General features: G+C 36.5%; 54 protein-coding genes, 1 pseudogene and 1 CRISPR repeat array (2 of these 56 only partly in view). Of the genes and pseudogenes, 8 read left to right on the top strand and 47 right to left on the bottom strand.

From position 1 onward, the window contains the following. From BLP98_RS01385 to BLP98_RS01370, 4 genes are all read left to right on the top strand, one after another. Nucleotides 1–176 carry the end of an ABC transporter substrate-binding protein/permease gene (locus BLP98_RS01385; RefSeq protein WP_074481561.1) on the top strand. It extends 2,029 nt beyond the left edge of the window, so the window shows 176 of its 2,205 coding nt (coding positions 2,030–2,205); the start codon falls outside the window, past its left edge; its stop codon occupies nt 174–176. Continuing rightward, the gene (locus tag BLP98_RS01380; RefSeq protein ID WP_074481560.1) at nt 176–916 is read left to right on the top strand and encodes an amino acid ABC transporter ATP-binding protein; all 741 of its coding nucleotides are present in this window, start codon (nt 176–178) and stop codon (nt 914–916) included. The genes BLP98_RS01385 and BLP98_RS01380 overlap by 1 nt, the downstream gene beginning before the upstream one ends. A 259-nt stretch (nt 917–1,175) precedes the next feature. Then, complete coding sequence (gene rbr / locus BLP98_RS01375) at nt 1,176–1,712, top strand: rubrerythrin (protein ID WP_039696657.1); 537 nt, start codon at nt 1,176–1,178, stop codon at nt 1,710–1,712. 282 nt (nt 1,713–1,994) lie between these two features. Then, complete coding sequence (locus BLP98_RS01370) at nt 1,995–3,494, top strand: ATP-binding cassette domain-containing protein (protein ID WP_074481559.1); 1,500 nt, start codon at nt 1,995–1,997, stop codon at nt 3,492–3,494. Between the two features lie 41 nt (nt 3,495–3,535). On the opposite strand, the gene BLP98_RS01365 is transcribed toward BLP98_RS01370, so the two are convergent. The 30 genes from BLP98_RS01365 to lepA all read right to left on the bottom strand — a co-directional run bounded on the left by BLP98_RS01365 (nt 3,536) and on the right by lepA (nt 32,367). After that, nucleotides 3,536–3,718, bottom strand: a complete 183-nt coding sequence (locus BLP98_RS01365) for a hypothetical protein (RefSeq protein WP_014334954.1) — start codon at nt 3,716–3,718, stop codon at nt 3,536–3,538. Nucleotides 3,719–3,888: 170 nt separating this feature from the next. Further along, nucleotides 3,889–5,202, bottom strand: coding sequence for a GTPase ObgE (obgE, locus tag BLP98_RS01360; RefSeq protein WP_074481558.1), 1,314 nt, complete (start codon nt 5,200–5,202; stop codon nt 3,889–3,891). An 85-nt stretch (nt 5,203–5,287) separates the two neighbouring features. Then, nucleotides 5,288–5,416, bottom strand: coding sequence for a DUF4044 domain-containing protein (locus BLP98_RS01355; protein WP_003065505.1), 129 nt, complete (start codon nt 5,414–5,416; stop codon nt 5,288–5,290). Between the two features lie 82 nt (nt 5,417–5,498). Beyond that, on the bottom strand, nt 5,499–6,227 hold the full coding sequence (locus tag BLP98_RS01350; protein WP_074481557.1) for a pseudouridine synthase: 729 nt from the start codon (nt 6,225–6,227) through the stop codon (nt 5,499–5,501). A 104-nt stretch (nt 6,228–6,331) separates the two neighbouring features. Then, the gene (locus BLP98_RS01345; RefSeq protein ID WP_142349348.1) at nt 6,332–7,978 is read right to left on the bottom strand and encodes a peptide ABC transporter substrate-binding protein; all 1,647 of its coding nucleotides are present in this window, start codon (nt 7,976–7,978) and stop codon (nt 6,332–6,334) included. Nucleotides 7,979–8,418: 440 nt separating this feature from the next. Next, on the bottom strand, nt 8,419–10,065 hold the full coding sequence (locus BLP98_RS01340; protein ID WP_074481555.1) for a peptide ABC transporter substrate-binding protein: 1,647 nt from the start codon (nt 10,063–10,065) through the stop codon (nt 8,419–8,421). Nucleotides 10,066–10,417: 352 nt separating this feature from the next. After that, nucleotides 10,418–12,070, bottom strand: coding sequence for a SulP family inorganic anion transporter (locus BLP98_RS01335; protein WP_074481554.1), 1,653 nt, complete (start codon nt 12,068–12,070; stop codon nt 10,418–10,420). Nucleotides 12,071–12,600: 530 nt separating this feature from the next. After that, on the bottom strand, nt 12,601–13,077 hold the full coding sequence (locus BLP98_RS01330) for a nucleoside deaminase (RefSeq protein ID WP_074481553.1): 477 nt from the start codon (nt 13,075–13,077) through the stop codon (nt 12,601–12,603). A 190-nt stretch (nt 13,078–13,267) separates the two neighbouring features. Next, complete coding sequence (locus tag BLP98_RS01325) at nt 13,268–13,678, bottom strand: GNAT family N-acetyltransferase (protein WP_074481552.1); 411 nt, start codon at nt 13,676–13,678, stop codon at nt 13,268–13,270. 51 nt (nt 13,679–13,729) lie between these two features. After that, on the bottom strand, nt 13,730–14,194 hold the full coding sequence (locus BLP98_RS01320) for a GNAT family N-acetyltransferase (RefSeq protein ID WP_074481551.1): 465 nt from the start codon (nt 14,192–14,194) through the stop codon (nt 13,730–13,732). 9 nt (nt 14,195–14,203) lie between these two features. Then, nucleotides 14,204–14,800 carry a transglutaminase-like domain-containing protein gene (locus BLP98_RS01315; protein ID WP_074481550.1) on the bottom strand — a complete coding sequence of 199 codons (597 nt, stop codon included), beginning with the start codon at nt 14,798–14,800 and terminating at the stop codon, nt 14,204–14,206. A gap of 12 nt (nt 14,801–14,812) precedes the next feature. Further along, nucleotides 14,813–15,715, bottom strand: coding sequence for an NAD-dependent epimerase/dehydratase family protein (locus BLP98_RS09515; protein ID WP_074481549.1), 903 nt, complete (start codon nt 15,713–15,715; stop codon nt 14,813–14,815). 100 nt (nt 15,716–15,815) lie between these two features. Beyond that, nucleotides 15,816–16,592, bottom strand: a complete 777-nt coding sequence (locus BLP98_RS01305; protein ID WP_074481548.1) for a PrsW family glutamic-type intramembrane protease — start codon at nt 16,590–16,592, stop codon at nt 15,816–15,818. Between the two features lie 113 nt (nt 16,593–16,705). Beyond that, nucleotides 16,706–16,882 (bottom strand): glycine zipper domain-containing protein, encoded by a 177-nt coding sequence (locus BLP98_RS09430; protein WP_200795908.1) that lies wholly within the window; start codon nt 16,880–16,882, stop codon nt 16,706–16,708. Between the two features lie 25 nt (nt 16,883–16,907). After that, nucleotides 16,908–17,402 carry a GNAT family N-acetyltransferase gene (locus BLP98_RS01300; protein WP_074481547.1) on the bottom strand — a complete coding sequence of 165 codons (495 nt, stop codon included), beginning with the start codon at nt 17,400–17,402 and terminating at the stop codon, nt 16,908–16,910. Nucleotides 17,403–17,423: 21 nt separating this feature from the next. Continuing rightward, the gene (locus BLP98_RS01295) at nt 17,424–18,179 is read right to left on the bottom strand and encodes an N-acetyltransferase (RefSeq protein WP_074481546.1); all 756 of its coding nucleotides are present in this window, start codon (nt 18,177–18,179) and stop codon (nt 17,424–17,426) included. Between the two features lie 192 nt (nt 18,180–18,371). Beyond that, nucleotides 18,372–19,031: an ABC-2 family transporter permease gene (locus tag BLP98_RS01290; protein ID WP_074481545.1), complete on the bottom strand. Its 660-nt coding sequence runs from the start codon at nt 19,029–19,031 to the stop codon at nt 18,372–18,374. Next, on the bottom strand, nt 19,009–19,743 hold the full coding sequence (locus BLP98_RS01285) for a lantibiotic immunity ABC transporter MutE/EpiE family permease subunit (protein ID WP_074481544.1): 735 nt from the start codon (nt 19,741–19,743) through the stop codon (nt 19,009–19,011). The genes BLP98_RS01290 and BLP98_RS01285 overlap by 23 nt, the downstream gene beginning before the upstream one ends. A gap of 1 nt (nt 19,744) precedes the next feature. Then, the gene (locus tag BLP98_RS01280) at nt 19,745–20,437 is read right to left on the bottom strand and encodes an ABC transporter ATP-binding protein (protein WP_074481543.1); all 693 of its coding nucleotides are present in this window, start codon (nt 20,435–20,437) and stop codon (nt 19,745–19,747) included. A gap of 85 nt (nt 20,438–20,522) precedes the next feature. Next, on the bottom strand, nt 20,523–21,863 hold the full coding sequence (locus tag BLP98_RS01275; RefSeq protein WP_074481542.1) for a sensor histidine kinase: 1,341 nt from the start codon (nt 21,861–21,863) through the stop codon (nt 20,523–20,525). Then, nucleotides 21,856–22,539, bottom strand: a complete 684-nt coding sequence (locus tag BLP98_RS01270) for a response regulator transcription factor (RefSeq protein WP_074481541.1) — start codon at nt 22,537–22,539, stop codon at nt 21,856–21,858. The genes BLP98_RS01275 and BLP98_RS01270 overlap by 8 nt, the downstream gene beginning before the upstream one ends. A gap of 257 nt (nt 22,540–22,796) precedes the next feature. Continuing rightward, complete coding sequence (locus BLP98_RS01265; protein ID WP_074481540.1) at nt 22,797–23,114, bottom strand: TfoX/Sxy family protein; 318 nt, start codon at nt 23,112–23,114, stop codon at nt 22,797–22,799. A 1-nt stretch (nt 23,115) separates the two neighbouring features. Beyond that, a complete protein-coding gene (locus tag BLP98_RS01260; protein ID WP_074481539.1) occupies nt 23,116–23,886 on the bottom strand; it encodes an alpha/beta fold hydrolase in 771 nt (256 codons plus the stop codon). Beyond that, nucleotides 23,873–24,379 carry a CDP-alcohol phosphatidyltransferase family protein gene (locus BLP98_RS01255; RefSeq protein WP_074481538.1) on the bottom strand — a complete coding sequence of 169 codons (507 nt, stop codon included), beginning with the start codon at nt 24,377–24,379 and terminating at the stop codon, nt 23,873–23,875. Before BLP98_RS01255 ends, BLP98_RS01260 begins: the two co-directional genes overlap by 14 nt. Nucleotides 24,380–24,755: 376 nt before the next feature. Then, on the bottom strand, nt 24,756–26,117 hold the full coding sequence (gene rlmD / locus BLP98_RS01250; protein WP_074481537.1) for a 23S rRNA (uracil(1939)-C(5))-methyltransferase RlmD: 1,362 nt from the start codon (nt 26,115–26,117) through the stop codon (nt 24,756–24,758). Between the two features lie 109 nt (nt 26,118–26,226). After that, complete coding sequence (locus tag BLP98_RS01245; protein ID WP_074481536.1) at nt 26,227–27,708, bottom strand: LCP family protein; 1,482 nt, start codon at nt 27,706–27,708, stop codon at nt 26,227–26,229. 99 nt (nt 27,709–27,807) lie between these two features. Beyond that, complete coding sequence (pheA, locus tag BLP98_RS01240; protein ID WP_074481535.1) at nt 27,808–28,632, bottom strand: prephenate dehydratase; 825 nt, start codon at nt 28,630–28,632, stop codon at nt 27,808–27,810. Then, nucleotides 28,629–29,105, bottom strand: a complete 477-nt coding sequence (locus tag BLP98_RS01235) for a shikimate kinase (protein ID WP_074481534.1) — start codon at nt 29,103–29,105, stop codon at nt 28,629–28,631. The genes pheA and BLP98_RS01235 overlap by 4 nt, the downstream gene beginning before the upstream one ends. Then, nucleotides 29,098–30,381, bottom strand: a complete 1,284-nt coding sequence (gene aroA, locus BLP98_RS01230) for a 3-phosphoshikimate 1-carboxyvinyltransferase (protein ID WP_074481533.1) — start codon at nt 30,379–30,381, stop codon at nt 29,098–29,100. The genes BLP98_RS01235 and aroA overlap by 8 nt, the downstream gene beginning before the upstream one ends. Nucleotides 30,382–30,531: 150 nt before the next feature. Further along, entirely contained in the window at nt 30,532–32,367 is a 1,836-nt protein-coding gene (gene lepA, locus BLP98_RS01225; RefSeq protein WP_074481532.1) for a translation elongation factor 4, read from the bottom strand. A 251-nt stretch (nt 32,368–32,618) separates the two neighbouring features. Here lepA and BLP98_RS01220 point away from each other — a divergent pair, with 251 nt between their 5' ends. Beyond that, nucleotides 32,619–33,185, top strand: a complete 567-nt coding sequence (locus BLP98_RS01220; RefSeq protein WP_074481531.1) for an Ltp family lipoprotein — start codon at nt 32,619–32,621, stop codon at nt 33,183–33,185. Between the two features lie 115 nt (nt 33,186–33,300). Here BLP98_RS01220 and ndk read toward each other — a convergent pair whose 3' ends face one another. From ndk to cdaA, 14 genes and pseudogenes are all read right to left on the bottom strand, one after another. Further along, complete coding sequence (ndk, locus tag BLP98_RS01215; protein ID WP_058814079.1) at nt 33,301–33,717, bottom strand: nucleoside-diphosphate kinase; 417 nt, start codon at nt 33,715–33,717, stop codon at nt 33,301–33,303. Between the two features lie 125 nt (nt 33,718–33,842). After that, a CRISPR array of direct repeats spans nt 33,843–35,200; the repeat unit is 36 nt; unit sequence GTTTTGGAACCATTCGAAACAACACAGCTCTAAAAC. A gap of 142 nt (nt 35,201–35,342) precedes the next feature. Then, nucleotides 35,343–35,672 (bottom strand): annotated as a pseudogene (locus BLP98_RS01210) (type II toxin-antitoxin system HicB family antitoxin); the annotation flags it as partial. A gap of 116 nt (nt 35,673–35,788) precedes the next feature. Continuing rightward, entirely contained in the window at nt 35,789–36,451 is a 663-nt protein-coding gene (csn2, locus tag BLP98_RS01205) for a type II-A CRISPR-associated protein Csn2 (RefSeq protein ID WP_074481530.1), read from the bottom strand. Next, on the bottom strand, nt 36,441–36,785 hold the full coding sequence (cas2, locus tag BLP98_RS01200; RefSeq protein ID WP_074481529.1) for a CRISPR-associated endonuclease Cas2: 345 nt from the start codon (nt 36,783–36,785) through the stop codon (nt 36,441–36,443). The genes csn2 and cas2 overlap by 11 nt, the downstream gene beginning before the upstream one ends. Then, complete coding sequence (cas1, locus tag BLP98_RS01195; RefSeq protein ID WP_074481528.1) at nt 36,782–37,648, bottom strand: type II CRISPR-associated endonuclease Cas1; 867 nt, start codon at nt 37,646–37,648, stop codon at nt 36,782–36,784. The genes cas2 and cas1 overlap by 4 nt, the downstream gene beginning before the upstream one ends. After that, nucleotides 37,648–41,796, bottom strand: a complete 4,149-nt coding sequence (cas9, locus tag BLP98_RS01190; RefSeq protein WP_074481527.1) for a type II CRISPR RNA-guided endonuclease Cas9 — start codon at nt 41,794–41,796, stop codon at nt 37,648–37,650. The genes cas1 and cas9 overlap by 1 nt, the downstream gene beginning before the upstream one ends. A 256-nt stretch (nt 41,797–42,052) precedes the next feature. Continuing rightward, on the bottom strand, nt 42,053–42,223 hold the full coding sequence (locus BLP98_RS01185; protein ID WP_074481526.1) for an NADH-quinone oxidoreductase subunit L: 171 nt from the start codon (nt 42,221–42,223) through the stop codon (nt 42,053–42,055). Then, on the bottom strand, nt 42,220–42,879 hold the full coding sequence (locus tag BLP98_RS01180) for a TIGR01906 family membrane protein (RefSeq protein ID WP_074481525.1): 660 nt from the start codon (nt 42,877–42,879) through the stop codon (nt 42,220–42,222). Before BLP98_RS01180 ends, BLP98_RS01185 begins: the two co-directional genes overlap by 4 nt. Then, the gene (locus BLP98_RS01175) at nt 42,869–43,642 is read right to left on the bottom strand and encodes a TIGR01457 family HAD-type hydrolase (protein WP_074481524.1); all 774 of its coding nucleotides are present in this window, start codon (nt 43,640–43,642) and stop codon (nt 42,869–42,871) included. The genes BLP98_RS01180 and BLP98_RS01175 overlap by 11 nt, the downstream gene beginning before the upstream one ends. Nucleotides 43,643–43,736: 94 nt before the next feature. Beyond that, nucleotides 43,737–44,465 carry an acyl-ACP thioesterase domain-containing protein gene (locus tag BLP98_RS01170; RefSeq protein WP_074481523.1) on the bottom strand — a complete coding sequence of 243 codons (729 nt, stop codon included), beginning with the start codon at nt 44,463–44,465 and terminating at the stop codon, nt 43,737–43,739. A 5-nt stretch (nt 44,466–44,470) separates the two neighbouring features. Further along, complete coding sequence (hemW, locus tag BLP98_RS01165) at nt 44,471–45,601, bottom strand: radical SAM family heme chaperone HemW (protein WP_074481522.1); 1,131 nt, start codon at nt 45,599–45,601, stop codon at nt 44,471–44,473. Nucleotides 45,602–45,714: 113 nt separating this feature from the next. After that, entirely contained in the window at nt 45,715–47,067 is a 1,353-nt protein-coding gene (gene glmM / locus BLP98_RS01160) for a phosphoglucosamine mutase (protein WP_074481521.1), read from the bottom strand. 108 nt (nt 47,068–47,175) lie between these two features. Beyond that, nucleotides 47,176–48,132: a CdaR family protein gene (locus BLP98_RS01155; RefSeq protein ID WP_074481520.1), complete on the bottom strand. Its 957-nt coding sequence runs from the start codon at nt 48,130–48,132 to the stop codon at nt 47,176–47,178. After that, on the bottom strand, nt 48,129–48,977 hold the full coding sequence (gene cdaA / locus BLP98_RS01150; protein ID WP_074481519.1) for a diadenylate cyclase CdaA: 849 nt from the start codon (nt 48,975–48,977) through the stop codon (nt 48,129–48,131). The genes BLP98_RS01155 and cdaA overlap by 4 nt, the downstream gene beginning before the upstream one ends. Nucleotides 48,978–49,082: 105 nt before the next feature. On the opposite strand from cdaA, the gene murT reads away from it, so the two are divergent. Together murT and gatD are read left to right on the top strand one after the other, a co-directional pair. Beyond that, complete coding sequence (gene murT / locus BLP98_RS01145; protein ID WP_074481518.1) at nt 49,083–50,426, top strand: lipid II isoglutaminyl synthase subunit MurT; 1,344 nt, start codon at nt 49,083–49,085, stop codon at nt 50,424–50,426. 1 nt (nt 50,427) lies between these two features. Further along, nucleotides 50,428–51,216 carry a lipid II isoglutaminyl synthase subunit GatD gene (gene gatD / locus BLP98_RS01140; RefSeq protein WP_074481517.1) on the top strand — a complete coding sequence of 263 codons (789 nt, stop codon included), beginning with the start codon at nt 50,428–50,430 and terminating at the stop codon, nt 51,214–51,216. A 160-nt stretch (nt 51,217–51,376) separates the two neighbouring features. Here gatD and eno read toward each other — a convergent pair whose 3' ends face one another. After that, nucleotides 51,377–52,675 (bottom strand): surface-displayed alpha-enolase, encoded by a 1,299-nt coding sequence (gene eno, locus BLP98_RS01135; protein ID WP_004232506.1) that lies wholly within the window; start codon nt 52,673–52,675, stop codon nt 51,377–51,379. Nucleotides 52,676–52,881: 206 nt separating this feature from the next. Between eno and BLP98_RS01130 the strand changes: the two genes are divergently transcribed. After that, on the top strand, nt 52,882–53,331 hold the full coding sequence (locus BLP98_RS01130) for a YueI family protein (RefSeq protein ID WP_074481516.1): 450 nt from the start codon (nt 52,882–52,884) through the stop codon (nt 53,329–53,331). Here BLP98_RS01130 and BLP98_RS01125 read toward each other — a convergent pair. Then, nucleotides 53,328–54,443, bottom strand: coding sequence for a glycerate kinase family protein (locus BLP98_RS01125; protein ID WP_074481515.1), 1,116 nt, complete (start codon nt 54,441–54,443; stop codon nt 53,328–53,330). The two genes, BLP98_RS01130 and BLP98_RS01125, sit on opposite strands and share 4 nt — an antisense overlap. Nucleotides 54,444–54,578: 135 nt before the next feature. Continuing rightward, a protein-coding gene (locus BLP98_RS01120; RefSeq protein WP_074481514.1) for a pullulanase crosses the window boundary here: on the bottom strand, nt 54,579–57,671 show its end. It continues 3,558 nt past the right edge of the window; the window shows 3,093 of its 6,651 coding nt (coding positions 3,559–6,651); its start codon lies off the right edge, out of view; it ends in the stop codon at nt 54,579–54,581.

Here is a 57,671-nt window from a genome sequence, read left to right as displayed (position 1 = left end):
AAGATACTACTATCGTATCAGCAATTGGTCTTATCGAACTCTTCCAAACAGGTAAAATCATCATTGCACGTAACTACCAATCATTCCGTATGTACGCTATCTTAGCAATCATCTACCTTGTAATGATCACCCTTTTAACTCGTTTAGCAAAACGTTTAGAAAAGAGGCTTAAATAATGGCAGAATTAAAAATTGATGTTCAAGATTTGCACAAATCTTATGGAGATAATGAAGTCTTAAAAGGAATCACAACCCAATTCCACGAAGGTGATGTTGTATGTATCATCGGACCTTCTGGTTCAGGAAAATCAACATTCCTTCGTACCCTAAACCTACTTGAAACAATCACTAGTGGTAAAGTTGTCGTTGATGGTTTTGAACTTTCTGACCCAAACACTGATGTCGATAAAGTTCGTGAAAACATTGGTATGGTATTCCAACACTTCAACCTCTTCCCACATATGACTGTTCTCGAAAACATCACTTTCGCACCAATCGAACTTGGAAAAGAATCTAAAGAAGAAGCTGAAAAACATGCTATGGAACTTCTTGAAAAAGTTGGTCTAGCTGACAAACGTGATGCTAAACCAGATAGCTTATCAGGTGGTCAAAAACAACGTGTGGCTATCGCTCGAAGCTTGGCAATGAATCCAGATATCATGCTCTTTGACGAACCTACTTCTGCACTTGACCCTGAAATGGTTGGTGACGTTCTTGGTGTTATGAAAGACTTGGCTGAACAAGGCATGACCATGTTAATCGTTACCCACGAAATGGGATTTGCTCGTAAAGTTGCCAACCGTGTAATCTTCACTGACGGAGGACAATTTATTGAAGATGGAACTCCAGAACAAATCTTTGATAACCCACAACACCCGCGTCTAAAAGACTTCTTGAACAAAGTATTGAACGTCTAGTAACACAAAAGAAGCTGACTGAGTCAGCTTCTTTTTTAATGCTTTAATTTTTTTCGTTAGCGCTGTCAAAATTTTGACTTTCACTTATGCTTTTGTTAGACTTAAGTTAAGTTATTTAGACAAACTACAAGTACTTTTATAATACGAAAAAGGGTATATCATAAGTAAGGTAGAATCACCTATTCGTAGCAAATCCAAATGACTTTCATGTGTGATATTCAGTAGTTAACTACTGGTTAATATAAGGAGGATTTTTGATATGTCTAAGTATGCTGGTACTCAAACCGAAAAGAATTTGCAAGCTGCATTTGCAGGTGAATCTCAAGCACGCAACAAGTACACTTTTTTTGCTTCAAGAGCCAAAAAAGATGGATTTGAACAAATCGCAGAACTTTTCTTGAAGACTGCTGACAACGAAAAAGAACACGCCAAAATGTGGTATAAAGAACTCTTTGGCATTGGTGATACTGCTGAAAACTTGGAAACTGCTGCAGATGGTGAAAACTACGAATGGACGGATATGTATGTTGAATTCGCCAAAACCGCCGAAAAAGAAGGATTCCCTCAACTTGCTAAAAAATTCCTCATGGTCGCTGAAATCGAAAAGCACCACGAAGAACGCTATCGTGCTCTTCTCAAAAATGTCGAAACTGCTAAAGTCTTTGAAAAGAGCGAAGTTAAAATTTGGGAATGTCGTAACTGCGGTCATATTATTGTTGGAACAAAAGCACCAAAAGTTTGTCCGGTATGTGCTCACGCTCAATCTTATTTCGAAGTTCGTGCTGAAAACTATTAATAAAATCACCTCCCAGCTAATTTTTACTGGGAGGTTTACCATATTCTTTGACAATAACCTAATTTTTTTGCTAAAATGAAGGCAAATCAAGTAGGAGGATTTTGAACGATGAACAACTAAGAACAAAATGTATTGATATGCCATATCAGGTTTTGTTTTTAGTGCAGTCTTTCATTCTCTTACTTATCCATCACACGTGTTGGGTATTTTTAGCGTTGACCATAATGAGATTCACACTTTACCTGCTATGGTAGAGTGTGTTTTTTTGAAAGGAAGGTTCATATGCTAAAAATAAACCAACTAACTATTAGCCATATCAAAGATTCAAAACCAATAATTGCTGATTTAAATCTCATCATAAAACCGGATGAAAAATTAGCAATTATTGGTGAGGAAGGAACTGGAAAATCCACTTTACTCCAGGCTATTGCTAATTCACAAACTCTTACTAACTATGCTACACTTCAAGGACAGATTGATAATCGTTTTAAAAAAATAGCCTATCTCCCACAGTCATTAGCTGAAAACGAAAAAAGGCAAACTATTTCTGATTTCCTATACAAGGATATCAATCCTTTTTTCAATTACAATGCATTTTATAAAACGGCTGCGCTCCTGCATCTAGACCTTTCTACGCTGGAGAAAAAGAATCAATCATTAATCAGTCTATCGGGTGGTGAGCGAATAAAACTTCAATTAGCCAAATTAACTGGTCAAGATCCTGATTTATTCTTATTGGATGAACCATCCAGCGACCTTGATATTGAAAGCCAAGATATCCTTAAACAATTTATTCAGAAAACTGATAAGACTGTGATTTTTATCTCTCACGATGAAGTGATGCTTAAAGACACTGCAACTGCCATTTTACACTTAGAGCTAATCAGACATCGGCAAATTCCTCGCGCATGCTATTTCCATGGAAATTATCATGATTATCTAGAACTGCGTCATAAAGCTTTTACAAAGCAATACGAAGAAGCCAAAAATGATCGGCGGTTAAAGCAAAAACGAGATGAAAAAATCCAACGCTTGTACCAAGCAGCGCAACACAACGTGCGACACACTCATGATAGCACTTTGGGAAGACTGGCTGCAAAAAAGATGAAAAACGTTCTATCCCTTGAAAAAAGATATCAAAAAGAGGATGAAACCATTACTGAGTTTCCTGAAAAAATGGATAGTATAACACTATTTTTCCATGATATTTCCCCGCTTAATTATAAAAAGCGGCTCTTATCATGGCATAATCACGTGCTATCTACCGGTCAGACTATTGATTTGGATATTTTGGGACAAGATAAGATTGTCATTACTGGTAAAAATGGTATTGGAAAAACTCAACTACTCAGAAAAATTTATCAAGAGCTTGACAAAAATGAGCAACTGTCAATCGGTTATATGCCGCAAGATTATGATAATATACTAAAAGGTGACATTTCTGCTGTCTCATTTTTAAGTGAAGTTACAACCGATAAAACGTCTAGAACTATTTTAGCAAGTCTCCAATTTACAAGAGATGAAATGGAGCATCGTGTTATTGAATTATCTGGCGGGCAAAAAGCTAAGCTATTTTTAGCGCATATGGTACTTGCTAAAAATCAAGTTATTATCCTTGATGAGCCAACTCGGCATTTTTCACCAACTAGTCAGCCAATCATCCGGCAATTACTAAGAGATTATCCCGGCTGCATTATTAGTGTTTCTCATGATCAAAATTTTATAAACTGTGTCGCAAAAATACACTACCAATTAACCAATCATTCTTTACGAAGATATTAAAAAAGCTCAGCCATATCGCTGAGCTCAAGTAGGAAAGCTAATTAAGACTCTTGGTCCTCTGCTTCTCCTGCTTTTTCTTTTGCCAATTTTTCACGTTCTAAGCGAAAACGTCGATTTGGATTAAGTGTATTGAAAAGTTCTTCTAGCTTTTCAGCATTCCAGACATCGGCTGCTGATACAAAATTACCATCTTTATCCCTAAAAGATATCGGTTTTTCACCCATAAGAACCTCCAGTTAATATATAAACTTATTTATAAATTAAAACCATTGAATTGCTATTTAAGACACGCCCTACGAGCTATGCAAAAAAGATAATTTTTTCCAGAGCTCATAGCTCCTCGTCAATAATTCCTATTTTTACTTTGCTCGCTTAACGGACTTTGTATCTTATATTAATCCACGAATTCAAATTCAAATTTACCGATACGAACGATGTCTCCATCTTTAGCACCGCGTTCACGAAGGGCTTCATCAACACCCATACCACGCAGTTGACGTGCAAATTTCATAACAGATTCATCACGTTCCATATTTGTCATGACAAAGAGTTTTTCAAGTTTTTCACCTGACAATACCCATGCAGCATCATCATCACGTGAAATTTCAAATGGACGTTCATCTGGATCAAATCCATAATAAACCTCTTCATCAATCATATCATCATCGCTGTAAAGCAAGAATTCATCGGTCTTATCAAGCAATTCCGCTGTTGCTTCCATAAGATTTTCTAATCCTTGGTGTGCCAAACTTGAAATTGGGAAAATCATTGGCATTTCTTCAAAATCATCGTAGTTAGCAGCCAATTTTTCCTTGAAGACTTTCAAGTTTTCTTCTGCTTCAGGCATATCCATCTTGTTAGCAACAATGATTTGTGGGCGTTCCATCAAACGAAGGTTGTAAGTTTCAAGCTCATTATTAATTGAAACGTAATCTTCATATGGATCGCGTCCTTCACTTGCTGACATGTCAATCACGTGAAGAATAACACGCGTACGTTCGATATGACGAAGGAATTGTGTTCCAAGACCAACACCTTGTGAAGCACCTTCAATCAAACCTGGAAGATCAGCCATGGCAAAGCTATCGCCTGATTTTGTACGAACCATACCTAAGTTAGGGACAATAGTTGTAAAGTGATAAGCTCCAATTTTTGGTTTAGCAGCAGTTACCACACTCAACAATGTTGACTTACCAACTGATGGGAAACCAACCAAACCAACATCTGCCAAGATTTTCAATTCTAACTGAAGTTCACGTTCTTCACCTGGTTCACCATTTTCTGCAATTTCAGGTGCAGGGTTACGTGGTGTCGCAAAGCGGATATTACCACGTCCACCACGTCCACCGTGCGCAACAACAAATTCTTGACCATTTTCAACAAGATCAGTGATTACTTTATTTGTCTCAGCATCGCGAACTGTTGTTCCTTGAGGGACACGGACAATAAGGTCTTCTGCACCACGTCCGTGCATTCCTTTTGTCATCCCTTTTTCACCAGATTTCGCTTTAAAAATACGGTTGTAACGGAAGTCCATCAAAGTACGAAGTCCTTCGTCAACTTTAAAGATGACTGAACCACCTTTACCTCCGTCACCTCCCCAAGGTCCGCCATTAGGGACGTATTTTTCACGACGGAAGGCAACCATGCCATCACCACCACGACCAGCTTTAACGCTGATTTTGGCAGTATCTAAAAACATACTCATTATTAATTCCTATTCTTTCATTATAGTAACTTTTACACTAAAAATTGATTTGCAAAAGCATAAAAAAACGCCTCATCAGCGTTCTTTAAATAATTGAACCAATAGCAGTCGCAATAAGACCACCTACAGTTACTAGAACCATTAAGATAACAACTACTAAAGTCAGTTTTTCAAACGCTGTTTTTTTACGTGGTCCGTTTTCACCAAATGCCACCTTAATACACCTCGCTCAATTGATTTTATTACTATTATCTTAACATGATTAGCCTAAATAATCAAATAAGTAGTGCAAGATTTTACAGTTCAACCTCAAATAACTCAAGACTGCTTAACTCATCAGAAGTCAATCGTCTCCACTTACCAAGCTCCAATTGCTCGTCTAATTGCAATGGTCCCATGCTTAGACGTTCTAAATCTGTCACTTCTTTGCCACAAGCTAAAACCATTCGTTTAACTTGATGGAATTTGCCTTCTTTAATCGTAATAGCCACTAAGCTTGTCTTGGCAGCTTCATCAATTTCTAAAATCTCTAGCTGCGCTGATTGACACGTGAAATCTTTCAGCTCAATTCCTTTGGCAAAACGCTCAACATCTTCTGCTGTCATCATTCCTGCGACTTTAGCACGGTAACGCTTATCGACGTGCTTCTTAGGTGATAGCATAGCATGCGCCAATTTACCATTATTAGTCAACAATAACAGTCCATGAGTGTCTATGTCTAAACGCCCAACAGGAAAGACTTCTTTATCCCAAGCTGTTTTATCCAACAAATCTAAAACCGTTTTGTGGTGATTATCTTCTGTTGCTGAAATCACACCTTTTGGTTTATTTAACATGTAATAGACATATTTTTCATAGGAAAGATTTTCACCTTGACAGACAATTTTGTCTATTTTCTCATCAATTTGAGTCTTAGGAGAGGTCTCGATTTTTCCATTGACAGAGACTTGTTTTTTCTTAAGAAGCTGTTTGACTTCTGTGCGTGAGCCTTGACCTGCTTCAACTAAAAATTTATCTAAACGCATATATTTCCTTTTACTAATATGATACTTTCATTGTACCATTTTTTAAGTCATAAAAAAACAAGGCTCGATAGGCTCGAACCTTGTCTCATCATCACTAGAATGATTTATTTTTTGTATGCGTGAGTGAAGTCAACTTGCAATCCTGTTGAGTTACGAACAAGACCTTTAAGGTCAGGATTTTGAAGTGACTTAGTGCTACGGAAGTAGATTGGGTTGTAAAGTGCGTTGTCATAAAGAGCTTTTTCAGCAGCTTTATAATCATCAGCAGCAGCTTTAGCGTCTAGAGCGTCTGTAGTGATGGCTTTTTGGTAAGCAGCATCGTAATCAGCATTTGAGAATTTACCGTAGTTGTATGATGAACCAGTAGTGAAGAGTCCGTAGAATGTAGATCCTTCTGGATAGTCACCACCCCAAAGAACAAGGGCTACATCGAAGTTTTGGTTCTTAGTATCTTCAAGACGTTGTTTGAAAGTAACGAATTTTTCTTCAACTTTCAAACCTGGAAGAGCTTCTTCCCAAGTTTGTTTGATGTAGTCAACAGCAGCTTTAGCAACTGGAGCGTCTGAGTCAGCAGTTACAGTCAATTTAACTGAATCTGTACCAAGTTCAGCAAGACCTTCTTTGAAGAGTTTTGTAGCTTCTTTCTTATCATAACTGTAACCTGGTGATACGTATTTAGCCAAGTCTGTTCCATCAGGGAGTTTTTCAAGACCTGTTGGTGCAAGGGCAGTTGCAGCTTTTGAACCAGTGTCGATGGCAGCTTTAACGATACCTGCACGGTCAGTTGCAAGGTTAAGTGCTTGACGAACTTTAAGGTTGTTCAAAGCAGTCACTGTACCAGTTTGGTTGTAAACCATGTAAGCTGTTGTTGCTTCTGGAACTGGAACAACGTCTTTACGGTTTTTATTAGCTTTAAATGTAGCTTCTGTATTTGAGATGTTTGCTGTATCAAGGTCACCATCTTTGTACATTTGAACAGCTGTATCTGGTTTCTTAATTGTTTGAACGTTTACTTTCTTAGTTTTAACGTCTTTAGCATCCCAATAGTATTTGTTTTTCACAAGTGTGAAGTTACCATTTGTACCGTTCCATTTTGAAACTGTGTATGGACCAGAGTACAATGATTTTTCAGAAGTTGTACCGTATTGGTCACCTGCTTTTTCAACAAATGCTTTGCTTTGTGGCATGAAGTTTGCAAATGATAGAAGACTCATAAATTGTGGAGAAGGGTTTGATAAAGTAAAGATAACTTTGTTGCCATCAGCTTTAACACCAAGTTGGTCAACACCTTTAGTACCTGCAATGACGTCTTCAGCATTCAAAACGTGGGCATCTGAAACAAGATATGAGTATTCAGAAGCTGTTTTTGGATCAGCAATACGTTGCCAGCTGTATACGAAATCTTCAGCTGTCAATTTGCTACCATCTGACCATTTAAGGTTATCACGAAGTGTAGCTGTGTATGTTAAACCATCTTCAGATACTTCAACTTTTTCAGCCAAATCAGGTTTCAAATCACCTTTTTCATCAACACGAAGAAGGTTACTTCCTGAGTTACCAATAGCAATTGATGAGTAAGTATCAGTTACTTTTGAAATATCAAGTGTGCTGATTTCAGTTGGTACGAACCAATTGATATCTTTGCTAGCAGATTTTGATGATGAATTATTTCCACCACATGCTGCTAGTGTAGCAGCAGACAACAATGTGACAGCCCCAAGACCGACACGTTTTAAAGTTTTGATCTCCATAATAGATCCTCCTACCATATAACTTTCTTTCAGTATGTTATGTATTATAACACAATATTGTCTAAAAATACAGAAAATTTGAAAATTAATTAAAATTTCAAAAAGATTGCTTTCGCTCATTTTTCACTTATTTTTCAATCATTTCATGTCAAATAAGCCAAAAAATATCAAAAATCCGCATAGAATCAACCAAAATCGACTATTTTATGTACTGAAAGATTTTCATTTTTCAAAAACATTAAAGGTTTTATATTTCCAACTATCCCTTCTTTTTCCAATAATCAATGTCTATAAAAGCTGACATCAAAAATGAATATTTTATCTTTTTTTGTATAAATAATATCTGTTATTACCGTTTGATGTAAGCTTTAGAAATATTTATACAAAAACAAGGTCGACTAAGAGTCAACCTTGTTTTGTTTTTTTAGAGAGGTTATTAATTATTTGTGAGCGTAAGTGAAATCGACAGTTAAACCAGTTGAGTTACGAACAAGTCCTTTGATATCTGGATTTTGAAGCCATTTAGTACTACGGAAGTAAATTGGATTGTAGTGTGCTCCATCGTAAAGAGCTTTTTCAGCTGCTTTATAGTCTTCAGCAGCCGCATCAGTATCCAAAGCATCAGTTGTTAAAGCCTTGTTATAAGCTGCGTCAAATTCAGGGCTTGACACTTTACCATAGTTGTATGCTGAATTAGATGAGAACAAACCATAGAATGTTGAACCTTCTGGATAGTCACCACCCCATGCTACAAGAGCAACTTCAAAGTTTTGGTTCTTAGTATCTTCAAGACGTTGTTTGAAGGTAACAAATTTTTCTTCAATCTTCAATCCTGGAAGAGCTTCTTCCCAACTTTGTTTGATGTAGTCAACAGCTGCTTTAGTTACGGCATCATCAGAGTCAGCGGTAACAGTCAATTTAACTGAGTTTGTTCCAAGTTCTGACAACCCTTCTTTGAATAATTTAGCGGCAGCTTTTTCATCATACTTGTAACCTGGTTCAACGTATTTTGAAAGATCTGTTCCATCAGTTAATTTAGCAAGACCTGGTGTAGGAAGTGCTGTGGCTGGTTTTGAACCTGTATCAATAGCTGCTTCAACAATACCTTTACGGTCTGTTGCTAGGTTAAGAGCTTGACGGATTTTTTCATTGGCAAGAGGGGCAACTGAACCAGTTTCGTTGTAAACGATATAAGACATACGTGCTTCTGGAACTGCCACTGCATCTTTATTAGTTTTATTAGCTTTGTAGATAGATGATGTTGCAGAAATATTAGCTGTGTCTAGCTCACCATTTTTGTACATTTGAACAGCTGTATCAGCTTTTTTGATAGCTTGAAGGTTAACTTTTTTAGTTTTGACATGTTTAGCATCCCAATAGTATTTATTTTTAACTAAAGTGAAGCTACCATCGCTACCGTTCCAACCTTTAATTGTATATGGGCCTGAGTATAGTTGATTTTTTGAAGTTGTTGCGTATTTATCGCCTTCTTTTTCAACAAATGCTTTTTTCTGTGGCATGAAGTTAGAAAAAGCAAGGTAATATTTGAATTGAGGACATGGACTTGTCAATGTGAAAGTCACTTTATTACCATCAGCTTTTACACCAAGTTGGTTAAGGTCAGTGATTTCACCAGAATTAATTTTGTCAGCATTTTCCAAGTGAGATTCAACAGCTAGATAAGAATATTCTGATGCTGTTTTTGGATCAACCATTCGTTGCCAAGTATAAACAAAATCATCTGCTGTCAATGCACTTCCGTCAGACCATTTAAGACCATCACGCAAAGTTGCTGTGTAAGTCAATCCATCCTCAGATACTTCAACGCTTTTAGCCAAGTCAGGTTTGGGATTACCATTTTTATCAACACGAAGAAGGTTACTTGATGAATTCCCAATAGCTAACGCTGAATATTGGTCAGTATTTTTTGAAATATCAAGCGACAAGATTTCAGTTGGTGTGTACCAATTGATTTCATCTTTGTTGGCAGCAGATTTATTGCCACCACCACATGCTGCTAATAGAGCGACTGAAGCCAAACTAACCGCTCCCAGACCAACACGTTTCCAAGTTGATTTGTTTTCCATAAAAAATTCCTCCTACCATAAACTTTCTTTCGGTATGTCTGGTATTATAACACACTATTATCTAAAAATACAGAAAATTTTAAAATTAATAAATATTTCAAAAAGTTCATTTATGATAATCATATGTCATTTATGGCTGTAAAATGGTGAAAATCATTGAAAAATCAAGCTTTCAACCCTTTTTTATGGCATTTTTAGCTAGTCTAACGTCACTAGTCTTTTCATTTTTGCCAAAAATTAAAAAAACTTATCACTACTTCTTATCTCTTTTGGGTCTAAAATTAGTTAGAAAAGCTGACATTATAAAAAATCCCACAGATTTTCTGCAGGATTTATTTATCTATAACCACTATTATGCAAGACTTGCTGCACGTTTAAGTGAGGCATCAATATTTTCACAAAGATTTTCTTGACCAACTTTTTCGATAAAGCCAGCTTTTTCCATCACACGATATGGTTGTTTATTAACATGAGAAAGAATCAATGTCATACCACGTTTTTGGCAGATTTCAAGTGTTTCTTCAAGTGCTTCAAGTCCTGAAATATCCATTGCAGGAACATTACGCATACGAAGAATCAAGACATTTTTTCCTTCTTCGTGGGTAAAGTTAAGGAAGTCATTAGCGGCACCAAAGAATAATGATCCGAAGATTTCGTAAACAACTGTGTTATTTGGAACATGTTTCAAATCAGTATTCTCAGAAAGTTCAGCATCATCAAGACTATCTTTATCAACCCATTGACGAACTGCTGCAACGTCTGACATGCGTTTAAGGAATAAGAAGGCAGCCAAAACCATACCAAATTCGATAGCTACTACAAGGTCAAAGAAGACTGTCAATACAAGTGTAATAACCAAAACAGCGATATCACTCTTAGGTGCTTTTTTAAGCATGTGTACAAATGTACGCCATCCACTCATATTGTATGCAACCATAATCAAGATTGATGCTAAACAGCTCATTGGAATAAGTGAAGCATATGGCATCAAGAACAATAGGATTAAAAGAAGAGTTACTGCATGTGTCATACCAGCAATCGGTGTACGTCCACCATTTTTAACATTGGCTGCTGTACGAGCAATAGCTCCAGTTGCAGGAATACCACCAAATAAGGCAGACATCATATTACCAACACCTTGTCCGACCAATTCAGCATTTGAACGATGGTGGCTACCAATCATACCATCAGAAACCACACATGAAAGAAGTGATTCAATTGAGGCAAGGATAGCAATGGTGAAGGCTGGTGAAATCATTTGACGAACTAAACCAAACGAAAGGCTTGGCATTGTGAATGAAGGCAAACCAGCTTTGATTGTGTACAAGTCACCAATTGTTTTAACAGACATGTGACCAAATCCAACAAGTGCTGTTGTCACAATAATAGCAACGAGAGAACCAGGGATTTTTTGAGAAACACGTGGCCAGAAGATTTGGATTAACAAAGCAATCATACCAATCAATAGTGTTGGCCAGTTAATTGTATTTAAATGTTGAGCGTAGGCTACCATTTTTTCAACGAATTCAGCTGGAACGGCACCCATATCAAGTCCTAAGAAATCTTTGATTTGTCCAACAAAGATTCCGACAGCAATCCCTAATGTGAACCCAACTGTGATTGTTTTAGGAATGAATTTAATCAAATCTCCAAAACGAAGAAGTCCCATCACAATCATCATAATACCAGCTAAGAATGTTGCAATGGTAAGACCTGCCATACCATATTGTGCAATAATACCGTAGATGATGACTACGAATGCTGCAGTCGGTCCACCGATTTGAACACGACTACCACCTAAAAATGAAATAAAAAAACCTGCGACAACTGCAGTATAAAGACCTTGTTCTGGATTAACACCTGATGCAATCGCTAAGGCAATTGACAATGGTAGGGCAATGATTGCCACAATAATCCCCGCAACAAGGTCTTTTGCAAACTGTGCACCCGAATAATTTTTAAGAGTACTGAACAGTTTTGGCTTAATATACTTAAAAGCGTCCATCTTTTCCTCCTACTTTTATTTGTTCTCAGACGCTTACGAGAACTCACATTACCATTTTATCACACCAAAAGTGAGAATTCTAGGTATATCAAGGGAAAAACTAGCTTTATTTACTAGTTTTTAGCTCCGCTAGTTTACAGATTTTGGATTTTGAATCAAAAATCATTCTGATTTAAAATTGTAAGCGCTGTACGCTGTTTTAGCCGCGTTTTTTGAAAATCCACAAAAATTCAAAAGTAAATTTTCAGATTATTTTCAACCTTCAGGTGAATGATTGGATTTTTAAAATGTTTTTGATAACATTTCAAGTATTTCTTACCCATTTTTTCAGCATAAAAAATGTGAACCTCCGTCTGAGCGGAACCAATACAGTTGCTAATAGCGTTACCAAATCAGAATAACACTGGCAAAATAATGATTTTTTTACTAACCAATCCTGTCATAGAAATACCTCAATCATCATATCATTTTATCGATGAAAAAACTGTAGCATATCCTGCTACAGCTAAAAATCTCTTGAACCACTCAAATCAATAAAGATCATGATTTATTTTTTGATAATCGTCAAATAGTTTTAAACAATCTTCATGACATATTTGGTTTAAATAATTTTTAGGAAGATGTGACAAGCTATTAACAATGTCATCTAATTTTTCATTGCGAAAACCAATTTTTGCAATATCATCATTTGAGCAGCCATAATAGATTTTATCAATGTTTGCCCAAAGACATGCTGCTAAACTCAGCAAACTTGGCTCACCAGTTGATACCAGAATACATCCAGATAAATCAAAATTATTCAACTTTTGACTAGCTTCACGAATAGATAGTAATTCTCCATGTGCTGTTGGGTCATTCTTTCCAATAACCATATTGTGACCACGGCCGATAATCTCACCGTCTTTCACAACAACTGAACCAAAAGGACCGCCATCTCCCTTATGAATTCCATCATAAGCTTCTTCAATAGCCTTTTGCATATAAATTTCTAATGTTTCATTTGGCATCAAAAACACCCCTTCCTATCAGACACTTTCAGTATATCACAGGAAGTCAGTAAGCGCTATCAAAAAAATGACGTTTATTTCTAAAATAAGTATTCTTAACTTTTGATAACTGCGACAAACTTTCAGCGACTTTCTCTTGTTAATTTAACAAGATATTCAGTTATTCCTTCTCACTCATTAATATTAAAAACTAAGTCCATAGCGATGTAATAAAAAGCGGTGAGCAATTTTCACTTTTAACAAAGCCACAATTCTCATAAAAGTCAATTTCCTTATTATAGCCAATCACAGCAATTCGCATGAAAGACTTGTATTTTTCTTTTACCATCTGAATCAGTTTTCTTCCGATAGTATGCCCTTGATAGTCAGGATCAACGAGCAAATAATGAATATAGGCATTCATGACCCCATCATCCATGACACAAATCATCCCTATTAATTTATCCCCATCCCAAGCCGAATAAACGGTTTTAAAATTCTGCATAGCAAGGACTAATTTTTCAGGAAAATGACCAGATGACCATTCCACTGACAGAAACAAACGTTCTAAATCACTACATTTAAAATTTTGAATAGATTTATAATCAATATCTGCCGCCATTTGATATCCTCATTTCTTTATTCAGCAGTGTCTATGATAACACCACGCGCCTTATTCTTTATTATGATATTGCATTTCATCACTCATTTGACAAAAGCCATAATGGTCATAAAGTTTTCTTCCCATATGAGTCGCTTCAAGCGTGATGAAGTCAATGCCACGTTCTCTTGAATCAGCAATCAACAAATCTAATAAACTGCTCGCAATCCCGCGTCTACGATATTCTGGAGCCACATACATGTTCATGATATAAGCCTTTTTTCCTGACGGATTATGATAAGTTGGCATAACTTGATAATAAGAAATTGCCCCTGTTGCAACAACTTTGTCGGCATCATAAACCAAAAACGCCGTGTGATTGCCATTTGACAGAGCTTCTTGATAATACTCCTTTGAACTTTTAGCCAAATGACTTAAATCCACGGAAGGCTCTAATAGATTTGCCGCCCGTAACACTTCAAGCCGTGTTGACACCAAGGTATCTATATCAGAAATATTAGCCTTTTTAAATAGCATATCGCTCCTTTACTTCACTTCGCAAGTTAATCTATCGGGTAAATGATGCAGGTACATATCAATAGCATCTGTACTCTTTTCTAGTACCGTCATCAAGCCTTGATCTGGTTTTGCATGATTATCGTGATAATCTACTTCACCTTCCGCATCTGGATAAAAAGCTAATCGTTCCTCATCTAGCGAAAACTCTGCTTGAACATTCTTTTTATTTCCTCTGGCATCTAGGCGTACCCATTTTCCTAAAGAATCAAGATAAACAGTATTAAGAGCATGAATACAATAACCTGTGTCAGGTGTAGAACCAAGTATCAATCGTTGATAGGAAAAGCCAGAAGGAATGCCATTTGCTCTAAAAAGTGCGGCTAAAAGATTTGATTTTGCCCAACAAATTCCGACACCTTCTATAAGACAGTCACTAGCTGAAACTGTTACGCGATGATCTTTCACATCCCAAGAATGTGAAATTTTATCTCGCACAAAATGGAAGGTGTTTTTGACTAAATCTATTTCATCGTTACTCTCGTTTTTTAATTGGTGAGCAAGTTTTTGAATTTCAGGATGAAGATAATCAACATAGTCACTTTCTTCTAAAAATTCTTGATTCATAAACGCCCTCCCTTACTTTAAATGCGCATTGATGTAATCAAAAAATGGTTTCTTTTTCACATCGAAAATGTGATTTTCATACCATATATAAGATTCTTTTAGACCGATTTCTAAAGGAGTCAAATCAGGAAGTAACTTTCTTTGCTTTTCAACATCTAAAAAGTACTCATAATCATAGAAGCTAAAATAATTTCGTTGGTTCACATCATCAAATACTTCGATGAATTCTGGAATTTTATTGCTACAAGCATAGCAAAGTTTCACCCACTGACGAACAGTTATTGCTTGGTAATTGCCAACATTATAGAGATGCTCTTTTGGCTGCTTTTCAAAAATCCTTTCTACCATACGGCACAAATCCTTAATATAGAAAAATTGTAACTTTAATTCTCCTTGACGTGGAAGGTAAAAAGGTAAATCATCCTTTACACAATCAAAAACAAAAGCTTCGCGATAGACATTATTCATCGGTCCGTATAAGTAAGGAGGTCGTAATATATAAGCCTCTGGTACCAACTCTTGCAACCGCTTTTCAGCAGCAATTTTATCGAGGCCGTATTGTCCCCAGAACTTATTCTCACCGACTTGGGAAGTTTCTAAAAATGGTTGTGGGCCATTTTCTGGATAGACAGAACTTGAACTAATCATGATGTAAGTTCCAAATGAATCAAGTGCTTCCACAAGACAAGTAATGTCATCAGCCTTGTAGGCTGTTACATCCAAAACAAGGTCAAAATGTAAACCCTTCAGTCGATTTTCCAAGTTGTGTCGATCAGCTTGAATCAAAGTCACGCCTTCAACTTGCGTCTTGGTATTTCGATTAAGCACATAGACATCATAGCCTTGTTTAAGAAAGTAAGCTGCCGCATACTTGCTCACAAAAACTGTTCCACCTGTTACAAGTACTGTTTTCATCCAAAAACCTCCTTTGTAATTATCAGAATATTATGATATCTGAATTCTATCATAAAAAAACTGTCGTTACAACGAACAACAGTTTTTCAGCTATTCCCTATCAGATTTTAGACTTTTTTGTGCCAGTTTCTGATAAAAATGTCATCTGGCAATACTTTTCAGTATCCTTTTTAAATTCTGATAATACCTCAATTTGTAAAACAAAGAGAGCAATCGTTGCTGCTATGGCGAGCAAAAACCCTAAAAATAGGATAGCAAAATCATCTTCATTATTGATAAAAGGATTATCAACTAAAGCATCAAAACCAGCATGCAAAAAGAAAGGTGTCAAAATTGCCTTGATATATTCTGCATCGCCACTTTCTAATTCTGAAGCCTTTTGATACCTTGCTAAACCAATATGCTTTGCCATAATCATTCCAAAAATCATATGAGCTGCAACCGTAAACAAGCGACCTAAAGTAGTTATGTCCTGATCAAATCCATAACAAAATTCTTCAAATAAGGTAAAACCAAAACCAACCGCTGCCCCAATCAATACATACTCATAGACATTCTTTATTTTTTCTCGGAACATCCAAAAAGCAAGTAGCATCATCGCTAATTTTGCCGCTTCTTCGGGAAAAGCAGCCGCAAAAATAGCTGAGCATATATCATTGAAAAGTGGTGTAAAGTGAACCGATAACATCCGAGCTATCGCAGAAAAGATATCAAGCCAATAAATAAGTAATACATAAATAACTACTGATGCAAGTCCTAAGAAAACTGGAAAAATTGCTTGTCTTCTCTCAATAGGCTGAGGAATTTCTCTTTGAACCATTCTTTTATATAAAATCCCTAACACTATGAATGTCATAGTCGTTTGTACAATTACCATAAATCTCTCCCAAAGGCTAATACTTTCTTAAAAATCACTTGAGCACATTATAACACTTTCTGAAACAAAAAACTGCCGTTAGCTAAACGACAGCTCTTATTTAAATACTATTACTATTGTATTTCATCATTATCATCATCGCCATCTTTCACAAGAAGAAGTCCAATGATGAGACCAATGGAAATACCTAACGACACCCATAAGCCAATACTATGCGTCAAAATCCCGATTCCTGCCCCCAATAATACTCCAAGGCTGATTCCCATTGCAATTCCGTTTTCTTTATTCATAATCTTCTCCTCCTAAATAGTGAAACTATAGGCGTTTTTCAAATCGAAACATTTCTGAAGCTTCATCATCATTTGGATCTTTGTGGTGACTGTTAAAGAATTCAACAATCTTAAAACCACAACGATTGACATAAAAATGGATATTACGCTTTTCAAAATACGGTGTCACAGTTTCCCAAACTTTCACTTGGGGAAACATTTTTTCAATCTGACACCAGGCAGCGTAGCCGATTCCTTTGCTATGACACTTAGGAGAAATAAAGAGCAAATCTAAATCTCCCCTATCTCCATCAACACGCACCACAAGACCACCGACAATCTTTCCATTATCAAAAATACGGTAGGCTTGTCCGCTATCAATTGATTCTTCAATCGTTTCTCTGGAAATAATTTGTTCCTCTTCTTCAAAATGGTCATCACGCTGGCCGAATTCCTCTAAGGCCCCATAATTGAAAGCTTCTTGATTATCTTTAATAAATTGTTCACGGTCACTTGAAACAAGTGGTTTTAACTCAATCATACATACCTCTTCATCGAAAAATTATCCTTCAACCTTCGAGACGAGTTTTAAAAACTTCTTGGCATTCATCTGCTCATTTGTCACATAATCTCCGTTATAAAAAAGAGCATAGGTCGTTATTGGGGTTGGCACTGATTGTGCTGTTTTTTTATCCGTAATCTGAATAGCTTCAAAAGGAATTCCTTCTTGCTGAGCTGTTTCTGCAAGGATTGGAACATACTTGGCATTAAAAGGACATTGACTGGTGTAATACAAAATGTAACCTGATTTATCGATATGAGGATGTTTGGCACAAGCTTTGAATTTTGGACATTTGTCATCATCAGAAAATGGCAAATACCAAAGTTGAATACCATTGTCAGCTTCATCAGCCACCTTAAATCCCTTGTAAGTTAAATACTTAGGGTCTGCCAGAAATGGTTTCTTCTTAGCCGCTGCTAGAATGCACAGACCTTTCTTTCCTTTAGCCTTACTATCAGTAATACAAGCTTCTAATAAATCCGTCGAATACCCATGTCCCTTAAATGCTCCTGATACCCACAAGCAATCAATGTACATATAATCATCTGCTTCAATGGGATTCCAAGCATTTTCAGCAGGAAGATACTCGATAAAACACTTACCACGTTCAACACTTTTTAGAAAAACTAATCCATCATCAAAGCGCTCCGACAGCCAGGCTTTTTTAGATGATACCTGAACATCTTTGTTGTTAGAGATGGCACAACAAATATGCTCTTTTTCCAAATTTTCCTTTGTCACTTGGATGTATTCCATAACCGATACCTCCGCATCCTATAAGAAAACGTTATCACTCTTTGCTTTCATTGTAGCAAAATCAAGGTATTCTGACAAAAGAAAACCAGATAAAAAAGACATTATCTGGTTGGTTTAATTATTCAATATAATAAGCAAAGCGATAGCTATTATTAATTTCAACAGCAACTACTGCCTGTTCTGATTTTCCTTCTACAGAGTAAACTTCATCCTACTAACCATTACCAAGTTTACAAGGTAAAATAGAATGATATCAGCCACTAAGGCTAGCAAACTTGTCGCTGAATAAGTAAAAATCAGGTTAACAGGAAGTGCAATTGGCATCCAGAGAACGTTAAGAAAAGCTTTATTTGTCGCAAAGATAATAAATAAACATTCTACAAAGGATAAGAGTAAATTCCCCCCTTTTCCTAAAAAAAGGCTCAAAAACATGTGAAAATGATTCAACATTATCAACAATAGCCAAACAACAAGTCCAATGTAAAGAAAATGAGTGAGTTCATTGACCTCAGCTCCGACTCCCAGCCAAAGTATAACTGTAGGAATAAGCAGTATCACATCAGTCGCCAAAAGCTTCATTGACCAAATTCTCAGTTTATGCTTTTCACTTCTGATGTTCTGAAAATGATTAGCATCCATCTCTTGCTCATGTAACAAAATTGATACGATACTCATCACGATACAATAACCTAACATGTATAAGAAAACAATGTTTTGTAAGATAGTCGGATTATTAACAATCAAGACATAAGGCAGAATGGTGACTAATTGCAAGAATGACAAGATTAGAATCAAGTAAAAAGCATAGGAATTTTTCCATTTTACCAACTCACTTTTTAGATAATTCATCATTATTCAGCCTCCATTTCAGTAAAAATACGCACAGCAAGCACATCAAAAGGGATAGTACCAGTGCTGTAATAATCAGTTGAATATCCATTACACCAGCAACGTCTAAATCTCCCGATGGTTTTAACTGCATCATGCCATAAGCAATTTTATAGTGATAAGCATAAGGAAAAATATACCAAAAAGATGTCTGAGCTAAAAATGGTGCCACCAGCAGGCACACCAAAGCATTTACTGCCAATAAAAGATAGGGACTCAACCATCGTGATAAAAAATATAAGAAAGGTAAATTCCAAATAGAGGCTAACATAATCAAAAGCAAACAAAGGAAATCTCTACTCATATCTACAGACATTACTCCTGAAAATAACAGTGATACAAGATAAAATATCACCGTAAAGATTACTGTTGCTACAAAAATATCTTTCACCTTTAATAGCATCTTAGCTAGATAAATGTTAAAAGTCTCTTTTCCTAGATGAATATTTTGAAAGTGACCTGCTTTTTCTTCGGCTTTATAGTCATAGAGAAATAACAAACCAATCAAAGTGTACAAAAAGATTGATTCCCACCAGTACACTGAAAAACTCTCTAAAAGGCTATAACCTGAAAGCAATACTGCGATAAAAATCGTTAAAAATGGAACAAAGAATAATAATTTCTTATCTGAGCTCGACTTTTGTTTCAACCATTCTGACTTCAATATCTTTTTCATCCTAAGCACCTCCGTGAACGATTTTAAAGAATAATCTTTCTAAATCATCATCATGAGTATTATCTTCATCATAGAAGATTTCACCATTATGTAAAATAACAATATGGTCTGCAACTTTACTAACTTCGTGGAGTTGATGACTTGATAAAAGAATGGTCATGCCAGATTTTTTTAAGTTCGTTATTAAATCTAACAATTCTTTAATACCATCTGGATCTAAACCATTTGTTGGCTCATCCAAAATCAATAAGTCAGGATTAGTTATCATCGCCATTCCTAAGCCCAAGCGTTGTTTCATCCCTAATGAAAAATGTCCTGCTTTTTTCTTACCTGTATGAGATAATCCAATCAATTTTAGTACTTCATTGATTCTCTCATCTGAAATGTCATATAAGAGTGCGCGTGTTTTTAAATTATCAAAAGCTGACAAATTCATATAAATTGCTGGTGATTCGATAAGAGCACCAATGTTAAAATCTGCACTAGATTTTTCACTAATTTGCTCACCATTAAAAACAACAGCACCGCTATCAGCTTCTTCCAAGCCAAAAATAATTTTCATAATGGTTGACTTACCGGCACCATTAACGCCAAGCAAACCACAGACATTACCTTTTTCAATATCAAATGAAACACCTTTTAATATCTCTTTATCTTTAAAAGACTTTTTCAAATTTTTAACCTGCACAACCATAAGTCTTCCTCCTTTTTACCTATTAACTATATCGAGAGAATTTCAGCGTTTGTTCAGAAAAAAGAAAAATAGCACCTAAAAGATGCTATTTCTTGATAGATAAACTGACTACTGCTCCACCTGTGGGAGGATTTTGTAAGACAAGCTTTCCGTGGTGTTTTTTAGCAACTGCCTGAGCAAATGATAAACCTATACCATAATGTTTGCTATTTCTTCCTTTATTTTCAGTGTAAAAAAGATTATCTGCGCTTTCCAAAGCTTCTTTTGTAAAAGCAGGTCCATTATTCCATATATGAAAAACTAGAAACTCTTCTTCCTCAATCACTGAAAGTGTTACTTTTTTATGACCAGAACTATATCTCGCAGCATTTGACAAAATATTAATCAGAGCACGACTTAAATTAAGTTGGTTTCCTTTGAAAAATTCCAGATTAACGCGCTTAATCACATTAAACTCAGCCTCATGTGTATCCATAATTGCCCTTGCTTCTGTATCGAGTTCTTCTAAAAATTCTGGTAAAAAAATCTCTTCCTGATAGTCCTTTTCCTCCACTAGTAAGCGAGAATACTGAATCATATCATTAAAATATTTTTCAAAAACTTTGATACTGTTATCGGCTGAATTGAGAAAGTCTGATTGTTGATTCGTCAATTCTGTCATGTCAAGCAACTCCAAATTTCCTTTTAAAACTGTCAAAGGTGTTTTGATATCATGAGCTAAGGCTGCCACTTGAAAAGATAAATCTTTTTTTGCTTTTCGCTCTGCCTCCAACAGGGTAACCAGTTCAGCGTCTTTTTGATAAAGCATCGATAAAATATCGTTAAACTCTATCATTTCTGTCTGAGAATGTTTGACAGTCATCTCAGGTTTTCCCATGGTCAAAGAAATCTCTTGAATCAATCGAAAATTCTTAGTAAATTCTTTTAAAAGCCTTGAAATTGACCAGATAATCAAAGCGAGCTCTAATATCAAGAAAAAGAGGTATGAAAAACTATTAAATGAAATCTGTCTTAATCTAGGATTGACAAATTCAGGCAAGGTTGGGCATCTGAGAATGAGCACGTATTTTGAATTACTGAACTTTGCATAACGAATTGTCCCAACTTCTTCAGTCCTTCCATGGTCAAAAGCATCTTTATAATGCTTATAATCCTCACTTTGATACCTACTGGTGCTGATTTTTCCAGAAGATTTTTCAAATACAACATAGTCAAAAGTCGTTTGATTTAACTGCTTTGCAATCATCTTAGCTGAAGCATTATCTTTTATCTTAACCTTAAACTCTGAGCCATAGCTATTCAACTGCCCTGTTATCACTAAAAGATAAGTGAGGAAAAATAACACTAAGACATTAATCACGGTTCCCAGTAATATTTCAGAAATGCTCCGCAACACCCTTCTTTTGATTGAGTAATGTCTAGTCATACCACTTATATCCCATTCCTCTCACAGTCTTAATCGGATTGATGCCATAAGACGAGAATTTCACTCTTATCTGATAGACATACTCTGATACCGAACGAAATAAAGCATCAGCTTCTTCATCATAAATATGGCTGTAAATATCTTCTCGCGTGAAAACTTTATTGCGATTAGCTGACAGTAGTTCTAACAAATCGTATTCTCTACTTGTCAATGGAACAATCTTGCCATTAACACATACCGTTTTTTCTTGTAAATAAAAAGTAATCGGTAGCAATTCTCGGACAACTTTCCCATCTGATTCAGCTTTTCTAAAACGTTCTTCGCGTTTCAAATGCGCAGCAACTTTCGCAACCAACTGTTTAACACTAAATGGTTTTGTAATGTAATCGTCACCACCAAGATTTAATCCAGTAACGATATCATCTTCTTCGTCTTTTGCACTAACAAAAATAATTGGCGCACTCACTTTATCGCGGATTTGTTTACAAACTTGCAAACCATCAATATCAGGCATCATGACATCAAGCAAAATCAAATCATATCCTTGAAAATCCATGCTATTTAGCGGTAAAGTTATTCCTTGATAAGTTGTGACATCATAATTTTTCATCTCCAAAATCGTACGCATTAACTTTAAAATTTCAAAATCATCATCTACAACTAAAATTTTATACATCCTATCTCCTATACATTCACCCAAAATTGACCATCAGTTGCATCTTCGCTATAATCAAGACTTTAAAAGGATAGCAACAACATTTCAGAAAAAGTTCAGAACAAGTTTCCTTCTGAAAACTTGAAATCTTGAAATACAAAAATTTCTCAATTCATATTTTATCAACAATTGCTGTAATAAGTATATCATTCAATTAATAGATATACTAACTCTTAACTTATTTTCAATTTTGAAAAGAAAAACCAACCTTTAAATGGTTAGTTTCTTTTTTTCTTAGGGGCAGGTAATTCCTCAGCTATTGCTTGCAATAATTGTGCCAAAAATGCTTTATCATCAAGCTTATCAACCAGAAGCATCTTCTTGGCACCTTCATAAGGTAATGCCATCTTAGCCTCTGGTAGCATAGCTAGCGCTGATTTTGTTGGTTTAACGAGGAAACGATTATCATAAATACCACCAATGACCTTGCCTTGACAATATATAATATACTCGCCCATCATCGCTCGCCAAGAGACCTCTTTTGTCTCAGACAATTGATCTAAAATAACTGTTAAATACTCTTTGCTTGAAGCCATATCATTCACTCCTTGTGTGCTTGCATTCACTTCTTTGAATTTCCTCCAGAAGTTCTTTGACATATAATTCTGGATAATTAATAGAATACTGACCGTGAGCCAGACCAGCTTTGATTTCCAAGCGACTGTCTGGTAAAAGATCATGTAAATACCTTGCTGAAGCATGCATCTTTTTAGTTTCTTTTTCTCCCACAATAATGCGAACACGCGCTAACGAATTCTTCAAATTTTTCTTTACTTGATACAAGCTACTTGCTTTTGTAAAAGCAATCAAATTTTGCTTAGAAAGTTTCACTGTGTCCTCATAATAGTGTTCAAATAAATCAGCTCGAATGCCAAGGTAGCGAAACTGCATCTTTGCAAACCACTTCTTCTTAATCAAAGGAAAACTCATCGAAAATAGCGGAGCAACCACACTCGCTGTCAATTTATCTGGAATGATAGCAGCACTCTCAATAATCGCCTGTTTACAAATAGTCGGTTGCTTAGCAAGCATTTCTAAAAGAATCTGACCGCCAAGCGACAGACCAGCAATTAGCAAAATCGAACCGCCATACTCAAGATTGATGAAATCAATCAAGCTAGCAGCATTTTCTTCAATACTAGTAAAATCCCTATCACTTCCAGCATGTCCATCGAGAATTGGCACAACCACATGGTAGTTTTTGCCTAGCAAATCCATTTGAATTTGATATTGCCACCATGACAAGCCACCACCGTGGAGTAACATGATAACGTCTTGATTTTCTTGACCAACTTCAACAAACTTCATGCCTACCTCCTTTTCCTGTTCTAATCAGGTGGCCTTCCAGAATAGCAGCTAAAGTTGCCACAATCCCAATCACCAGCATACTGTAACTCAGGTCAATTACTTTTAACGATATTGGCAAGAAAAACAACAAAATCCCCGTTAATTTATTGAGATTTGAATGAATAGCCACAAACTTCTTCTGCACAACATAAGCAGAAATAAGATTAATTAGCTTGATGACGGCTATCACAAAAATCCAGATAAGCATCCAATTTTCAAATTTTAATACTGGAATTAATTTGATAAAGCATACTAGACAAAAGATAAAATCAGCAATTGTATCAAGTCTTGAACCAAATTCACTGACATACTCAAGTCGTCTAGCCACCATACCATCAAGAACATCTGTAATCCCAGCTAAGATATAAAGCACATAAAAAGAGACCGAAAAAGCAGGACAAAACAATAACACGATACTACAAATTATTCGAATACATGTTATCGCATTTGCCATACCTTGGCCTCCTTTAAGAAAAATAAGCTAAGCTCTTATTCTGCGTTTTTAACTAGTAAGCTTACACATTCAACGGTTCGCCGTTACCGTTTCATTTCGTCGCTAACTCCTCATTCTACGACAGGCGCAGTGGTTACTAACCAATCAAGCTTCGTAACCTCGCTTTCTTGGAGTAACTGTGCGTAGCATACTCCTAAGTTGCTAAAGCAACATGGATTATCCTATATCGCATGGGCAGAACATCTACTTCTACTTCGCTGTTTCAGTAGCTCGTACAAGCAGTGATACTGCCTCAACATGGTGCGTATTTGGGAGTGCAACTATCTAGCAGATAGTTTCAGCAGCTTGCCTTGAAATTTAAATGCAAGCTGGACTCTTATTCTGCGTTTTTAACTAGCAAACTAACACACTCAACATGGTGCGTGTTCGGAAACAAATCCACCGGCTGTACTTTTTGGAGTTTGTAGCCGAGTTCTTGGTAGAGTTTGATGTCACGCGCCATGGTTGCTGGGTTACATGAGATGTAAGTAACTTTTTCTGGTTGCATAGCTACGCTTGCTTTGATGAAGTTTTCAGTCAAACCTTTACGTGGTGGATCAACCAAGATAACGCTTGGTTTGATACCATTTTTGCTCCATGTTGCCATGGCATGTTCAGCTGAGTCCGCCACGTAATGCGCATTGGTAATTCCATTAAGCGCAGCATTGCGTTTCGCATCTTCAACAGCATCTTCAATCACTTCAACACCATAAACAGCTTTAACATTTTTCGCAAATGAAAGACCGATAGTTCCAATACCAGAATAAGCATCAATCACGATATCGTCCGCTGTCAAATCTGAAAAATCAATAGCTGTTTGATAAAGTTTTTCAGCCATTTCAGTATTCACTTGGTAGAATGAACGTGCTGAAATTTCATATTGATTGCCAAGCATGCTGTCAACAATCGTATCTTTACCATAAAGTATTCTAAACTCCTTGCCGAAAATGGCATTGGTATTTTTATCGTTAATATTTTGAACGACTGATTTCACCGCTGGAAATTCTGCAACGATTTTTTCAATAATCTGCTCGATGCGGAAAATTTTCGGACGTGTTGTGACAAAGACAAGCATCATTTCACCAGAATAATGTCCGCGACGAACCACCAAGTTACGAATTAAACCAGTTTGCTCTTTTTCATCGTATGGTTTGAGATCAAAACGACGAAGCAAATCACGTGTGAAATTGATTAAACGATCAATTTCTTTATTTTGAATGTAAAAATCAGAAATTGGCATCAAGTCATGTGAGTGTTTGCGGAAAAAGCCAGTTTCCAACTGTCCGTTAACACGACGAACTGGTACTTGTGCTTTATTGCGGTAAGCGTAAGGGTGTTCCATACCAAGTGTTTCTAACACTTCAACGTCTGAAATACCAGCTGTTTTATACAAATTATCAGCGACTTGTTTGCGTTTAAATTTCAATTGTTCAGCGTAAGCCAAGTGTCCAAAATCAGCGATTCCTGTACGTAAATAATCCACATTCAAATCTTGATTACGGTATTCAGAAATAGTTAGGTATTCTTCAACCTTACCAAAACCAATATTTTTCTTCACTTTCAAGACGCGCATCTTGATTTTTTCACCTGGAAGAGCATTTTCAACAAAGAAAACGAAGCCATCAACCTTTGCAACACCAGCTCCTTCATGTGATAAATCTGTGATTTCAACCTCAACAATGCTATTTTTTTCTAACATATTTTCCTTTCAACAAGCCTGTAAATTCAAGCTTCTAATAATCAATTCTCGTTCGGTTACTTTTCTCAAAAAAAGAGAAGCATAACTGCCTCTCTATTATATCATATTATTAACGTAGCCCAAGCTCCTTCAACTCTTCTTGGTATTTATTAAAATCAATTGCGATACCGAGTCCGCCGTACATGTCATAATCATCAGTCCAGTCTCCTTCCGCTGGGACCGTCTTTTGCTCAATACCTTTTTGACCACTAGTAATCACACCCAAACCTTCTTTAAGAAGAAATGGGTAAGACACATTTGTTGAGGTAAGGGCATAGATTTTTCCGATGGCTGCAGATCCTGTAAAGAGTTTTGAAGGATCTTTGATCTGGTTGACGATAGCAGAAATCACTTGTTGTTGACGTTGAGTGCGTCCATAGTCACCATCATCATCTTTACGGAATCGAGCATAGTTAAGCAAGGTACGCCCATCCATCCTTTGATTGCCAACTTCAATCGTTTGATTTGGCACTGTTCCATCAGCTTGCATGTTCAAATCATCTGGAACTTCAACAGAAGAAACTTCTTGTCCATCAACAGTACCGAATTTGGCATCTATTTCAACACCCTTTGGAAATAGTGTATCGATAGCTTCTGCAAAGGTTTCAAAGTCAACCATGACATAATACTTAATATCAATGTCAAAATTATTTTTCAAGGTCTTACGCATCAGTTCTGCACCTTGACGACCATCTTGTTCACCAATATTGAAAGCAACATTAAGCTTTTGGTCGTTTGCGTAATCATTATAACTAACACCGTTAATATTAACCAAGGTGTCACGCATAAAGCTAACTAACTTTACCTTGCCTTCTTTATTGCCGATATTCATGACCATGATGGTATCAGTTCTAGCGTCTGATGAGCCTTGAGAGATTCGTTTATCGCTACCCAGTATCAAAATATTGGTACCGTCTTTACTATCTTTACCAGCAAATGGTTCCGTAACAGCGGCAGAATAATTCGTTTCACCACTTGATACCTCATCGACACCACGATAGAACATATAAACCATACCAGCCACAATCAAAATGACTAATAAGCTACAAAATTGTAGAAAATGTTTAAAGCGTTTTTTGTGATGCTTCTTTTTAGGCTTCTTTGCCTTTGGAGCTTTGGGTTCATCGTGTGCAATTCCTTCGTAATAGTCCAAATAGGAAGAAGCGGGCTTTTTTGCTTTTTTCTTTCGTTTTGAACGATGTGACTTCTTTGCTTGAGGATATTTTGGTAAACCTTGTGACGTTAATTGATTGTCAAATGTATCGTAATCATCGTACTCATCATAAGTCACATAAGCGTCATAATCATCATCATAGTCGTCATCGTAGTAATCATAATAATCGTAATAGTCGCCATAATCATCATAGCGTTCATAATGTGGCTCTTTGTTGACAGACGAAGGATGTCCAGATGACATCTCTTGCATACTCATCTGCTTTTTTTGATAAAGATAACCAAACTCTTCCTTTTGTTGCGGATTTAGATACTCTAAATTTCCCAAAAGGTATTCATATCTTAATTCTTCATGTCGACTTAATTTATTTTCTGCCATGTCTCATACCACTCTTTCAATCAATCTATACTAAAGTCAGTACAAGTTTAACGAAACGACTATACTATTATTATACTAAAAAAGACATCAGGAAAGAAATTATAACTTGTAAACGTCGTAATTTCCGAGCATTTTATAACCAATGCCAAGTTGGCGCAATTCTTCTAAGGCAAAAGAGACAAGCGCTTCATTGGTATTGTCAATATCAACAATGAAAAAATACTCTCCAAGCGCAGTTTTTAAGGGACGGCTTTCAATTTTAGTCAAATTAATCCCACGCCAAGCAAAGACCGCTAAACCTTTATAAAGCGCACCTGGAAGATTATCTGGGAGCGTTAAAGCTAATGAGATTTTTTGTTGACACTTAGTCAAATCAAATGAACACTTCTTGCGCCCCAGTACCCAAAAGCGCGTGAAATTCTCATCCATTTCTTGAATATCTTTAGCAATAATTTCCAAATCATACTCTTTTGCTGCTGCAACTGGTGCAATTGCTGCAAAAGGCTCATCGGGATTTTCAGCAATAAAACGTGCAGCGTAAGCCGTGCTTGCTGTCATCTCTATTTGTGCATTCGGATAATGCGATTTGATGTATTTTTTCCCTTGAGCAATAGCCTGCGGATGTGAGAAAATCTTTTCGATTTTCTTATCTTTCGAAGTCGCTAAAAGTTGTTGCTTAATGGGTTGAATCATTTCCGCAACCGCTTCAATTTTAGCTTGATGAAAAAGGTAGTCCAGAGTTTCGTGAACTGACCCTTCAATCGAATTTTCAACTGGAATAATGGCATAATCCACCATTCCTTCTTCGTAAGACTTGATTACTTCAGTGATATTTGCAAAAGGCACTCGATCAGCTTCTGGGAATGCCTTAACAGCAACATTGTGCGTAAAAGAACCATTCGGTCCTAAATAGCCAACTTTCATCCAATTTCCTCAATAATTTCTTCCGGTGTTTTTCCAGCAACTTCGATAATACGATTTGCCGCTGCCTCATACATCTCTTGACGTCCATCAAAGATAGCTTTGAAATCTTCTTTACTATTATTAACAAATAAAGGACGGACATTCTTTGTATCATTTTTAATACGATCATAAAGCGTGTCAAAATCAGCTTTCAAGTAAATCGTTTCAGGATTTTTTGCCAAAATATCTCGGTTAACTGGGTTGATAACCACACCACCACCAGTTGAGATAACATGGTCAGAATTCGCCAATTCAGCTAAGACCTGTGATTCAATCTCACGGAATTTTGCTTCGCCTTCTTTTTCAAAAAAGTCCGCAATTGACATGCCAATACGCTCTGTAATCAAAGCATCCATGTCGATATAATCTTTATCTAAAAGTGAGGAAATGGTTGATTTTCCAGACCCCATAAATCCAATAATAATTCTAGCCATGTGACAAGACCTCCAAATCACTAAAGAAGCTTGGGTAACTTGTATTGATTGCTTCTGCTCGTTCTAATTCAACGTCACCATCTGATACCAAAAGCGCAGCAATAGCTGTCATCATACCGATTCGGTGGTCACCAAAGGTATTGATTTTAGCACCATGAAGTGGTGTTTTTCCTTTGATAATCATACCATCATCAGTCGGTGTAATGTCAGCACCCATGGCATTCAAAGCATCGGCTACCACTTGGATACGATCTGTTTCTTTGACTTTCAATTCTTCTGCATCACGAATGACTGTTGTGCCATTAGCTTGTGTAGCAAGAAGAGCAATAATTGGCAATTCATCAATCAAACGTGGAATGATTTCACCACCGATTTCAGTGCCAGAAAGCTCTGAAGTTTCAACGGTAATCGTTGCTGATTTGGCAACTTCATCAACATCTGAAATTGTCATTTTACCACCCATTGCTTCAATGACATCAAGAATCCCTGTACGAGTTTCATTAATACCAACGTTTTCAAGTGTTACTTTAGCATTTGGAACAATAAGCCCTGCAACTAACCAAAAGGCTGCTGATGAAATATCTCCCGGTACAACCACATCTTGACCAGTAAATTCTTGACCACCTTTGATGCGAATTTCTTTACCATTCACATCAATTGCACCGCCAAATTGAACAATCATATCTTCTGTGTGATTACGTGTCTTTTCTTTTTCGATAATGACTGATTCCCCATCTGCTTGCAAAGCAGCAAAAATCAAAGCAGATTTCACTTGAGCTGATGCCACAGGAAGTTGGTAATGAATAGGTTTTAGATTTTTACTTCCATGCATGGTAAGTGGTGGCAAATCACGGTCTGTCTGACCAGAAACTTCTACACCCATTTGACGAAGTGGAATTGTCACGCGATCCATTGGACGTTTTGACAAACTGTCATCTCCAAACATCTCAACCGTAAAATCTTGTCCAGCCAAAACACCAGAAATCAAACGAATTGATGTTCCTGAATTTCCCATATCAAGTTTATTTTGAGGGGCTTTAAGACCATCAAAACCAACACCTGTAATGGTTACAAGGTCTCCATCATCTTGAATATCAACCCCTAAATCACGAAAAACTTGCATGGTTGACAAAACATCTTCGCCACGTAAAATATCGCGAACAGTCGTTTTCCCCTTAGCAAGACTTCCGAACATGATAGAACGGTGACTGATTGATTTATCTCCAGGAACACGTAACGTTCCTTGTAATTGTGACACATTTGTCAATAATTTCATACAACTCTCCCACGGTTTAGTTTTAATTCTATTGTACCATAAAAATACTGAAAATTTGCACAACTCTCTAACAATTCTCTTTTTATGATGTTTTATGTACAAAATTTACAAGAAAAACAACTGAAAGAAATTCTTTCAGCTGTTTATGTTTTATTTTTTGCTGCTTTCGTCATCCATTGAAAGAACTGACAAGAAGGCTTCTTGTGGCACTTCAACAGAACCGATAGCTTTCATACGTTTCTTACCAGCTTTTTGTTTTTCAAGCAATTTACGTTTACGAGAAACGTCACCACCATAACATTTCGCCAAAACGTTTTTACGAAGAGCTTTGATGTCAGATCGAGCAACAATTTTTTGACCGATAGCCGCTTGAATTGGCACTTCGAATTGTTGACGAGGAATGATTTTCTTCAATTTTTCAACAATCATTTTACCACGTTCATAGGCAAATTCATTGTGAACGATGAAGCTAAGCGCATCGACTTTGTCACCATTAAGCAAAATATCCATTTTAACCAATTTAGATTTACGGTATTCTGAAATTTCGTAATCAAAGCTAGCATAACCACGTGTTGATGATTTCAATTTATCAAAGAAATCAAAAACAATTTCAGCAAGTGGAATTTGGTAAATGACATTAACACGATTTTCATCGATGTAATCCATTGTCACAAAATCACCACGTTTGCGTTGCGCAAGTTCCATAACCGCTCCAACAAATTCTTGCGGAACCATGATTTGTGCTTTAACATATGGTTCTTCGATACTTGCCACCTTAGTTGGGTCTGGGAACTCAGATGGATTTGACACTTCTAGCATTTCGCCGTCAGTCGTATTGACATGGTAAACAACGGATGGCGCTGTCATGATCAAGTCAATGTTAAACTCACGTTCCAAACGTTCTTGAATAACATCCATGTGAAGAAGTCCCAAGAAACCACAACGGAAACCAAAACCAAGAGCTTGTGACGTTTCTGGTTCGAATTGAAGACTAGCATCGTTCAATTGAAGTTTTTCAAGAGCTTCACGAAGGTCATTGTATTTATTTGATTCGATTGGGTAAAGACCAGCAAACACCATTGGGTTCATTTGTTTGTAACCGTGAAGTGGTGCTTCTGCTGGGTTATCCGCAAGAGTAACCGTATCACCGACACGAGTATCTGCTACAGTCTTAATTGATGCTGCGATATAACCAACATCACCAGTTGCTAGAAAATCACGACCCACTGCTTTTGGTGTGAAGATACCAACTTCAGTGACATCAAATGTTTTACCATTAGACATCAACTGGATAGTATCTCCAGGTTTCACCATACCATTGACGATGCGAACTTGAAGGATAACTCCACGATAAGCATCATAAACTGAGTCAAAGATAAGGGCTTGAAGTGGTGCTTCAACATCACCAGCTGGCGCTGGCACGTACTCAACGATTTGTTCAAGGATTTCTTCAATCCCGATACCAGCTTTAGCTGAGGCAAGTACTGCTTCTGACGCATCAAGTCCGATAACATCTTCGATTTCTTGACGCACACGTTCAGGGTCAGCAGCTGGCAAGTCAATCTTATTAATGACTGGCAAGATTTCCAAATCATTATCAAGGGCTAAATACACATTAGCAAGAGTTTGAGCTTCAATACCTTGTGCCGCATCGACAACCAAAATAGCCCCTTCACAGGCCGCTAGAGAACGTGACACTTCGTATGAAAAGTCAACGTGCCCTGGTGTGTCAATCAAGTGGAAAATGTAAGTTTCACCGTCTTTAGCTGTATAGTTCAACTCAATCGCATTTAATTTGATTGTGATACCACGTTCACGCTCCAAATCCATGCTATCCAAGAGTTGAGCTTGCATTTCACGACTAGAAACTGTTTCAGTCTTTTCCAAAATACGGTCAGCCAAAGTTGACTTTCCGTGGTCAATATGCGCAATAATAGAGAAATTGCGAATCTTTTCTTGTCGTTTTTTTAATTCTTGAATATCCATCTATCCTATAATCCTATACAATTAATCACTATTTCTATTATATCAAATAAACACCACTGGTGCTATAAAAAGTTTGTAACAAGACCTAAAAGCAAGAAAAATCACCTGGCAAAAAGAACCGCAAATTTCTTTACATTTTGTAAATAAAGCGCTATCATTTAAGTGAAAATTAAACAAATAACTTACTTCCACACTTCATTTAAGCTGTATTATCCTATCTCACACACTTAACCGTTGATAAGGAGAACATCATGAAAAAGAGAACAATGATTATTGCCTGTGCTTTGGCACTATTAGGATTGTCTAGTTTTTTCATAACAAGTCCACCACTTGTCTCGCACCCTCATATCGTCTATGCTGCAGCGACTAGTAGCCAGAAAAAAGCTCTAAGCAAGGCTGAGAAGTACTACAAGCTCATGAACATGTCAAAATTAGGCATTTACGACCAATTGACATCAGATGTTGAAAAATATTCTGCCGAAGATGCTCAATATGCCGTTGACCATTTGAAAGCTAATTACAAAAAAGCTGCGCTTAAGAGAGCAAAGAGCTATTATAAGATTATGCACATGTCAAAACAAGGCATCTACGACCAATTGTCTAACGAAAATGGCGATAAATTCACTGCTGAACAAGCTCAGTACGCTATCGACCATGCCAAATTAGACTATAAGAAAGCTGCCTTGGAAAAAGCAAAAAGTTATAAGAAAACACTAGACTTGTCATCAGATGAAATCTACGAACAACTCACTTCTGAACACGGCGCAAAATTCACCACCGAAGAAGCTCAGTATGCCATCGACCATCTGAATGACTAAGCCAATCTAACCTAGCAAACCTATGACCCATATAGGAAAAACCACCTGGAAGAGATTTCTAGGTGGTTTTGGTATGGGAAAACAAAAAAGCAGCCCCAAAGACTGCTTCAAAATATTATTCCCCAAACCAAAGAGCGATTTCACGTTCTACTGATTCTGGTGAATCTGAACCGTGAACGATGTTAAATGTTGCTGCTCCTTCTGCGGGTGCTTGTGCATAGTCACCGCGGATTGTTCCAGGAAGAGCTTCTTTAGGGTTTGTTGCTCCCATCATTGTACGCCAAGAAGAAATCACTTCTTCACCTGACATAACACCAGCAATCACTGGACCACTTGTCATAAAGTCAACGATTAGTGGGAAGAATGGACGGTCAACTAAGTCTTCGTAGTGTTTTTCTAGCAATTCTGGAGTTGCCATACGCATTTCTAATTTTTCAATTTTGAAACCACGACGTTCGATACGGTGCAATACTTCACCGACAAGCCCACGTTTCACACCATCTGGTTTAATCATAAAGAAAGTTTTTTCCATGTAAACAATCCAACCTATCTAACTAAAATAAATTCACCTTCAATTTTACCATAAAAGAAAATTTTTGAAAAACGTTGAAAGGTATTTTCACTAAAGTTTTAGTTGATTTTCATGGATAAAAAAAATCATCAGAACCATTCGAAACAGCACAGCTCTAAAACAAAATAAAAAAATAGAAAAGAGGAATCCTGGTTTTGGAACCATTCGAAACAACACAGCTCTAAAACATTCTCAATCGTAATGTATCCGTGAAATCTGTTTTGGAACCATTCGAAACAACACAGCTCTAAAACTTGTCATGTTCTTAATGTCGCCATTAAAGAGTTTTGGAACCATTCGAAACAACACAGCTCTAAAACCGCACTCTCCACGACCAAATTTTGAGTGTAGTTTTGGAACCATTCGAAACAACACAGCTCTAAAACTTTCGTCCATCACTTCATACATCGACATCTGTTTTGGAACCATTCGAAACAACACAGCTCTAAAACACTTGGAATACCTTGACCAGTTGCCCAGACGTTTTGGAACCATTCGAAACAACACAGCTCTAAAACGGAAGTGAAGGTTATATTAAAACTTTGAAAGTTTTGGAACCATTCGAAACAACACAGCTCTAAAACAAAAAAGCTTTCAAATGTTACTGCAAGGAGGTTTTGGAACCATTCGAAACAACACAGCTCTAAAACATGCACAGATAAAAGAAGATGAACAAAATAGTTTTGGAACCATTCGAAACAACACAGCTCTAAAACTAGTTACCTAAAGTTACCGATAAAAATAGGGTTTTGGAACCATTCGAAACAACACAGCTCTAAAACTCTGCTCCTGCTTTACCAGGAATACCTTGCGTTTTGGAACCATTCGAAACAACACAGCTCTAAAACAAGGGTCAGCACCACTATCAGCGCCTCTATGTTTTGGAACCATTCGAAACAACACAGCTCTAAAACAACCGTTACCAGAAAATGAATTTGAGCGAAGTTTTGGAACCATTCGAAACAACACAGCTCTAAAACTAAAGGCGTGTTCCTTGATTTGTCAAGCATAGGTTTTGGAACCATTCGAAACAACACAGCTCTAAAACAACGACGGGCGAATTCGTGACAATCGAAAAGTTTTGGAACCATTCGAAACAACACAGCTCTAAAACTGTAAGCTTCTTCAGTAGTGTTAATTGCGTGTTTTGGAACCATTCGAAACAACACAGCTCTAAAACTTCTAAATCTTTCAGATCCATCTTAGTTTCGTTTTGGAACCATTCGAAACAACACAGCTCTAAAACGCTTTCTTTTTTTATTTTTAAATGCTAGCCGTTTTGGAACCATTCGAAACAACACAGCTCTAAAACTGATATTCCTCGCTTTCAGTCGACCAATTTGTTTTGGAACCATTCGAAACAACACAGCTCTAAAACTGTATTAGCGTTGAATTTAACCTTGACTTGGTTTTGGAACCATTCGAAACAACACAGCTCTAAAACCTCGTGGACCATTTTTTCTCACGAAATTTCGTAATCGCGCCATTTGTCTCAGCCAGACTTCAGCTTCGAATAGCTCCTTCATGTTAGCTCTATTATACCTTAAAAACCTTGATATTTCAATATTTCTAAGCATTCATATAATTTACAATTGCAATATTTTCTCCAAAATTTGGGTTAAAACTTCTGAATAATTGATGTGTTCACGATCAGCTAATCTGACTAACTATTCTGGGACTGTAACATTTTTTCGAATAGCTTTTGAACTCTTTAAATAAGGAGACGGATCTGACTGAATCAAAGAAATAACCCCATCAGAAACTGATAGTTCATTCATATCGATAACTTTCGGCAGCGTTAGCCCCTCATCTAAGTAAGCATCTAGTGAACTTTCTAACATTTCACGAGCATTTTTCATTGCTTCTTCGACATCACTACATTCTGTTCCACCACCAAACCCCGGAAATTCAACCCAATCCTGTTACTAGCATGATACCTTTTTCTTTTATTTTATACGTATTATGCGTATGCATCAAACAATATACAAAAAAGCGTCTACTACAAAAATAGTAGACACTTTTTTATTCGTTTTTAATTCATATTTTCTGCTAGTAGAAAATAATCCTTATCTAAAACATACTGCGGAAAATCATAAAGCCTGTGAGGTTCTACAAAAAGCACACGTTGATTAGATAGCTCAATATATTCAATTAGTTTTTGCATTTCTTCCATGCTTAAATAAGCTCCGCTATTAACAAAAACCAACAACTTCTTTTTACTAAGGTAGTTGTAAATTTGAAGAATTTCAAAGCACTTTTCAAAAATGGTATCGCTTTGAGTTTCAATCTTAACCCCAAGAGCTTTTATCAATTCAAGGATTGTGATTTCATCATATTCCAAGTCAAGCTCATTTTCTAAACACTCATAAGCTATCAATTCTGTGATAGTGTCCGCAAGATTTTCAATCATCGATTTGACTTCTGGTTTATCATTTAACTGACTTTCTAGGTCAGCATGAATTAATTTGAGCATAGATGAAGAATTGACATCAAAACCTAAAATATCTGTAACCACAAGTAATTCTGATTCTTTCAATGATTTCAATTTCTTGTCAAATAACTTCAACTCACTTTCTTCAGTATAGGAATAAAGTTGTCTAACAAGATTCGAAAATACACTCACTTCCTCAATCGTTAAAATCGTTGCATTACTTAGCTCGATTGGTTCATCCAAAATCGGAAAATTAATCTTCATCACTGTAATCCTCTCCAAGAAATACTAATCGTCTATCAGAATTAGCAATGCTAGTATTTTTTTCACCGTTAAGGTAAATCATACGAGCAAACTGTTTTTCAGTTACTGTCAAAAGTGTAATGCTTCCCTTTTTAGGATTGTTAGCTTGCAACCTATCAACCATGGCTTTGTTAGCTGAATTATTTAATAATAATTTGCTGTAAACTGAAAATTGATGCATGATAAAGCCTTCACTTAGTAAAAACTTACGGAATTTACGATAAGCTTTACGCTCTTCTACAGTTTCTGTTGGCATGTCAAACATTAAAATCATTCGCATATATCGATAACTCATATCCTAAATTCAGGAACTCCTTTCCCGTTATGATTAAGAGCTTTGACTACTTTTTTCGTGTAATCACTAACAATATTATTCAAATACATTTCCTTATTGTTGTAAGAATAAGTCTCATCAAACATCGTAAACAGCTCTCTTTTAATCTTCACAAAAGAAGAGTTACGATTTTCATACACAATTCTATCAACAATTGGACGGAATGGTTCCATTATGTCACTAGCTAAATTGAATTGATTGAACTGATTAGAGTGTTTCAAACCAAATTGAGTCATACAACCACAAACAACTAGCTCACGCGCAAACATACTCAATAAAAGAGTGTAACCATAGTCTAAGCCCGCATTAATGTCATTATCCTGTTCACGAGAAAAATCATTTCCAAACAAGGTATTAAAATATATTCTTGCAGAGTGTCCCTCACGGTTGCTAGGATCAAAAGGTTCTAAGCCATGATATAAGTCCATAATGGATTGTGACTTTTCAAAGTAAGAACATTCACCAAGATACATGCTTTGATTTAATATTTTTTGAGCAATTATATTAGTCCAAACATCACACTTAACTTCATCATCCCAAGCAATTTGATTTGTCAGCTGTAAACTAGAATCGTGGCGACCATAATAAGGCGTCAGCATTGCAGTTGGCAAACGTTTCTCATCACAAAAAATAATTAAAATATTTCTATCAACCAAACGCTCAATCAACATCGTCGTCAAAACAATATTTGTCGTTTCAAGCAAAAGGATATCAATTTCTTCTAAATGAATCATCTCAGTATGATAAGCATCCTTAAAAATCAAATGATTATTCTTATATGATAATTTCGAATGCTCATTTACAATAACCGTACGCCATCCCATTACTCTTCTCCTAATTTACTCAAATCAATACGTGTTTCATAAAGGCCAGTGACAGATTGGTGGATGAGGGTGGCATCTAAAATAATACTTGGTGTCCTATAACGAATTCTTGAAATCTTCACTCTTGCAAAAGTAAAATCAATAGGAGCACCAAATGAAGTCAGTGATAATAAATTAATGAATGAATCTGATAGTTCTTCTAGAGTAAGAGAATCACTTTTTTCGAGTGCTTTTGCTACTTTCTTTATACTTCCTTCAGCATTAACGTATTTTTTTGTATAATTTTCAATATATTTAAAGATTAACTCAAAATAATCTCTATGATTTTTAACAAAATCAAAATGTTCTTGTTCATCAATTTTTCTCACTCGATGGGCATGATAAAGAAAATTAACTAAATATTGTGGCAAAACAAACTCGTTTCCTTTCTGCAATTCACCTTTTTTATTGTCATTTGCCATAACACTAGCCAACAAACGTCTTCTTCCACCCTCAAACTCAAAAAGGCTGTATTTAGGGAGTTTTATTAATTTGTCCTCTTGGATATTATGATATCCTTTTTTCTCTAAGAATGAGACTGGATTTTCTTCAAAGAAAGAGCGTTCCATAATAGAAATACCAACTAATTCTTTTACAGTTTTTAACTTCTTAGCTTTACCTTTCTCAATATCAGCAACTACCAAAACTGAATAAGCGACTGTTGGACTATCAAAACCACCGTATTTTTTAGTATCCCAATAAACCTTTTTCGTCTTACGTGGTATTAATTTATCTGAATCACCTTTAGATAAGATAGATTCTTTTGAGAATCCACCAGTTTGAGCTTCAACTTTTTTCACAATATTAACTTGAGGGTATGACAGAACTTTGCGAACAATGTCAAAATCTTTTTGCTTATTCCAGACAACTTCACCATCTGTATTTGTCTCGATATCTGGTCGTTCAAATACTCTACCATCCGCATATTTAACTTTTGTTTTAAAGAAATTCATCAAATTTGAGTAGAAGAAATATTTTGCTGTTGCTTTCCCAATTTTAGAATACTCTTCAGAAGATTTGGCAATAAGTTTTCGAACATCATATTTCTTATACTCACCGTATACAAATTCTGGTGCCAATTTTGGATATTTTTTAAGTAAAGCTGTCCCAACAACGGCATTGAGATAAGCGTCATGAGCATGATGATAATCATTGATTTCGCGAACTTTATAGAACTTAAATTCTTTTCGGAATTGCGAAACTAGATTTGATTTTAAAGTAATGATTTTCACATCACGAATCACCTTATCATTTTCATCACGTTCCATATTGAAACGAGCATCTAAAATTTGTGCGACATGTTTTGTGATTTGACGTGTTTCAACTAATTGGCGTTTAATAAATCCGGCTTTATCAGCTTCAGTTAACCCACCACGTTCTGCTTTAGTTAAATTATCAAATTTACGTTTAGAAATTAACCCTGATTTATACAATTTATACCAGTACGATTTTCTATTACGAACAATTTCAATACTTGGCACATCATCTGACTTACCGCGGTTTTTAGCTGAACTTGTCAAGACCTTATTATCGATTGAATTATCTTTGATAAAAGCTTGAGGGATGATATGGTCAATATCATAATCACTTAAACGATCAATATCAAGTTCTTCTCCTGTGTACATATCCTTACCATTTTGGATATAGTATAGGAACAAACGATCGTTTTGAAGATGAGAATTTTCAACTTTACTATCAACATAAGAAGGTTTCTTCTTACTAAGGATGTCACTACCAAATTCTTTCAGAGAGTCTTGTAGGCGTTTCAAACGTTGATTTGATTTATTTCTTCCATAACCAGTTGTTTGATTTTCACGCGCCATTTCAATGATAATATTTTCAGGATTATGTCCCATTACTTTGACTAATTCATCGACAATTTTGACACTTTGAAGAATTCCTTTCTTAATAGCAGGACTTCCAGGTAAATCATGAACAACTGCTTCAATATCGTCAACATCACCTACAACTTGTGCTTCTTGAATAATAGTTTTAAATGATAATGACTCGTCGTTAATCAATTGCATAAAATTGCGGTTAGCATGACCATCATCAATCAAGAAATCAAGAATAGTTTTGTTATTTTCCTTATTGCGAATTCCATTAATCAGTTTATATGATAGACGTCCCCAACCAGTATAATGGCGGCGTTCAAGTTTCTTCAACTGTTGCGAAGTAAAGAAATCACTGTATTTTTGAAGACGTTCATGAATCATATCTCTATCTTCAAATAAGGTCAAAGTCAACACAATATCTTCAATGATTTGTTCATTTGTCTTATCATCTAAGAAAGATTTATCCAAAATCTTTTTCAAATCATGATAAGTTCCAAGGCTAGCATTAAATGATTTACTATCTTTATCAAGACCAATTAAATCATTGATTCTAAACTCTTCGAACTCATTATTAAGATAGCTTAAAAGTTTAGCTTTCGTAACTTTACGATTTTCTTTAAATACGTGGTCAAAGATTTCTTGCTTCATATTTGCATCGAAGAAAAACGACTCACCTTGTTCATTAACATACTTAATTTTTGTTAATTCATTATAAACCGTAAATGTTTCATATACATGACTGTGTTTCGGTAAAACCTTTTCTTCAGGTAAATATAAATCATTTAAAGTCATTCGTGTGATAAACTTTTCAGCTGATTTTTCTTTATCCACCACTTCATCAAAATTCCACGGTGTAATCGGCTCATCTGAATGGTAATTAGCCCAAGCAAAACGACTATCTTTTCTTGCTAATGGACCTACGTAGTAAGGGATTCTAAAAGTTAATATTTTTTCAATTTTAGCTTGATTTTCTTTTAAGAATGGATAATACTCACCTTGACGGCGCAAAATTGCATGCATTTCTTGTAAATGAATTTGGTGCGGAATCGAACCATTATCAAATGTTCTTTGTTTTCTTAAGAAATCTTCACGTTCAATTTTATCTAGGAAATAATCACTACCATCGATGTTAGTGAGAATTGTTTTCAAATATTTATAAAATTCGTCTTGTTTAACACCATTATCGATATAGCCAGCATAGCCATTTTTGTTTTTATCTTTAAAAATATCGTGATACAACTCAGATTTATTTGCCTTAATGAATTCTTTTAGCTTTTCTAAATCTTCATGGTGTTCAACATAACGTTTAATCATTGAAGCAGATAGGGGTGCTTTTGTAGAATTATCATCAACAGTTAAAATTCCTGACAACAAAATAGCATCGTATAGATTTTTAGCTGAAATAAATAAATCTGCGTAATCATCTCCAATTTTCCCAAGTAACTCTTCTAAATCTTCTTCATAAGTATCTTTAGAAAATTGTAATTTGGCATCTTCAGATAACTTAAAATTTGTTTTGAAATTTGGTTGCAATCCTAAAGCTAGTGCAATTAGATTTCCAAATAAAGTATTTTTCTTTTCCGTCGGATACTGCTTAATAAGATTTTCTAAACGACGTGATTTACTAACTTTTTCTATTAAAATACTTGAAGCATCAACTTCAATTTCCGATAAGTGACTTTCATCAACAATCTTATCATATGTTTCAACAAAAACATTGAATAACTTTTGAACATCTGTATTTTCAGCATTCAATTCACCTTCAATCAAAAAATGACCACGATATTTAATCATATGTGCTAAAGCAAGATAGATTAAGCGCAAATCTGCTTTTTCTTGAGAATCAGCAAGATGTTTTCGCAGATGGTAAATTGTCGGGAATTTTTGATGATAAGCATCTTCTTCAGCTTTATTTCCAAAAATTGGATGAGAATCAAAAGTTTTATCATCATCTGTCAAGAAAGATTCTTCCAAGCGTTGAAAGAAACTTTCATCAACTTTTGCCATTTCTTTAGCAAAAATTTCTTGTAGATAACGTAAACGATTTTTACGACGTGTGTAGCGACGTCTAGCTGTACGCTTCAAACGTGTTACTTCAGCAGTTTCACCGCTATCAAATAACAGTGCACCCAGTAAGTTTTTCTTGATATACTTCTTATCTGTATTTCCTAAAACTTTCATCTTTTTAGCTGGAACTTTGTAATCATCAGTAATCACAGCCCAACCTACACTATTAGTACCTATATCGAGCCCAATTGAATATGACTTTTTCATTTTTTCTCCTTTTTTAATAAAACACTTGCAAATTAATAAATAAAATACTACAATAATTCTGTTGGAACTATTCGAAACAACACAGCGAGTTAAAATAAGGCTTTGTCCGTACACAACTTGTAAAAGTGGCACCCGATTCGGGTGTATTTTTTTGTGATTCAAATAGATATAACAAAATTAAACAAGTTTATTTTACTCCTCAAATTATTAAAAAACAAGCGTTTCCACGCTTGTTTTCTTTTTATTTTATTGCTGCTTAACTCACCAGCCAACCCCAGAAAAAGGGTAGAAGAAAGGCGATGATACCTGCGATAACGAAGGTGATGCGTAGCCATTTTTGAGAAATATCAGCTGATTTTACCCAAAATGTGATGGCAAATATCCACGCTACTGCAAACAGTAGCCAAAAGTACCATGCAAATGTCATTTTTCATCCTTTCTCTCATTATTTTTTAGGCGATGATTTAATTGCTTACGAGCTATTGCGACTAGGCTTAGCATCATCGCTTCATAAGTTACAAAGAAGATGATAAAGCAGTGCATGAAGTATTCTTCTGGTAACACCCAGATGATCGGATCTGTTGCTGGGTTAAAGAGCCAACTAGAATCCCCTGGAAATAGCATTTCATGAAAAAGGGTGAAAAATTGGTCAAAGCCAATCAAAAGTCCCGCTACTGCAATGAAAATCGGTAAAATAGCTGCAAAAGCAAATGTTTTTTGATGTAGAAAAAGGGATTTGTCAGCTCTGCTATTTTTCCAAAAACGCCAAGAAGGATAAGCTAGTAAGATGAATACTGCTTGTGCTAAATGAAATAGATGCTTCACATCACAAAAATGCTTAAGCCCGCTAGCTGATGATGGAAAATCAGGCATAGCCAAGGTGTGAGATAAGGGATTTGTCAGATATGTCATCAAGACATTGAAGTTTTTTAAGAGGTCAGCTTTTGTTATAGTCACTTGGAGGGTTAGCTTAAGCCAATCTACCTCTAAAGGATAGATTAACCAAGCGCCGTAAATAGCTACTAGCACTGCAAAAGATAATAGCCATAACCAAGTGCTAAAGGTCCAAATTCTATTTTTCATCAAAATTCCATTCGTCAAGGCTAGCTAGTACATGGTCAGGTTTTACTGGAAGTGTTGGCACTTCTTCAGGTTTGGTAAATCCTGTTGTCACAAGTAAAGTAGCAATATCATTTTGAATTCCTGCCATGATATCTGTTAGGTAGTTATCTCCAACCATGATAGCTTCTTCACGTTTGACCCCAAGGACGTCCAAAGCTTTGTTCATGATAATAGCATTCGGTTTTCCGATATAAACTGGTTTAACACGTGTTGCAACTTCCAAAAGATTGTTAATGGCACCAGCTCCTGGCATCAAACCACGTTCTGTTGGAATGTTCAAGTCTGGGTTTGTTCCGATAAAGACAGCACCTTTTTGAATAGCAAGTGTCGCTACTGCCAATTTTTCATAAGTCAAATCAGTATCAAGTCCAACAACGACATAGGCCGGATTTTCAGTATCTTCGACATAACCGGCTTCTGCGATAGCTGTTTTCAAACCAGTTTCCCCAATCACATAAACAGTTTTGCCACGATTTAAATCATTCATGTAATCAATCGTTGCCATTGTTGCCGTATAAATCGTATTAAGGGGCGTGTGAACATTAAATTGTGTTGCCAGCATTTCTTGTACTTTTTCAGGAGTACGTGTTGAGTTGTTCGTTACCAATACATAAGGAATTTGTCGTTCTTGTAGACGTTGGATAAAGCGTTCCCCAGCTGGAATACGATCTTTTCCTTTATAAATTGTTCCGTCTAAATCAATCAAATAGCCTTTATAAGTCATTCTTTCCTCCATATATAGTAAATGACCTTTCAGGTAAGTTAAAAGGTCATTAAGTCTTACTTCTTTCCTTAATTATTTAAAAATAGCAGAGCACTTATTTTTCTTTCCATTCAATGCGTGCTTGAGCTCGTACCACACCTTGAGTGACAATTTCATGTTTAGTTGTCAAACCATCACGTTCAACACGTGATTTGATGTCATGACCATATTGAACCTCTTTAACATATTTTAAATTAATATGATGAGGAATGTATTTTTCTAAAAAGTTGACATCTAAAACATCATACATCCATTCAAGGTATTTACTATTATTAACATGACCATTTAAATCAAGATCAAAGAAACGCACATGATAAAGAGTTTCTTCTGGATTTTCCAAACCTTCATAGCGAGGACCACGATAGATTTTCTTAACTTTTTCCACTTGGTAGACATCCACAATGTCATCAACGACAGGATGTACTTTTCGAGTGTCATAATCCATCAAAACAAAGGTTGAATGAATGGTCAAAATCTTCTCACCATCTTGACCGTAGACATTAAAATCACGGTAACAAAAGAGCTTGTTATAAGCTGTTGGGACCGTCTCAATCACAATGTTTTCAGTGTATTTAGGCAAACGATCAATCTCAATAGCGTATTCTGTGATAATCCAGACAAGATTATAAGTTTGAAAAACATACTCGTCACTCATTCCAAGACTTAACGATTGCTTGCCAGAAACCTGCAAAACAAGCGATAAGAGTTGTGATAATTTCATATTTTGATTAATATCACTTTCATAAAAAGGTACTTGATATTTTTCTTGATAACTTAATCCCATCTTTTTTACTCCAATATAAATCTCTCTGCGACTGTGTCTCCCAAAAATAGTCCTTTTTTGGTCATGCGTACTACCTTATCATCTGGAACTAATAAGCCCTGCTGACAAAGGTCTCTCACAATTTGACCATAACGTTCTTCAAAAGGCAAGCCGAATTTTTCTTCAAATCTGGCGATAGAAACACCTGATTTTTTACGTAATCCTAAGAACAATTCTTCTTCCATCATCTCATCTTTTGTCAACGTTTCTTCTGATAATCTAGCATTACCTTGGGCAACTGCTTTAAGATAATGCTGAATTGGCCCTCGATTACGATAACGGACACCATTTAAATAGCCAGAAGCTCCTGCTCCCACACCAAAATACTCTGCATTATCCCAATACATCAAATTATGACGGCTTTCAAAACCTGGTTTGGTGAAGTTTGATATTTCATAATGCTCAAAGCCATTAGCTTCCAGCTCAGAAATAATATATTCAAACATCTCCGCTTCCAAGTCTTCTTTAGGTAATTGTAATTTACCGCGACGCATCTTATTCATGAAAACCGTATGATGCTCCAAAATTAAGCTATAAAGACTCAAGTGCGGAATATCAAGGGCAATAGCCTTAGCCACATTTTCCTTAACATCTTCCATAGTTTGACCAGGAAGAGCATAAATCAAGTCAATTGAAATGTTATGAAAACCAGCTTTTTTCAAATTCGAAATCGTTGAATAAATCTGTGCTTCATTGTGACTACGACCGATTTGTTTCAAATGTTTGTCATTGAAAGTTTGAACGCCAAGTGACACACGATTAACAGCTGAACGCTTGAGCACTTCTATCTTATCTTCTGTTAAATCACCTGGGTTAGCTTCAATGGTGAATTCTTCTAAAGCACTCAAATCCAAGTGCTTAGTCAAATTCGTCAACAAATACTCCAGCTGTTCTGCAGTAATTGAGGTTGGTGTTCCACCACCGATATATAAAGTACGCAACTGTTTAATATCATAAGACTCAAACTCACGAATAAGAGCCTGTAAATACTCATCGACAGGCTGGTTCTTGATAAATACCTTTGAGAAATCACAATAATAACAAATCTGCGTACAAAAAGGAATATGTACATAAGCTGATGTTGGTTTTGTTAGCATGACGCTATTATAACATTTTTAAGAAAGATAACCAATGAATTAAACACAATAAAACTCTCTAAACTAGCAAAAAAAGTAGAGCATTGCTGCTCTAACCTTTTTCATTTATTTCATTAATCAATTCCGATTTCTTTACGAACAACATCCGCAATCGTATCTACATAATAGCTAACTTCGGCATCAGTTGGTGCTTCAGCCATGACACGAAGAAGTGGTTCAGTACCACTTGGGCGAACCAAGATACGACCATTACCATTCATTTCTTCTTCCATTTTTCTGATGATTTCAGCAATAGCTGGAACTTCCATAGCCTTGCTCTTCATGCTGTTTTCAACACGAACGTTAACTAATTTTTGTGGGTAGATAGTTACTTCAGCAGCCAATTCAGAAAGTGTTTTACCAGTCTCTTTCATCACTTTAACCAATTGGATACCAGTCAATTGACCGTCACCAGTTGTGTTGTAATCCATGATGATAACATGACCTGATTGTTCACCACCAAGGTTGTAACCAGATTTACGCATTTCTTCAACAACGTAACGGTCACCAACTGCTGTGATAGCTTTGTTAATCCCTTCACGGTCAAGTGCTTTGTGGAAACCAAGGTTTGACATAACAGTTGTTACGATAGTATTGTGAGCCAATTGTCCGCGTTCTGATAGATATTTACCGATGATGTACATTACTTTGTCACCATCAACGATTTCTCCGTTTTCATCAACGGCAATCAAACGGTCACTGTCACCATCGAAGGCCAAACCAACAGCAGCGCCAGATTCTTTAACAAGTTCTTGTAATTGTTCTGGGTGAGTTGAACCAACACCATCATTGATGTTAAGACCATCTGGATTTTCACCAATAACAGTAATATCAGCATCCAAATCAAGGAAAACATCACGTGCTGATACTGAGGCTGAACCATTAGCAGTATCAAGAGCAACTTTCATTCCTTCAAGGCTCACACCTGTAGAAACAAGGAATTTTTCGTATTTACGAAGTCCTTCTGGATAATCAACAAGTGTTCCCAAGCCGTCTGCTGAAGGGCGAGGAAGAGTATCTTCAGGTGCATCAAGAAGAGCTTCAATTTCCAACTCTTGATCATCAGCCAATTTAAAGCCGTCACCACCAAAGAATTTAATTCCGTTATCTTGTGCAGGGTTGTGACTAGCAGAAATCATAACACCAGCACTAGCTTTTTCAGTACGTACAAGGTATGAAACACCTGGAGTGGCTAAAACGCCAAGTTTATAAACTTCAATACCAACTGAAAGAAGACCAGCGACCAATGCTGATTCAAGCATTTCACCAGAAATACGAGTATCGCGTGCCACAAATACTTTTGGACGTCCTGTTTCATGCTGGCTAAGAACATAGCCACCAAAGCGTCCCAATTTGAATGCTAACTCAGGGGTCAGCTCAACATTTGCTTCTCCACGAACACCATCTGTTCCAAAATATTTTCCCATTATTTTTTTAGCGAAAAATTCGCTTCCTCCATTACTAATATTCATTTCTTAAGGACAAGGACAAAGCTCATCCTGTATTCTTTAATATATAGTCTTAGCTATTATGAACTATTTTTTGGTCACTGTCAACTGTACCGTCACTACTGAAGGCTCAACAGCTACATTATCAGCTGTTAAATTAACACTTAAATTCGTATCTTTTGTTACATTCGACACATCGACATTTGCAACAACTTCATTGACAGCATTAAGAGCATCTTGACTACCAGAAATCGTCACCTGATCTTGACTAAGATTGTAAGAAATTTTTGATAGTTTGTCATTCATTTTGCCAGTCATCTTAACAGTAACAGGCACAGTCTTAGTCAATTTCTTAATGTTAACTTCAAGTCTTGCTTTTGAAGGGTTGATAGCACTAGCTAGGATTGTTCCATCGGCGGCTACTGCTTGCAAGGCAACTCGTCCATTATAGTTGCTATTTAAAACTTCATTTTCTGGCAACTTGGCAACTACATGATCAATTTGATCAATGATTGACTCTGAACTAGTCACTTCAACTTCTGAAATGTCAGTCGATACCTTCTTCAATTCATAGCCTTTGGCAATTTGGTTATCGTCAATAACACCTTGAACCTCAAAAGTTTTGGTTTTCTTTTTACCAATTGTCACTGAAATATTATTTGGTGAAGCTGTTGCTGTAACACCTGAAGGTAAATTAGTTACCTTAAGTGGTACGGTTTGAGTACCTTCACCTAATCCAGTCAAATCGGCAACAACCTTAAAACTTCTCGTATCATTATTAATCTCTGAATCTAATTTAACACGGTTAATTGATGTTAAATAAACTTCTGTTTCATAAGAATAACCACTAATAAAATACTTATCGCTATCATATTTGATATCGATAGGAACATTGGTCAGTGTGTGCGTAAAGGTCTCTGTTGCCCCGGACACTTGTGACCCAACGTTCTTATAATTACTTGTTGTGGCAGTCAAAAATAGAAGAATGGAAAAGATAATTGATACAATAACCAACCAAAATTGACTATTGAAAAACTTTCTCATTTTTTCTTCCTCCAAAATTTTTGATACCAGTGGTCTTCTTCATCAACTTTTGTAATTAAATGCGTACGAAGAATAGCTTCAAAGTTTTCTTTTGTCAGATCGTGCAAGAACTCGCCTTTTGACGTGATTGAAATACCACCAGTTTCTTCTGACACAACAATTGTAAGAGCATCAGAGTTTTCAGAAAGCCCAATAGCTGCGCGGTGACGTGTCCCGAATTCCTTAGAAATCGCCATGGATTCAGACAATGGAAGGTAAGAACACGCTGTCGCAATCTTATTACCACTAATGATAACAGCACCATCATGCAAAGGAGTATTCGGAATGAAAATATTAATCAATAATTGACTCGAAATATCTGCATCCAAAGGAATCCCTGTTGCAATATATTCTTGCAAAGTTTGTGTACGCTCGATAGAAATCAAAGCTCCGATTTTACGTGGACTCATGTAAGCTACAGATTTGACCAAAGCTTCAACTAATTTTTCTTCATCACTAACTTGTTGTGTTTGTGAAAAAACTTGTGTTGAACGACCAAATTTTTCAAGTCCTGAACGAATCTCAGGTGCAAAAATCACAACACACGCTATCACACCATATGTGATAACTTGATTCATCAAATAAGAAATGGTCGTAAACCCAATCCACTCAGCGATGAATTTCAATAAGATAAAGAAGACAACCCCTTGAATCAAGGACATAATCTTCGTCCCCGCTAAGGCTTTTATTAAACGATAAATAAAATACGCTACGATTAAAATATCTAGTAAATGAACAACAATAGTCCATGGATTTTCAACTAAAGTTGCCCAAAACTTGGCATCAATAGCCGCTAAATTACTCATACCTACATCTCTTTTCTCTAACTAATTAAAACTACCATACTATTATACCACTTTTAAAACAGATTTTCTTTATTCGAAAATACCTTTTTGTGGTACAATATTCCTATGAAGGTAAACACATTAATGGGAATTACGGCTGGTAAAGTAGCTCACGCCATTCTTTCAAAAATGGGACGTGGCTCAACCTTGCCTGGAAAAATCGCCCTCAAATTCGACAAAGATATTTTAGATACGATTGCAAAAGATTACGAGATTGTTGTCGTGACAGGAACAAACGGTAAAACCCTCACAACTGCCTTGACAGTTGGAATTTTACGCGAAGCTTTCGGTGAGATTGTGACAAATCCAAGCGGTGCTAACATGATTACCGGAATTACGTCAACTTTCTTGACAGCTAAAAGAGCTAAATCTGGCAAAAAAATTGCTGTGCTAGAAATCGATGAAGCCAGCCTTCCAAAAATCACTGAGTACATCACACCAAGTCTATTTGTTTTCACAAATATTTTCCGTGACCAAATGGACCGCTATGGTGAAATCTACACAACATATCAAATGATTTTGGATGGTGCTGCTAAAGCTCCTAATGCTACAATCTTGGCAAATGGTGACAGTCCACTCTTTAATTCAACAACTGTGGTCAATCCAGTAAAATACTACGGATTTGATACTGAAAAACATGATCCTGAGTTGGCTCACTACAACACTGAAGGTATTTTGTGTCCGCAGTGCCAAAGCATCTTAAAATACAAACTTAACACTTATGCCAACCTTGGTGATTATGTTTGTGAAAATTGTGGCTTCCACCGTCCAAAACTCGATTATGCCTTAACAGAATTAACAAAAATCACAAACACAACTTCTGAATTTGTCATTGATGGACAAGGATACAAAATCAACGTTGGTGGCCTTTACAACATCTACAATGCCCTTGCTGCTGTTTCTGTTGCTGAATTCTTCGGCGTTGAACCTGAAAAAATCAAGGCTGGTTTTGACAAGAGTCGCGCTGTATTTGGCCGTCAAGAAACTTTCAAAATTGGTGATAAATCATGTACTTTGGTTCTTATCAAAAACCCAGTTGGCGCCAGCCAAGCACTTGACATGATTAAACTAGCACCATATCCATTTACCTTATCAGTCCTACTGAATGCTAACTATGCTGATGGAATTGATACTAGCTGGATTTGGGATGCTAACTTCGAATCTATCCTAGATATGGATATCCCTCAAGCATTTGCTGGTGGGGTTCGTCACTCTGAAATCGCACGTCGCTTACGTGTGACAGGTTATGATGAAGATAAAATTACAGAAGCAGAAAGTTTAGAAGATATTATGGCATTGATTGAAGCTCAACCAACTGACCATGCTTATATCCTCGCTACTTATACTGCTATGCTACAATTCCGAGAAATATTAGCTAGTCGACATGCTGTTGGAAAGGAGATGAACTAAGATGACATATACTTCACTACAATCTCCTAACACTAAAGATTATCAATACGAATTAAACGTTGCTCACCTTTATGGAAATCTGATGAATACCTATGGCGACAACGGGAACATCCTTATGATGAAATATGTCGGTGAAAAACTTGGCGCTAAAATGACTTTTGATATCGTTTCATTAGGGGATTCATTTGATAGCGATTATTATGATATGGTCTTCTTCGGAGGCGGACAAGACTACGAACAATCTATTGTCGCCAAAGATCTTCCAAGTAAAAAAGAAGGTATCGCTGATTTCATCAATAAAAACAAAGTCATTCTTGCTATTTGTGGTGGCTTTCAATTATTGGGTCAATACTACGTCCAAGCAAACGGTGAAAAAATCGATGGTCTTGGGGTTATGGGACACTATACCCTTAGTCAAAATAATAATCGTTTTATCGGTGATATCAAAATTCACAATGATGAATTTAACGAAACTTATTACGGTTTTGAAAATCACCAAGGACGTACTTTCCTTTCAGAAGATGAAAAACCACTTGGAACATGTGTTTACGGAAACGGTAATAATAAAGAAGACGGTACTGAAGGTGTTCATTACAAGAACGTCTTTGGAAGCTACTTCCACGGACCAATCCTATCACGCAATGCCAACTTAGCTTACCGACTTGTAACCACTGCTTTGAAAAACAAATACGGATCTAGTATTACACTACCAAGCTATGATGATATTCTTTCAAAAGAAGTTGCTGAAGAGTATGCTGATACTAAAAGTAAAGCTGAATTCGAAAAATAACATACTAAAAAGCGTCTGAGGACAATCCTTCAGACGTTTTTTCTATCTTTTTATTGTTGTTTGTCGTACTATGAGCACTATTTTCGATGCTAATTTGTCTTTTTAAACACATCAAAAAACCTTAGCCTAAGCTAAGGTTTTTACCTTATATAATCAGAGATTATTTTTTAAGGTTGTAGAATGATTTCAATCCACGGTATTCAGCTACTTCACCAAGTTGGTCTTCGATACGAAGCAATTGGTTGTATTTAGCGATACGGTCAGTACGTGAAAGTGAACCAGTTTTAATTTGACCAGCGTTAGTTGCAACTGCGATGTCAGCGATTGTTGAATCTTCAGTTTCACCTGAACGGTGTGATACAACTGCAGTGTAACCAGCTTCTTTAGCCATTTCGATAGCTTCGAATGTTTCAGTCAAAGTACCGATTTGGTTAACTTTGATAAGGATTGAGTTAGCAGCTTCTTCTTTGATACCACGTGCAAGGTATGAAGTGTTTGTTACGAAGAAGTCATCACCGACCAATTGAACACGTTTACCAAGACGTTTAGTAAGTTCTTTCCATCCGTCCCAGTCGTTTTCGTCCATTGCATCTTCGATAGTGATGATTGGGTATTTGTTAACCAATTCTTCGATGTAGTCGATTTGTTCTGCAGCAGTACGTTTAGCAGCACCTTCACCTTCGAATTTAGTGTAGTCATAGATTCCGTTATCGTAGAATTCTGATGAAGCACAGTCAAATCCAAGGAATACATCTTCACCTGGTTTGTAACCAGCAGTTTCGATAGCTTTGATGATTGTTTCTACAGCGTCTTCAGTTCCTTCAAATTTAGGAGCGAAACCACCTTCGTCACCAACAGCTGTTTCAAGACCACGTTCTTTAAGGATTTTCTTAAGTGTGTGGAAGATTTCAGCACCCCAACGAAGAGCTTCTTTGAATGTAGGTGCACCAGCAGGCACGATCATGAATTCTTGGAAAGCGATTGGAGCGTCTGAGTGAGAACCACCGTTGATGATGTTCATCATTGGAGTTGGAAGAACTTTAGTGTTGAAACCACCAAGGTAGCTGTAAAGTGGAACTTCAAGGTAGTCAGCTGCTGCACGAGCTACGGCAATAGAAACACCAAGGATAGCATTTGCACCGAGTTTACCTTTGTTTGGAGTACCGTCAAGAGCGATCATAGCACGGTCGATTGCTTGTTGGTCACGAACATCGAAACCGATGATTGCTTCAGCAATGATGTTGTTAACGTTGTCAACAGCTTTTTGAGTACCAAGACCGTTGTAACGAGATTTGTCTCCGTCACGAAGTTCAACTGCTTCGTGTTCACCAGTAGAAGCTCCTGAAGGAACCATACCACGACCAAATGCGCCTGATTCAGTGTAAACTTCTACTTCAAGTGTTGGGTTACCGCGTGAGTCAAGGACTTCGCGAGCGTAAACATCAGTAATAATTGACATTATGTTACTCTCCTTATGAGTTTTTAATATTTTTACACTAAAATAATACCATAATATCGGCGCTTAAGCAAATAAAAACGAGAATTTTTGAAAATCGCTACCAACTTTCATACGGTTTTGCATTATTTGGAATGAAAACAGTTTAAAACTGACAGTTTAGTAAATTTAACTTATAATGATTGTAATAACACACGGAGGATACTGACATGACTGATTTAGAACATAAAGTTTTGCAAGCTGCAACAGGGGAAAAGCGTTTAAATCCTGATGAACAACGTCTTTATTTTGGAACATTTGCAGAACGTGTCGTTCTCTCTATCCCACTTGATGAAAGTCGATTAGAAGATGTCCACAGTCGTTTTAGTGATATTTTAGGAGAATTAAATAAAAAATACGATACAATATTAGTTAAAATTTCGCCTAAATTATCCGTTTCAAATCAAATGTTTTACATGAAAGTTGCTCAAGAGTTGCACATCCAGGCTACAATTGTTGATGAAAAAAATGCACAATCGCCTTATGGTATCATTGTTCATTCAACTCAAGCTGAAAATGTAGAAAATCCTCTACTATCTGAACAATTTCCTATCAATCATGATAAACCAAAAGAAGCCCCTAAAAAGGGCTTCTGGTCAAAAATATTCCACAAAGATTAAAATCTATTAAAGCTTAGCAAATTTCCAATATTTTGAGCGGTGCGCTCTAAGTTTTGACTGGCTTTATCAAGGGTATTTTCCAAAGTATCAACATCAGCAATGATTGGGAAAGCAGCTTGAATATTTGAAATTGGAAAACTTGGTAGATCATCTTTAAGACTACCACAAATAGCAATCACTAATTTTCCGCGTGGTGTTCGTTGGGCAAGGCCAACTGGCGCTTTCCCTGACAAACTTTGCTTATCCATACGTCCTTCACCAACTACGACGATATCTGCTTTTTCAACACGTCGATCAAAATCAAGCATATCAAGGACAGCATCAATACCAGAGATAATTTGGCCACCAGCAAAGGCTGATAACCCAGCTGCCATTCCACCACCTGCTCCTGCTCCCGCTAAATCTAAAACAGCAGGGAAGAAGGTCTGATAGAATTGCTCCATATCTTTATCAACGCTTGCAAATTCTTCAGTTGCAAGCCCTTTTTGTCCTCCAAAAATATAGGTTGCTCCATTTGGGCCACACAAAGGATTGGTTACATCAGTGATGACTGTTATCTTAGTTTGTGACAAGTCCCAATGACAACTTTCATATGAGACCATTGTAATATCACCAAGGTGTTCACCGACAGCTTCTACTTCATGACCAGTTTTATCGAAGAAGCGATAACCTAAACCTTCGGCCATACCAAGACCGCCATCGTTTGTTGAACTTCCTCCAACACCAATCATGATTTCTTCAATTCCTTGTTCAACAAGGTAACCAATCATTTCACCAACGCCTTTTGTTGTAAGGGTTAATGGGCTACGCTGGTCAATTGGCACTTTTTCTAAACCACAAATATCGGCCATTTCAAAAACTGCTAATCGGCCGTTCGTTGCATAGTGAGCTTCAGCAGGTTGACCAAGGGCTCCTGTAACAGTATGACTTTCACGTTTCAAGTGAAGACCATCAGTCAATGCTTCCAATGTGCCTTCACCACCATCACCAACTGGCATTAAGTCAAAGGTAGCATTAGGTAAAGCTTTTCTAAACCCTTTCTGAATAGCTTTTGCAACTTCAAGTGCCGATAAACTTTCTTTAAATGAATCAGGTGCGATTAATAGATGCATAGTACCAACTCCCCATTACATTTCTTACTACTATTATATAATTTTTTTAACGAAAGAGGTTACAAAAACATGACGCAACACAAAAATCCCCTTCCATTATTTGGATGGGGATTTCATTATCTAAAAATTCAGACCTTAGCTATTTTTCTTGTGTCTTTTCACCTCTAAAACTGCTAAACTTGCCAAGCTTAGAAGACCTACAAAACTTAAAACATTGCTATTTCTCTGACCTGTTTCTGGTAAAACAGCTGTGCTATTTTCAACTAGCTTAACAGATTCAAGATTATTAAGAACATCAGAAGCAACTTTATCTTGATTTTGCACAGCCATTGTAGCTTGTGAGACTTGATCTGAATCAGCAGAAACTTCATGTTCTGCAACTTTATCTTGGTACACAATACCATATTGGCTAAAGTGGTCTACGTCAAAAACAGCAAATGTAACGAGTTTACCATCAATAGTTTTACTGATTAATTGGAATGCAAGGGATTGAGGTTGACCATTAGCTGGCAAATAAAAGACCTCTGAGATTGTTTTACCAGCGTCAACCGGCAAAATAACATGAGCTTTTTTAGTGATATCCAAAGCATGACCTGCCCCGTCTGTTGGTTGAATATCAAATAAATCATAATCGTCACCGGTTAAAATTTCTGGTGTTTTAGCACCGTTAGTTTCTTGATGACTTACCTCAATTTCTTTGATATCTTCTCGTTCACCCGGCGCTAAAATAACACTAACACCACTCGCTTGGTCATAAAGTGTTCGCTCAGTTTCAGCACTAGCTTTTCTCAAACGTAAAATCGTTGCTGTCAATGGATCAAGTGTCACACCATTTTCTGTAAATACCACACCTTTTGGATTTAAGATTGCGCTTGAACCAGCTTGCTCACTATCTGCAACCACTTCTGAGTTCAATAACTCTTTATAGGCATCTGATAAAACAATGTCACGCGCTTTATTATCAGCATTGATAAAGACAGCGTAAATATCTCCATTACTTGCTTGTGTTTGATAAGCAATAATCAAATCTTCTTGACCAACCCCATTTTCGTTTGGTACAGTGATTAATTTAACTTTGCTATCAACCTCTTCCTTAGTCTTAAGGGTAAAGGCATCAGTTGAGCGACGTAGGGCAATCAGACCTTTCGTATAAGCTTGTGTTTTCGCATTTTCTGGATAAGCTATTTTATCTGTCGCTTTTGTCCAATCAAAATGATTAATCGCATCAGTTGAGTCATAAGAATCACTGATGAAATAAGGGTATTCAAATGGTGTGCCGTCCGCATTGGTTAACAAATCAGATTTTTCTGGTACTTTATCAGCAGAAACCGGAGTCTTATAAGCTTCGTCACGGAATTGTTTGGTGCGACCATATTCTTGACCTGAATGAATAAAGGCCGTTCCTTGAGAAGTTAAGATGATTAGATTTCCCAAACGTTGACGACGTAGAATCTCAGATTCATTTTCAGCAACTGATGGATCTTTATGGATTGATTTGGCAATAATATCGTGAAGCGTTAAATTATCGTGAGCCGCAATGTATTGGATTACATCACCTGGATCATCCGCTGTGAAATTATTTGGCTGAGCTTTGATAGTGTTAAAGAGTTCTTGTAAATCTTTTGCCCCACCAGTGATAAAACATGGTGATCCTTCACTTGGATACCCTGATTTAAGGAGATTACGAATATCATCAGAGAAAGAAGCAACACTATCCGTGTGTGCCATCCAAGTTTGGTCAGCTGGTTGACGGCTATCATTAGCATCACCCGCATAAGTAATCCAGCCTTCACCAAGCATAATAACATTTGGATTCAAAGCTTTTGCTTTATCATAAGCCATCTGAACAGTTTGGGCATCCAAATCTCCCATCATATCAAAACGGAAGCCGTCTACTTTGAATTCTTTTGTCCAATAAGCAATAGAATCTAGGACCATGCGTCGTGTCATGTAATGAGTTGTTCCTGGGCGTCCACCACCAAAGCTTGTCTTAGCTTTGCCATCTGCTTCCATGAAGTGATAATAATTTGGCTCTAAATCTTCAAGAATAGCAAGATCTGCCGTGTGATTATAAACAACATCTAGGATAATACCCATGCCATGTTTGTGAATTTCATTGATGAGGTTCTTAAATTCTTCAATACGTTTAGCTGGATCTGTTGGATTTTCAGAATACATCCCTGTCAAAGCAAAGTAACTTTGTGGGTCATAACCCCAGTTATAGTTGGTATTACTTGAAGCATAATCAGTTAAACGTTGACTATTAATTGCTTCATTAACATAGTAATAACTCATCACCGGTAACAATTGAATATGAGTAACACCTAGACTTTGGAGATAATCCAATTTTTCAGCAAATGCCGCAAATGTCCCAAATTGATTGCGGAGTTCTTCTGAAATTGCCGTATCAGATGTGAAATCACGAACATGTGCTTCGTAAATAATGGCATCTTCACGAGCTGTGTAGCCTTTAATATCTGCATAAGTCAAGTCTTGATTACCAATAGCACTTGTATCGACAATAGCAGCTTTAGCAACCTTATACGATGGATCTGTTCCTATTAAGTCACTATTCCATTCAGCTAGTGACTTAGCATAAGGATCAAGTGCTAAAACAGTATCCTCACCACGAGTGATTTCATAATGGTAATAGTAACCACGATAATCAGTAATTCCTAAACCGAGACTTGGTGTCAACGTCACTGACCATTCGCCCTTATCGCCTCTTGCCATGGCAACTTTACCAAGAACTTTTGTTTGGTCATTTTTATCATAAAGCACAAGTGAAACACTGTCGGCACTTGGTGACCAAACTGTCAAATCAACACGCGCTCCATTATCAAAAACACGTGCTCCCAATTCACCATCATAAGCGTATTGTGAGTCCATATATTGCCAACTTCTATTGGCTTGATACTGATCTCCAGCATAACTGACAATGTAAGTTGTTGCTGCTGAAAAATCACCTGTAATGGTTACTTTATTGCTTGCAGCATCTAGACTAATAGCTGTAATCGCAAGAGAATTCCCATCTTTATCGCTTACTTTAAGATTTTCTAAAAGATCATCTTTATCAGCATCTGCTAAGTTGCTGATAATTGCTGAAAGTTCTGTTTGACTAATTTGTTGTGCTGATGTTAAGCGAATAGTGCTTACAAAATATGGATTCGTATAAATAGTCTTATCCTCATCTTTCAAGAAAATTTGTGTTTGATTAGCTAAATCTTT

Source organism: Streptococcus equinus (assembly GCF_900104225.1).
GTDB lineage: Bacteria > Bacillota > Bacilli > Lactobacillales > Streptococcaceae > Streptococcus > Streptococcus equinus_D.
The sequence above is the reverse complement of the archived record's forward strand: the minus strand, read 5'-3'. Positions and strand labels throughout refer to the sequence as shown.

What these genes read in the sequence shown, in the direction of transcription:
- BLP98_RS01380 (WP_074481560.1), top strand. Translation starts at nt 176, where the DNA reads ATGGCAGAATTAAAAATTGATGTTCAAGATTTGCACAAATCTTATGGA.
- rbr (WP_039696657.1), top strand. Translation starts at nt 1,176, where the DNA reads ATGTCTAAGTATGCTGGTACTCAAACCGAAAAGAATTTGCAAGCTGCA.
- BLP98_RS01370 (WP_074481559.1), top strand. Translation starts at nt 1,995, where the DNA reads ATGCTAAAAATAAACCAACTAACTATTAGCCATATCAAAGATTCAAAA.
- BLP98_RS01365 (WP_014334954.1), bottom strand. Translation starts at nt 3,718, where the DNA reads ATGGGTGAAAAACCGATATCTTTTAGGGATAAAGATGGTAATTTTGTA.
- obgE (WP_074481558.1), bottom strand. Translation starts at nt 5,202, where the DNA reads ATGAGTATGTTTTTAGATACTGCCAAAATCAGCGTTAAAGCTGGTCGT.
- BLP98_RS01350 (WP_074481557.1), bottom strand. Translation starts at nt 6,227, where the DNA reads ATGCGTTTAGATAAATTTTTAGTTGAAGCAGGTCAAGGCTCACGCACA.
- BLP98_RS01345 (WP_142349348.1), bottom strand. Translation starts at nt 7,978, where the DNA reads ATGGAGATCAAAACTTTAAAACGTGTCGGTCTTGGGGCTGTCACATTG.
- BLP98_RS01340 (WP_074481555.1), bottom strand. Translation starts at nt 10,065, where the DNA reads ATGGAAAACAAATCAACTTGGAAACGTGTTGGTCTGGGAGCGGTTAGT.
- BLP98_RS01335 (WP_074481554.1), bottom strand. Translation starts at nt 12,070, where the DNA reads ATGGACGCTTTTAAGTATATTAAGCCAAAACTGTTCAGTACTCTTAAA.
- BLP98_RS01330 (WP_074481553.1), bottom strand. Translation starts at nt 13,077, where the DNA reads ATGCCAAATGAAACATTAGAAATTTATATGCAAAAGGCTATTGAAGAA.
- BLP98_RS01325 (WP_074481552.1), bottom strand. Translation starts at nt 13,678, where the DNA reads ATGGCGGCAGATATTGATTATAAATCTATTCAAAATTTTAAATGTAGT.
- BLP98_RS01320 (WP_074481551.1), bottom strand. Translation starts at nt 14,194, where the DNA reads ATGCTATTTAAAAAGGCTAATATTTCTGATATAGATACCTTGGTGTCA.
- BLP98_RS01315 (WP_074481550.1), bottom strand. Translation starts at nt 14,800, where the DNA reads ATGAATCAAGAATTTTTAGAAGAAAGTGACTATGTTGATTATCTTCAT.
- BLP98_RS09515 (WP_074481549.1), bottom strand. Translation starts at nt 15,715, where the DNA reads ATGAAAACAGTACTTGTAACAGGTGGAACAGTTTTTGTGAGCAAGTAT.
- BLP98_RS01305 (WP_074481548.1), bottom strand. Translation starts at nt 16,592, where the DNA reads ATGGTAATTGTACAAACGACTATGACATTCATAGTGTTAGGGATTTTA.
- BLP98_RS09430 (WP_200795908.1), bottom strand. Translation starts at nt 16,882, where the DNA reads ATGAATAAAGAAAACGGAATTGCAATGGGAATCAGCCTTGGAGTATTA.
- BLP98_RS01300 (WP_074481547.1), bottom strand. Translation starts at nt 17,402, where the DNA reads ATGATTGAGTTAAAACCACTTGTTTCAAGTGACCGTGAACAATTTATT.
- BLP98_RS01295 (WP_074481546.1), bottom strand. Translation starts at nt 18,179, where the DNA reads ATGGAATACATCCAAGTGACAAAGGAAAATTTGGAAAAAGAGCATATT.
- BLP98_RS01290 (WP_074481545.1), bottom strand. Translation starts at nt 19,031, where the DNA reads ATGATGAATTATCTAAAAAGTGAGTTGGTAAAATGGAAAAATTCCTAT.
- BLP98_RS01285 (WP_074481544.1), bottom strand. Translation starts at nt 19,743, where the DNA reads ATGAAAAAGATATTGAAGTCAGAATGGTTGAAACAAAAGTCGAGCTCA.
- BLP98_RS01280 (WP_074481543.1), bottom strand. Translation starts at nt 20,437, where the DNA reads ATGGTTGTGCAGGTTAAAAATTTGAAAAAGTCTTTTAAAGATAAAGAG.
- BLP98_RS01275 (WP_074481542.1), bottom strand. Translation starts at nt 21,863, where the DNA reads ATGACTAGACATTACTCAATCAAAAGAAGGGTGTTGCGGAGCATTTCT.
- BLP98_RS01270 (WP_074481541.1), bottom strand. Translation starts at nt 22,539, where the DNA reads ATGTATAAAATTTTAGTTGTAGATGATGATTTTGAAATTTTAAAGTTA.
- BLP98_RS01265 (WP_074481540.1), bottom strand. Translation starts at nt 23,114, where the DNA reads ATGGCTTCAAGCAAAGAGTATTTAACAGTTATTTTAGATCAATTGTCT.
- BLP98_RS01260 (WP_074481539.1), bottom strand. Translation starts at nt 23,886, where the DNA reads ATGAAGTTTGTTGAAGTTGGTCAAGAAAATCAAGACGTTATCATGTTA.
- BLP98_RS01255 (WP_074481538.1), bottom strand. Translation starts at nt 24,379, where the DNA reads ATGGCAAATGCGATAACATGTATTCGAATAATTTGTAGTATCGTGTTA.
- rlmD (WP_074481537.1), bottom strand. Translation starts at nt 26,117, where the DNA reads ATGTTAGAAAAAAATAGCATTGTTGAGGTTGAAATCACAGATTTATCA.
- BLP98_RS01245 (WP_074481536.1), bottom strand. Translation starts at nt 27,708, where the DNA reads ATGGCAGAAAATAAATTAAGTCGACATGAAGAATTAAGATATGAATAC.
- pheA (WP_074481535.1), bottom strand. Translation starts at nt 28,632, where the DNA reads ATGAAAGTTGGCTATTTAGGACCGAATGGTTCTTTTACGCACAATGTT.
- BLP98_RS01235 (WP_074481534.1), bottom strand. Translation starts at nt 29,105, where the DNA reads ATGGCTAGAATTATTATTGGATTTATGGGGTCTGGAAAATCAACCATT.
- aroA (WP_074481533.1), bottom strand. Translation starts at nt 30,381, where the DNA reads ATGAAATTATTGACAAATGTGTCACAATTACAAGGAACGTTACGTGTT.
- lepA (WP_074481532.1), bottom strand. Translation starts at nt 32,367, where the DNA reads ATGGATATTCAAGAATTAAAAAAACGACAAGAAAAGATTCGCAATTTC.
- BLP98_RS01220 (WP_074481531.1), top strand. Translation starts at nt 32,619, where the DNA reads ATGAAAAAGAGAACAATGATTATTGCCTGTGCTTTGGCACTATTAGGA.
- ndk (WP_058814079.1), bottom strand. Translation starts at nt 33,717, where the DNA reads ATGGAAAAAACTTTCTTTATGATTAAACCAGATGGTGTGAAACGTGGG.
- csn2 (WP_074481530.1), bottom strand. Translation starts at nt 36,451, where the DNA reads ATGAAGATTAATTTTCCGATTTTGGATGAACCAATCGAGCTAAGTAAT.
- cas2 (WP_074481529.1), bottom strand. Translation starts at nt 36,785, where the DNA reads ATGAGTTATCGATATATGCGAATGATTTTAATGTTTGACATGCCAACA.
- cas1 (WP_074481528.1), bottom strand. Translation starts at nt 37,648, where the DNA reads ATGGGATGGCGTACGGTTATTGTAAATGAGCATTCGAAATTATCATAT.
- cas9 (WP_074481527.1), bottom strand. Translation starts at nt 41,796, where the DNA reads ATGAAAAAGTCATATTCAATTGGGCTCGATATAGGTACTAATAGTGTA.
- BLP98_RS01185 (WP_074481526.1), bottom strand. Translation starts at nt 42,223, where the DNA reads ATGACATTTGCATGGTACTTTTGGCTACTGTTTGCAGTAGCGTGGATA.
- BLP98_RS01180 (WP_074481525.1), bottom strand. Translation starts at nt 42,879, where the DNA reads ATGAAAAATAGAATTTGGACCTTTAGCACTTGGTTATGGCTATTATCT.
- BLP98_RS01175 (WP_074481524.1), bottom strand. Translation starts at nt 43,642, where the DNA reads ATGACTTATAAAGGCTATTTGATTGATTTAGACGGAACAATTTATAAA.
- BLP98_RS01170 (WP_074481523.1), bottom strand. Translation starts at nt 44,465, where the DNA reads ATGGGATTAAGTTATCAAGAAAAATATCAAGTACCTTTTTATGAAAGT.
- hemW (WP_074481522.1), bottom strand. Translation starts at nt 45,601, where the DNA reads ATGCTAACAAAACCAACATCAGCTTATGTACATATTCCTTTTTGTACG.
- glmM (WP_074481521.1), bottom strand. Translation starts at nt 47,067, where the DNA reads ATGGGAAAATATTTTGGAACAGATGGTGTTCGTGGAGAAGCAAATGTT.
- BLP98_RS01155 (WP_074481520.1), bottom strand. Translation starts at nt 48,132, where the DNA reads ATGAGAAAGTTTTTCAATAGTCAATTTTGGTTGGTTATTGTATCAATT.
- cdaA (WP_074481519.1), bottom strand. Translation starts at nt 48,977, where the DNA reads ATGAGTAATTTAGCGGCTATTGATGCCAAGTTTTGGGCAACTTTAGTT.
- murT (WP_074481518.1), top strand. Translation starts at nt 49,083, where the DNA reads ATGAAGGTAAACACATTAATGGGAATTACGGCTGGTAAAGTAGCTCAC.
- gatD (WP_074481517.1), top strand. Translation starts at nt 50,428, where the DNA reads ATGACATATACTTCACTACAATCTCCTAACACTAAAGATTATCAATAC.
- eno (WP_004232506.1), bottom strand. Translation starts at nt 52,675, where the DNA reads ATGTCAATTATTACTGATGTTTACGCTCGCGAAGTCCTTGACTCACGC.
- BLP98_RS01130 (WP_074481516.1), top strand. Translation starts at nt 52,882, where the DNA reads ATGACTGATTTAGAACATAAAGTTTTGCAAGCTGCAACAGGGGAAAAG.
- BLP98_RS01125 (WP_074481515.1), bottom strand. Translation starts at nt 54,443, where the DNA reads ATGCATCTATTAATCGCACCTGATTCATTTAAAGAAAGTTTATCGGCA.